At 70.1% G+C, this 57,671-nt stretch carries 43 protein-coding genes and 3 tRNA genes (2 of these 46 only partly in view); 23 read left to right on the top strand and 23 right to left on the bottom strand.

What is annotated here, in order from left to right; translation table 11 throughout:
* Both ACSDQ9_RS08565 and ACSDQ9_RS08560 read left to right on the top strand, forming a co-directional pair.
* Positions 1–35, top strand: partial view of an alpha-ketoacid dehydrogenase subunit beta gene (locus ACSDQ9_RS08565; protein WP_435146034.1) — the final stretch only. The gene continues 967 nt to the left of window position 1, outside the view; the window shows 35 of its 1,002 coding nt (coding positions 968–1,002); its start codon lies off the left edge, out of view; the stop codon is at positions 33–35.
* Positions 36–79: 44 nt separating this feature from the next.
* On the top strand, positions 80–1,657 hold the full coding sequence (locus ACSDQ9_RS08560) for a dihydrolipoamide acetyltransferase family protein (RefSeq protein WP_435146032.1): 1,578 nt from the start codon (positions 80–82) through the stop codon (positions 1,655–1,657).
* Positions 1,658–1,728: 71 nt separating this feature from the next.
* Here ACSDQ9_RS08560 and ACSDQ9_RS08555 read toward each other — a convergent pair whose 3' ends face one another.
* The 3 genes from ACSDQ9_RS08555 to ACSDQ9_RS08545 form a co-directional block, all read right to left on the bottom strand.
* On the bottom strand, positions 1,729–2,424 hold the full coding sequence (locus tag ACSDQ9_RS08555) for a DUF4282 domain-containing protein (protein ID WP_435146030.1): 696 nt from the start codon (positions 2,422–2,424) through the stop codon (positions 1,729–1,731).
* 15 nt (positions 2,425–2,439) lie between these two features.
* Complete coding sequence (alr, locus tag ACSDQ9_RS08550; protein ID WP_435146028.1) at positions 2,440–3,564, bottom strand: alanine racemase; 1,125 nt, start codon at positions 3,562–3,564, stop codon at positions 2,440–2,442.
* Positions 3,565–3,671: 107 nt separating this feature from the next.
* Positions 3,672–4,346 (bottom strand): EcsC family protein, encoded by a 675-nt coding sequence (locus ACSDQ9_RS08545; protein WP_435146026.1) that lies wholly within the window; start codon positions 4,344–4,346, stop codon positions 3,672–3,674.
* A gap of 113 nt (positions 4,347–4,459) precedes the next feature.
* Between ACSDQ9_RS08545 and aat the strand changes: the two genes are divergently transcribed.
* The 4 genes from aat to ACSDQ9_RS08525 are packed head-to-tail and all read left to right on the top strand — an operon-like array spanning position 4,460 to position 7,539.
* Positions 4,460–5,227, top strand: a complete 768-nt coding sequence (gene aat, locus ACSDQ9_RS08540; RefSeq protein ID WP_435146024.1) for a leucyl/phenylalanyl-tRNA--protein transferase — start codon at positions 4,460–4,462, stop codon at positions 5,225–5,227.
* Positions 5,220–6,083 (top strand): Fpg/Nei family DNA glycosylase, encoded by an 864-nt coding sequence (locus ACSDQ9_RS08535; RefSeq protein ID WP_435146022.1) that lies wholly within the window; start codon positions 5,220–5,222, stop codon positions 6,081–6,083. The genes aat and ACSDQ9_RS08535 overlap by 8 nt, the downstream gene beginning before the upstream one ends.
* A 57-nt stretch (positions 6,084–6,140) precedes the next feature.
* Entirely contained in the window at positions 6,141–6,632 is a 492-nt protein-coding gene (locus tag ACSDQ9_RS08530) for an ArsR/SmtB family transcription factor (protein ID WP_435146020.1), read from the top strand.
* A 1-nt stretch (position 6,633) separates the two neighbouring features.
* Complete coding sequence (locus tag ACSDQ9_RS08525; protein ID WP_435146018.1) at positions 6,634–7,539, top strand: cation diffusion facilitator family transporter; 906 nt, start codon at positions 6,634–6,636, stop codon at positions 7,537–7,539.
* Between the two features lie 120 nt (positions 7,540–7,659).
* Here ACSDQ9_RS08525 and ACSDQ9_RS08520 read toward each other — a convergent pair whose 3' ends face one another.
* From ACSDQ9_RS08520 to eccB, 3 genes are all read right to left on the bottom strand, one after another.
* Positions 7,660–7,950, bottom strand: a complete 291-nt coding sequence (locus ACSDQ9_RS08520; protein WP_435146016.1) for a WXG100 family type VII secretion target — start codon at positions 7,948–7,950, stop codon at positions 7,660–7,662.
* A 40-nt stretch (positions 7,951–7,990) separates the two neighbouring features.
* Positions 7,991–8,299 (bottom strand): WXG100 family type VII secretion target, encoded by a 309-nt coding sequence (locus tag ACSDQ9_RS08515; protein WP_435146014.1) that lies wholly within the window; start codon positions 8,297–8,299, stop codon positions 7,991–7,993.
* Between the two features lie 226 nt (positions 8,300–8,525).
* Positions 8,526–9,920: a type VII secretion protein EccB gene (eccB, locus tag ACSDQ9_RS08510; RefSeq protein WP_435146012.1), complete on the bottom strand. Its 1,395-nt coding sequence runs from the start codon at positions 9,918–9,920 to the stop codon at positions 8,526–8,528.
* A gap of 165 nt (positions 9,921–10,085) precedes the next feature.
* Between eccB and eccE the strand changes: the two genes are divergently transcribed.
* Entirely contained in the window at positions 10,086–11,246 is a 1,161-nt protein-coding gene (gene eccE, locus ACSDQ9_RS08505) for a type VII secretion protein EccE (RefSeq protein ID WP_435146010.1), read from the top strand.
* Positions 11,246–11,917 (top strand): hypothetical protein, encoded by a 672-nt coding sequence (locus ACSDQ9_RS08500; RefSeq protein ID WP_435146008.1) that lies wholly within the window; start codon positions 11,246–11,248, stop codon positions 11,915–11,917. Before eccE ends, ACSDQ9_RS08500 begins: the two co-directional genes overlap by 1 nt.
* 22 nt (positions 11,918–11,939) lie before the next feature.
* Here ACSDQ9_RS08500 and eccD read toward each other — a convergent pair whose 3' ends face one another.
* Entirely contained in the window at positions 11,940–13,367 is a 1,428-nt protein-coding gene (gene eccD / locus ACSDQ9_RS08495; RefSeq protein WP_435146007.1) for a type VII secretion integral membrane protein EccD, read from the bottom strand.
* A 128-nt stretch (positions 13,368–13,495) separates the two neighbouring features.
* On the opposite strand from eccD, the gene eccCa reads away from it, so the two are divergent.
* Positions 13,496–17,593 carry a type VII secretion protein EccCa gene (gene eccCa, locus ACSDQ9_RS08490; protein ID WP_435146005.1) on the top strand — a complete coding sequence of 1,366 codons (4,098 nt, stop codon included), beginning with the start codon at positions 13,496–13,498 and terminating at the stop codon, positions 17,591–17,593.
* Between the two features lie 62 nt (positions 17,594–17,655).
* On the opposite strand, the gene ACSDQ9_RS08485 is transcribed toward eccCa, so the two are convergent.
* Entirely contained in the window at positions 17,656–19,005 is a 1,350-nt protein-coding gene (locus ACSDQ9_RS08485) for a S8 family peptidase (RefSeq protein ID WP_435146003.1), read from the bottom strand.
* 96 nt (positions 19,006–19,101) lie between these two features.
* On the opposite strand from ACSDQ9_RS08485, the gene ACSDQ9_RS08480 reads away from it, so the two are divergent.
* Both ACSDQ9_RS08480 and pheA read left to right on the top strand, forming a co-directional pair.
* Entirely contained in the window at positions 19,102–19,989 is an 888-nt protein-coding gene (locus tag ACSDQ9_RS08480; protein ID WP_435146001.1) for a DUF2510 domain-containing protein, read from the top strand.
* A gap of 78 nt (positions 19,990–20,067) precedes the next feature.
* A complete protein-coding gene (gene pheA / locus ACSDQ9_RS08475) occupies positions 20,068–20,985 on the top strand; it encodes a prephenate dehydratase (protein ID WP_435145999.1) in 918 nt (305 codons plus the stop codon).
* Positions 20,986–21,034: 49 nt separating this feature from the next.
* On the opposite strand, the gene ACSDQ9_RS08470 is transcribed toward pheA, so the two are convergent.
* A complete protein-coding gene (locus ACSDQ9_RS08470; protein WP_435145997.1) occupies positions 21,035–22,594 on the bottom strand; it encodes a bifunctional phosphatase PAP2/diacylglycerol kinase family protein in 1,560 nt (519 codons plus the stop codon).
* 222 nt (positions 22,595–22,816) lie between these two features.
* Here ACSDQ9_RS08470 and ACSDQ9_RS08465 point away from each other — a divergent pair, with 222 nt between their 5' ends.
* Together ACSDQ9_RS08465 and serS are read left to right on the top strand one after the other, a co-directional pair.
* Positions 22,817–23,170: a YciI family protein gene (locus ACSDQ9_RS08465; protein ID WP_435145995.1), complete on the top strand. Its 354-nt coding sequence runs from the start codon at positions 22,817–22,819 to the stop codon at positions 23,168–23,170.
* A gap of 51 nt (positions 23,171–23,221) precedes the next feature.
* Positions 23,222–24,496 (top strand): serine--tRNA ligase, encoded by a 1,275-nt coding sequence (gene serS, locus ACSDQ9_RS08460; protein ID WP_435145994.1) that lies wholly within the window; start codon positions 23,222–23,224, stop codon positions 24,494–24,496.
* A gap of 13 nt (positions 24,497–24,509) precedes the next feature.
* On the opposite strand, the gene ACSDQ9_RS08455 is transcribed toward serS, so the two are convergent.
* The 3 genes from ACSDQ9_RS08455 to ACSDQ9_RS08445 all read right to left on the bottom strand — a co-directional run bounded on the left by ACSDQ9_RS08455 (position 24,510) and on the right by ACSDQ9_RS08445 (position 31,694).
* Positions 24,510–25,292, bottom strand: coding sequence for an HAD family hydrolase (locus tag ACSDQ9_RS08455; RefSeq protein ID WP_435145992.1), 783 nt, complete (start codon positions 25,290–25,292; stop codon positions 24,510–24,512).
* Positions 25,293–25,379: 87 nt separating this feature from the next.
* Complete coding sequence (locus tag ACSDQ9_RS08450) at positions 25,380–30,911, bottom strand: ATP-binding protein (protein WP_435145990.1); 5,532 nt, start codon at positions 30,909–30,911, stop codon at positions 25,380–25,382.
* A 207-nt stretch (positions 30,912–31,118) separates the two neighbouring features.
* Positions 31,119–31,694: a WhiB family transcriptional regulator gene (locus ACSDQ9_RS08445; RefSeq protein ID WP_435145988.1), complete on the bottom strand. Its 576-nt coding sequence runs from the start codon at positions 31,692–31,694 to the stop codon at positions 31,119–31,121.
* 754 nt (positions 31,695–32,448) lie between these two features.
* Here ACSDQ9_RS08445 and ACSDQ9_RS08440 point away from each other — a divergent pair.
* The 3 genes from ACSDQ9_RS08440 to ACSDQ9_RS08430 all read left to right on the top strand — a co-directional run bounded on the left by ACSDQ9_RS08440 (position 32,449) and on the right by ACSDQ9_RS08430 (position 37,625).
* Complete coding sequence (locus ACSDQ9_RS08440; protein ID WP_435145986.1) at positions 32,449–34,356, top strand: ABC transporter transmembrane domain-containing protein; 1,908 nt, start codon at positions 32,449–32,451, stop codon at positions 34,354–34,356.
* Complete coding sequence (locus ACSDQ9_RS08435; RefSeq protein WP_435145984.1) at positions 34,353–36,314, top strand: ABC transporter ATP-binding protein; 1,962 nt, start codon at positions 34,353–34,355, stop codon at positions 36,312–36,314. Before ACSDQ9_RS08440 ends, ACSDQ9_RS08435 begins: the two co-directional genes overlap by 4 nt.
* 93 nt (positions 36,315–36,407) lie before the next feature.
* Positions 36,408–37,625, top strand: a complete 1,218-nt coding sequence (locus ACSDQ9_RS08430) for a M23 family metallopeptidase (protein WP_435145982.1) — start codon at positions 36,408–36,410, stop codon at positions 37,623–37,625.
* Positions 37,626–37,644: 19 nt separating this feature from the next.
* Here ACSDQ9_RS08430 and ACSDQ9_RS08425 read toward each other — a convergent pair whose 3' ends face one another.
* The 5 genes from ACSDQ9_RS08425 to ACSDQ9_RS08405 form a co-directional block, all read right to left on the bottom strand.
* Complete coding sequence (locus ACSDQ9_RS08425; RefSeq protein WP_435145980.1) at positions 37,645–39,432, bottom strand: DUF2264 domain-containing protein; 1,788 nt, start codon at positions 39,430–39,432, stop codon at positions 37,645–37,647.
* Between the two features lie 143 nt (positions 39,433–39,575).
* Positions 39,576–40,994: an argininosuccinate synthase gene (gene argG, locus ACSDQ9_RS08420; RefSeq protein WP_435145978.1), complete on the bottom strand. Its 1,419-nt coding sequence runs from the start codon at positions 40,992–40,994 to the stop codon at positions 39,576–39,578.
* A 230-nt stretch (positions 40,995–41,224) separates the two neighbouring features.
* Positions 41,225–42,178 (bottom strand): peptidoglycan-binding protein, encoded by a 954-nt coding sequence (locus ACSDQ9_RS08415; RefSeq protein WP_435145976.1) that lies wholly within the window; start codon positions 42,176–42,178, stop codon positions 41,225–41,227.
* A gap of 57 nt (positions 42,179–42,235) precedes the next feature.
* Positions 42,236–43,441 carry an MFS transporter gene (locus tag ACSDQ9_RS08410; protein WP_435145974.1) on the bottom strand — a complete coding sequence of 402 codons (1,206 nt, stop codon included), beginning with the start codon at positions 43,439–43,441 and terminating at the stop codon, positions 42,236–42,238.
* Between the two features lie 92 nt (positions 43,442–43,533).
* Positions 43,534–44,313 (bottom strand): HAD-IIA family hydrolase, encoded by a 780-nt coding sequence (locus tag ACSDQ9_RS08405; RefSeq protein WP_435145972.1) that lies wholly within the window; start codon positions 44,311–44,313, stop codon positions 43,534–43,536.
* Positions 44,314–44,390: 77 nt separating this feature from the next.
* On the opposite strand from ACSDQ9_RS08405, the gene ACSDQ9_RS08400 reads away from it, so the two are divergent.
* The gene (locus ACSDQ9_RS08400) at positions 44,391–45,032 is read left to right on the top strand and encodes a DUF2461 domain-containing protein (RefSeq protein ID WP_435145971.1); all 642 of its coding nucleotides are present in this window, start codon (positions 44,391–44,393) and stop codon (positions 45,030–45,032) included.
* 84 nt (positions 45,033–45,116) lie between these two features.
* Here ACSDQ9_RS08400 and ACSDQ9_RS08395 read toward each other — a convergent pair whose 3' ends face one another.
* Entirely contained in the window at positions 45,117–46,130 is a 1,014-nt protein-coding gene (locus ACSDQ9_RS08395) for an NAD(P)H-quinone oxidoreductase (RefSeq protein ID WP_435145969.1), read from the bottom strand.
* 76 nt (positions 46,131–46,206) lie between these two features.
* On the opposite strand from ACSDQ9_RS08395, the gene ACSDQ9_RS08390 reads away from it, so the two are divergent.
* Positions 46,207–46,289, top strand: a tRNA-Ser gene (locus ACSDQ9_RS08390).
* Between the two features lie 42 nt (positions 46,290–46,331).
* A complete protein-coding gene (locus ACSDQ9_RS08385; RefSeq protein WP_435145967.1) occupies positions 46,332–46,781 on the top strand; it encodes a hypothetical protein in 450 nt (149 codons plus the stop codon).
* Between the two features lie 128 nt (positions 46,782–46,909).
* Here the strand turns inward: ACSDQ9_RS08385 and ACSDQ9_RS08380 are convergent, their stop codons facing one another.
* Positions 46,910–48,940, bottom strand: a complete 2,031-nt coding sequence (locus ACSDQ9_RS08380) for an LCP family protein (RefSeq protein WP_435145966.1) — start codon at positions 48,938–48,940, stop codon at positions 46,910–46,912.
* 216 nt (positions 48,941–49,156) lie between these two features.
* Between ACSDQ9_RS08380 and ACSDQ9_RS08375 the strand changes: the two genes are divergently transcribed.
* Positions 49,157–49,245, top strand: a tRNA-Ser gene (locus ACSDQ9_RS08375).
* A 61-nt stretch (positions 49,246–49,306) separates the two neighbouring features.
* On the opposite strand, the gene ACSDQ9_RS08370 is transcribed toward ACSDQ9_RS08375, so the two are convergent.
* Positions 49,307–51,190: a phosphoenolpyruvate carboxykinase (GTP) gene (locus ACSDQ9_RS08370; protein ID WP_435145965.1), complete on the bottom strand. Its 1,884-nt coding sequence runs from the start codon at positions 51,188–51,190 to the stop codon at positions 49,307–49,309.
* 180 nt (positions 51,191–51,370) lie between these two features.
* Here ACSDQ9_RS08370 and ACSDQ9_RS08365 point away from each other — a divergent pair.
* The 3 genes from ACSDQ9_RS08365 to ACSDQ9_RS08355 all read left to right on the top strand — a co-directional run bounded on the left by ACSDQ9_RS08365 (position 51,371) and on the right by ACSDQ9_RS08355 (position 52,788).
* A tRNA-Arg gene (locus tag ACSDQ9_RS08365) sits at positions 51,371–51,443 on the top strand.
* Between the two features lie 366 nt (positions 51,444–51,809).
* Positions 51,810–52,028 carry a hypothetical protein gene (locus ACSDQ9_RS08360; protein ID WP_435145963.1) on the top strand — a complete coding sequence of 73 codons (219 nt, stop codon included), beginning with the start codon at positions 51,810–51,812 and terminating at the stop codon, positions 52,026–52,028.
* 37 nt (positions 52,029–52,065) lie between these two features.
* Positions 52,066–52,788 (top strand): glycerophosphodiester phosphodiesterase, encoded by a 723-nt coding sequence (locus tag ACSDQ9_RS08355; protein WP_435145961.1) that lies wholly within the window; start codon positions 52,066–52,068, stop codon positions 52,786–52,788.
* A gap of 15 nt (positions 52,789–52,803) precedes the next feature.
* Here the strand turns inward: ACSDQ9_RS08355 and ACSDQ9_RS08350 are convergent, their stop codons facing one another.
* The 3 genes in view from ACSDQ9_RS08350 to ACSDQ9_RS08340 are tightly spaced (at most 9 nt apart) and all read right to left on the bottom strand, a layout consistent with a single transcriptional unit that may run on beyond the window.
* Positions 52,804–54,876 carry a M3 family metallopeptidase gene (locus ACSDQ9_RS08350; protein ID WP_435145959.1) on the bottom strand — a complete coding sequence of 691 codons (2,073 nt, stop codon included), beginning with the start codon at positions 54,874–54,876 and terminating at the stop codon, positions 52,804–52,806.
* Positions 54,877–54,885: 9 nt separating this feature from the next.
* Positions 54,886–57,006, bottom strand: coding sequence for a S9 family peptidase (locus ACSDQ9_RS08345; RefSeq protein ID WP_435145957.1), 2,121 nt, complete (start codon positions 57,004–57,006; stop codon positions 54,886–54,888).
* Between the two features lie 9 nt (positions 57,007–57,015).
* A protein-coding gene (locus tag ACSDQ9_RS08340) for a sulfate/molybdate ABC transporter ATP-binding protein (protein WP_435145955.1) crosses the window boundary here: on the bottom strand, positions 57,016–57,671 show its 3' portion. Its footprint extends 61 nt past the window's final position; the window shows 656 of its 717 coding nt (coding positions 62–717); its start codon lies off the right edge, out of view — the gene reads right to left on this strand; it ends in the stop codon at positions 57,016–57,018.

Here is a 57,671-nt window from a genome sequence, read left to right as displayed (position 1 = left end):
TGCTCGACGCGGTCGACGAGTCCCTCAGCCACTGACGTCACACCGGCACACCCGTGGACCGAAACCAGGAGAATCAGCGATGAAGCAGTTCAAGCTCCCCGACCCCGGTGAGGGTCTGGTCGAGGCCGAGATCATCACGTGGCACGTCAAGGTCGGCGACGTCGTCAAGGTGAACGACATCCTGCTCGAGATCGAGACCTCCAAGTCCCTGGTCGAACTGCCCAGCCCGTACGCCGGCACCGTCACCGCGCTGCTGGTCGACGAGGGCGTGACCGTCGAGGTGGGCACCCCGATCATCACCATCGACGACGGGTCGGACGAGGAACCGTCCGCCGGTGGTGGCGAGAGCGTGTCCGGCTCTATCTCCGACGGTGACTCCGGCCCCGCCGCACCGGTGGCGAGCGACGCCCCCGGGCCCATGCTGGTCGGCTACGGCCCCAAGAGCGAGTCCGGTGGTCGTCGGCGTCGGCGCTCGTCCGCGGCCCCGCAGCAGGAGGAGGCGGCCGCCGCTCGACACCTGGCCGACTCCTACAGCCAGACCGTGCCCTCGCGTCGGGCCGACGACGTCACGCCGCCGCACGCGGTGCACGCCGAACCCCACGGCGAACCCCTGCCCGACCCGGGTGAGGCACCCCACGGCACCGACATGGTGCTGGTCGGGGCCGAGGGGCCGATCCTGGCCAAGCCGCCGGTCCGCAAGTACGCGAAGACCCTGGGGGTCGACCTCAGCGAGGTGACCGGTACCGGACCGGGCGGGGTGATCACCCGCGGAGACGTCGAGGCCGCCGCCGCCCTGCAGCAGCTGTGGGACGACGAGGCCACTCGTCCGCGCAATTCGTGGGCGACCACGGCCGATGGCCAGGCCCGCGTGCAGGACCCGCCGGCGTCGTCCGTGCACGGAGGCTTCGGCGAGCAGCCCGGCTTCGACGGCGGCCGCCCGACCAAGGGCGGCGAGCGACGCGTGCCGTTCAAGGGGGTGCGCAAGGTCACCGCCCAGGCGATGGAGCAGTCGATCAACGACCACGTGCACGTCACCGAGTGGGTCACCGTCGACGTCACCCGCACGATGCGCATGGTCGAGCGCCTGCGCAGCCGCCGCGAGTTCGCCAATCTGCGCGTCTCGCCGCTGCTGATCTACGCCAAGGCGGTCTGCCTGGCGATGGCGAACACCCCGATCATCAACGCCTCCTACGACGCCGAGACCGACGAGATCGTGCTGCACGACGACGTCAATCTGGGCATCGCCGCGGCCACTCCGCGCGGGCTGATGGTGCCCAACATCAAGGGCGCCTCACGCATGAGCCTGCTGGAGCTGTGCCAGTCGATCAACTCGCTGGTGCAGGTGGCCAAGGAGGGCAAGCTGCAGCCCGCGGACTATTCCGGCGGCACGTTCACCATCACCAATGTCGGCGTCTTCGGCGTCGATTCCGGCACCCCGATCATCAACCGGGACGAGTCGGCGATCCTGTGCATGGGCGCGATCGAGCGGCGACCCTGGGTCGTCGGTGAGGGAGCGGACGAGCGCATCGAGCCCCGGTGGGTGACCACCATCTCGATCGCGTTCGACCACAAGCTGATCGACGGTGAGCAGGGCTCGCGCTTCCTCGCCGAGGTGGCCGGACTGCTCAACGACCCCGAGCTGGCGCTGCTCTACTGACGGGCGGGGCGTCTGCCGGTGATCTCGACAGGCCGCTCGTACCTCGCTCCCACTCGACCAGCGAGATGCGGTCAGGCGTCGGAGCGCTCGCGCAGCACGTGCACGTCCTCGCTGGTGCGCACCAGCGCGAGCATGAACTCGAAGCCCATGCGGATCAGGCCGATGAAGAACAGCGCCGGAATCCAACCCAGCAGCAGCGTCAGGAAGCCCATCACCACCATCGTGGTGCCGTCGTCGCTGTAGCTGCCCGCGCTGGCGCCAGCGATGAACAGCAGCATGAAGGTGCCCACCCAATTGAGCACCACCAGCGCGATCGCCAGGGCGTAGAGCACCTTGATGATCGACGGCGACACGAAACGGTCGAAGCTCAGGTCGAACAGGCTGCGCAGGAAGCCCATGACGCCACCGGACTCACCCCTGGGCGGGGCGACGTGCTGACCCGGGCCCGGCTGCCACTGCTGCTGAGGCTGCTGCGGCTGCTGACCGGGCGGGGGCTGCTGGCCGGGCTGCGCCGGCCAGGCCTGCTGGTTCCCCCACCCCTGGGTGTTCTCCCACTGGGTGTTCTCCCACTGGGTGTTCTCCCACTGGTTTGCCGACTGGGGGTGCGAGGCCGACTGGGGGGCCGATGCCTGACCACCCACGGCCGGCTGCCAACCCGTGTCCTCCCACGAGGTCGCGCTGTGTTGCTGAGTGGGTTGCTGGCTCGACTGCGGGGGCTGCTGGGCCGGCTGCTGGGGGTTCCACGGTTGCTGCTGGTCGTGTGACATGGCCCCCATTCTCACCTAGCCCAGGACCACCCTCGGCACCCGGCTGCCCACCAGGCACAGCACCTCGTAGCTGATGGTGCCCATCAGATCGGCGAGGTCGTCCGCGGTGAGGGATTCGTCGCCGCTGCGACCGATCAGCACCACCTCGTCGCCGACGGCCACGCCCGGGGGCTCGACCCCGAGGTCGATCATGCTCTGGTCCATGCACACCCGCCCGACGACGGGCACCCGCCGGCCGCCCACCAGCACGTGGCCGCGGTTGCCGTTGAGCCTCGACCAACCGTCGCCGTAGCCGACGGCGATGGTGCCGATCCAGGTGCCGCGCGGAGCCGTCCAGGTGCGTCCGTAGCCGATGGTGGTGCCCGCCGTGACGTGCTTGACGAAGGTGAGTTCGGTCGTCCACGACAACACCGGACGAAGCTCGGGCTCGGGCATCGTCGACGGGTCGGGGGAGTAGCCGTAGGCCATGATGCCGGGGCGCACGAGCGTGAATCGGTCGCGGTGGTGGCGCAGCACGGCCGCCGAGTTCGAGGCGTGCACGAATCGCACCTCGCCGCGCGCCGCGACCAGGTGGTCGACGGCGGCGCCGAAGCGGTCGAGTTCCTCGGCGGTGAAGGCATCGGACGACGGCTGATCGGCACTCGGCAGATGGGTGAAGACGCCCTCCAGCTCGAGGTGCGGCGCGGCGTCGACGGCCTGCGCGAGCTCGACGGCGGCGGCCAGCGGACTGCCGATCCGACCCATGCCCGAGTCGAGCTTGAGGTGCACCGGCACGCGCACACCCGCGCGGGCGGCAGCCCCCTCGGCCTGCATGATGGTCGCCTCGTCCACCACGGTGAGGGTGAGCCCCGCGGCGACCGCGTCGTCGACCTCGCTCGCCGTGCAGTGACTCAGCTTCAAGATGGGCAGGGTGATGCCGGCCTCGCGCAACTGCTGGCCCTCACGCACCAGCGCCACGCCCAATCGGTAGGGGTCGTCCGGGTGCTCGTCAGACCAGGACTGCAGGGCCCGGGCGACGGCGACGGCCCCATGGCCGTAGGCGTTGGCCTTGACGGCCACCAGCACCGCCGCCCCGGGGGCGCGATCGCGGGCGATGCCCAGGTTGTGGTGCAGCGCCGAGAGGTCGATCGTGGCTGGCATGCCGCCATTGTGGCAGTCGGGGCGGGCCCGTTCCTGCCGCCGGGCGCAGGGTGACGTCGGGCAGGGTGACGCCGGGCACCGTGACGCCGGGCAGCGTGGCGTGTGGCTCAGGCGTGCCGGCGGTCGATGAACTGCTCCGAGGCGTAGCGGGCGATCTGGTAGGTCGACCAGCCGTCGGTGCCGGCCCCGACCACGCCACCCAGGATCGGCACCCGCTTCGAGAACAGCAGGCCGACCTTCTTGCCGCCCACCCCCGTCAGCAGCACTCCCAGCACCGACTCGGCGATCTGCTGCTCCAGCGCCGGGTCGAAGACCGGTGCGGTCGCGACGGTGAGGGGATTGCCGGGCAGCTTCCCGTTGCCCAACAGCTTGGTGACCGACTCGTGACCCAGCAGGCACATCATCACGGCGGCACGCACCCGCGAATCGTCCACGTCATAGCCGCGCAGGTGCGCGATGCTCGCCACCATGCGCGACTGCACGATCATCACGCCCGCGAGGTTCGCCGGAATCGACACCGCCAGCAGGGCGATGCCGCCGAGGTTGGTGACGAACCCCTGAGCCCCGGCCAGACCCACGTGCTGGGCGGCGATCGAGTCGATGGCGTCGTCGCGGTTGCCCTTCTTGGCCAGATGGCCGGCGGCCACCTCTCGCGCTCCCGGCAGCCCCTGGTATCCGTCGATGGCCAGGTCGAGCACCCGCTTGAGCGCGTGCCCGGCCACTCCGGGAGCCTTCCCGGGAGCACCGACGATGGACTTGCCGATTTCGCTGGGGTTCACCATGACGCCTCCTGTGACTGGGTCCCCTCCACAGTACGGGGGTCTCGCGCCGTGGCAGGAGGGGATTGACCCTGAATGCTCCCGGTTCTGTCGCCGGCGCGTGGTTGACTCATCCCATGCTGCTGCAGGCCTTCGGCCCCGAATCGGAGTGGCCGCACCAGGATCTGGTGGGCTTCTCCGACGAGTTCGATGCGCGCCTGACTCTCGCCGCCTATCAGTCCGGGGTGTTCCCCATGCCGTTGGGCGAGGCCGGAGGGCGGGTCGCCGGCCCCGATGCGATGGGGTGGTGGTCGCCCACCCGACGGGGCATCCTGCCGCTGGCCGGGTTGAAGGTCTCCCGCAGCCTGCGCAAGAGCGCCCGCCGCTACACCACCAGCATCGACCGCGACTTCGACGGGGTGCTGGCTCGCTGCGCCGACCCCGACCGGGAGGGTGGCTGGATCGATGCCCGGGTGCGTGAGGTGTTCACCGACCTGCACCGGGCCGGCTGGGTGCACTCGGTCGAGGTGTGGGACTCCGCCGACCGCCTCGTCGGCGGGCTCTACGGCGTCTCCCTCGGGGGACTGTTCGCGGGCGAGAGCATGTTCCACGACCCCGTGCTGGGGCGGGACGCCTCGAAGGTGGCCCTGGTGCGCCTCGTCGAGGAGTTGGGTGTCGGGGTCGACCCGGCGAGTCGCGTGCTCGACGTGCAGTGGGTCACCTCGCACCTGGCCAGTCTGGGGGCCGTGGACGTGCCCCGCCGCCGCTACCTCGCGCTCGTCTCCGAGGCCGTCGAGCAGCCGCCGCCCGCCTGGCCTGCCGCGGACGATTCGCTGCGCCCGGTGCTGGTGGCCGCCCCCGATTCCATCCGATTCCATGATGGTGAGGAGGGCGCCGATGCCTGAACTGCCCGAGGTCGAGGCCCTGCGGGGCTTCCTGACCGACAAACTCGTCGGACGAACCGTCGCCCGCACCTGGCTGGTGGCCTTCTCGGCGCTGAAGACCCACACACCCCCGCTGGAGGCCCTGCACGGGCTCGAGATCGACGGCGTGGCCCGCCACGGCAAGTTCCTCGACGTGGACGCCCAGGGGGTGCACCTGATCTTCCACCTCGCCCGGGGCGGCTGGGTGCAGTGGAAGGACCAGATGCCCGCCGCGCCCCCGCGGCCCAGCAAGAATCCGCTGGCCCTGCGGGTGATCCTCGACGACAACTCCGGCTTCGATCTCACCGAGGCCGGCACCCAGAAGCACCTGGCCGTGCACGTCGTCACCGATCCGCAGCAGGTGCCCATGATCGCCACCCTCGGGCCCGACCCGATGTCGGCCGACTTCGCCCAGGCCGACTTCGACGCCGTGCTGGCCCGGGCCGGGCGGGCGCAGCTCAAGGGGGTGCTCCGTGACCAGCGGGTGCTCGCGGGCATCGGCAACGCCTACTCCGACGAGATCCTGCACGCGGCCAGGCTGAGCCCGTTCACGCCCGCGTCGTCGTTGGACGAGCCCGCGCGCCAGCACCTGCTCGGCGTCCTGCGGGAGGTGCTGGCCGAGGCGATGGCCCATTCGTCCGGTCTGAAGGCCAGCCAACTCAAGGACTCCAAGCGTTCGTCGATGGCGGTGCACGGACGAACGGGTCAGCCCTGCCCGGTCTGCGGTGACACGGTGCGCGAGGTGTCGTTCGCCGACTCGTCGCTGCAGTACTGCCCGACCTGCCAGACGGGCGGCAAGCCTCTGGCCGACCGGCGGTTGTCGAAGCTGCTCAAGTAGCGCTGCGGCACGGGGCCGCCCCATCCTCGTCCGGTGGTTTGGCGCTATCATCGCCATATGGCGATGTTGGTGGACGAGACGACCGAGCCCGAGAACCTGCCCGCGATCGAGAGCGCGGGCCTGACGACAGCCGCCTGCCTGTTCCACGCCTTCGGCGACGCCCATCGCCTGACCATTCTTCGCCACCTGACGCTCGGCGAGCACCGGGTCGTCGACCTCACCCGCCACCTCGGGCTCGCGCAGTCGACGGTCTCGAAGCACCTGGCCTGCCTCCGGGACTGCGGGCTGGTGACCTCTCGCCCGCAGGGTCGCGCGTCGATGTGGTCGCTGAATCATCCCGAGGCGATCGTCGATCTGCTCGCCGCGGGGGAGCGGCTGCTCTCGCTGACCGGTGACCAGGTCACCCTGTGTGCGTCGAGCAAGGTGTGCCCCACCGGGCACGACGAGAGCGCCGAACTGAGCAACGACCGGGGCAACGACCGGGGCAACGACCAGGGCAACGACCGGGGCAACGATCTGGGCAACGACCAGCTGGGTGAGTCGGCCTGATATGGGTACCGGACACAGCCACGCCCCCGCCCACGCCGGGGGCCGTCACCGCTGGCGACTGATGGTCGCCTTCGTGCTGATCGCCACGTTCTTCGTGGTCGAACTCGGCTACGGATTGGCGTCGGGATCACTGGCCTTGCTCAGCGATGCCGGCCACATGGCCGCCGACGTGGTGGCCCTCGGGGCCGCGCTCGTCGCCACCCGCATCGCCACCCGCCGCGACACGACCGGACGGCGCACCTACGGCTCGTACCGGGCAGAGGTGTTCGCCTCGGGGCTGGCGGTGCTTCTCATGCTCGGCGTCGCCGTCTACGTGGTGGTCGAGGCCCTGGGTCGTGTAGGCCAGCAGGTCACCGTGGCGACCGGCCCGATGCTGGTGGTGGGGGCACTGGGGTTGGTCGTCAACGTGATCGCCCTGGTGCTGCTGCGCGGTGGCGCCGCGGAGAGCCTCAACGTGAAGGGCGCCTACCTCGAGGTGGTGGCCGACACCGCTGGCTCGGTCGGCGTGATCGTCGCCGGCTGGCTGGTGGCGGCGACGGGTCGTCCGATCTGGGACACCGTGGTGGCGCTCGCGATCGGGTGCTTCGTGGCCGTGCGCGCGGTGCTGCTCGGTCGCGAGGTTCTCGCCGTGCTCGGACAGCACGCCCCGGCCGGCGTCGACGTGGACGAACTCACCGCCGACCTGACCCGGCTGCCGGGGGTCAGCGACGTGCACGACCTGCACGTGTGGGCGCTGACGTCGGGCATGCACGTCGCCACCGCCCACCTCGTCACCCCGGACGAAGCCGCCGCCACCGCCGTGCTGCGCGAAGCCCGCGGGCTGTTGAGCAGCAAGCACGGCATCGAGCACGCCACCTTGCAGGTCGAGGCCAGGGCCGATCGCGGCTGTCACGACCTGGACTGGTGACCGCCCTCGTCCGGCGTGGAGGAGCCGACCAACGGGCCGACCACGGGCCGTGGGACGCGAAACAGGGGCCCGACCCGAAGGTCGAACCCCTGTTGCGGAGTGCCGGGAACCGGCGCTGGATCAGCCCCAGTTGGACTGGATGTTGCGCTCGTTGTCGCCGTAGCCCTGCGAGATCGAGCCGAGGACCGTGGTCATCTTGTTGGTGATCTCAGCCATCTTGTTGGCCGACTGGTCCCACGAACGCTGCACCTCGGCGTAGGCCTGACGCGCGGCGCCATCCCACTGCGCCAGCGACTGGTTCAGCTGACCCTTGAGGGTCTCGAGGTTGTCGGTGAGGGCCTTGTGGGCCTGGCCGAGGTCGGTGATACCGGTGGTCATGGCCGAGGCATTGACCTGAGTCAGATCGCTCATCGTGTGCTCCTTTGAAGTCTGGTGTCAGTGAGGGGTGGGGTCAGAGCATCTGGGCGATGGGGTTCGCCGCAGCCTTCTGCTCTTCTTCGTTCTGGGTGTACTTCATCTGCGAGTCGACGAGCTTGCCGTGGATCTCCTCCAGGCCAGCCTTGACCTTCTGGAACTCGTCGTCGAACTGCGAGTAGGCGCGGTAGAACGCGTCGGACGCCTGGCCGGTCCAGCCGGCGCGGAGCTCGTTGATCTGGTTCGACAGAGTGGTCTGGATCTGGTGGATCCCCTGGTGCGAGGTGTCGATCTGGTCCGCAGCCTTCTTCATTTCTGCGCGGTCGACCTGCTGGTTGCCAGCCATGACTTCCCTTTCATGAGAAGGCGACGGGTCGTTCCCGACGCCTGGGGGTCGACCCCGGGGAGTGATGCCCGTGGGTCGTTGTCCTGCTGAGAAAAACATTAGGAGAGTGGGGGGTCATCTCGCAGTCCCATCGACCGGATCACAGCGCGTCATCCCTTGTCAGGCGCGTTTACCCCAGAAAAGTTGAGCACCATTACTCAGGAAGCCCCCGCACCCGCCACCGGGCTCAGGGCACGGGCACGATGTCGTTGGCACTCAGCGACACCCCAGCAGGAAGACCGTTCTCGAACAGGGCCATCACCCCACCCGGCACCCGCATCAGCGTCGAGTTGTCGCTGGTGTAGCCCAGCGAGCGCCGCGAGGCGACGTCGGGGATGCCGTAGATCTTGGAGTTCACCACCAGAAACGACGACGTCTCGGTGCCCTTCAGCGCGTTGTTCACCAGCAGTGCCCCGGTGAGGTTGGGCATCTGCACGATGTCGGCGCGGTTCCCCCTGGGGCTGCCGGCGTTCACCGGCAGGGCCGGCGTCGGTAGGTCGATGTCGATCCGCGGGTGCTCGGGATCGTCCGCGGTGTAGGTCGCGCACACCGACGTCTGCTGCAGGCTCACCTGCAGCTGCGGGCCGACCGGCCGCTCGTAGGGCAGGCCCGGGGTGCCCGCCTCCTCCTGCGTGGCCACCTGGGCGTAGTCGCTCTCCGAGATGGCCACCGGGTCGCCAGCCTTGCGCTGCTCGACGGCCAGCCGCATGTCGAGGTAGGTGATCCGGGCCAGCCCGTTGACCTGCTGCACGTAGTAGCGCACGTCGGGGGAGTCCTCGTCCCCCACTCGGGCGAGGTCGCCCACGCGCAGGTTCTTGACCCCCTTCGTTGGGGACGAGCCGATGCCCGGGATCTCGCGCGGTTCGACGGGGGCGCCGACCGGCAGGGACGCCAGCCACGCGGCGCTGACCTGGGCCACCGGCAGGCCACCGATCAGGGGGCTGCTCTCGCCGGTGCGTGCCCACAGTCGGTGCGACGTGCCCCGCATCACCAGGTACTGGGTGCCGTCGGGTGTCTGCACCGCCAGGGAGGCGTCCTTGCTGGTCGGCTGGGTGCCGCCGATCTGCACCGTCAGGAACCGTTCCTGCCGCACGTTCTGGGCCGACATGCAGATGCGCATCGGGTAGGGAGCGATGTCGGCGGGGGCCGGCAGTTCGTAGGGCGCCGACGGCACGCCCTGCCGCTGCAGACGCTTGACGTTCTTGATGAGTTTGCTCTTGACCTGAACCGTCGGGGGTGTCGCCTTGCTGTCGCCCGACCCGGCCAGCAGTCGCGCCGAGGTGATGTCGGCCATCGGGTACAGCCCGTTCTGGCCGTCGTCATAGACGAACAGTCCGCCGGAGTCCATGTCCTGCAGCACCACGGAGGGGTCCTGCCAGTCGGTCGCCATCCCCGGTCGCAGCTTGCCCAGCAGCAGGAAGCCGCCGAGCGCCACGATGCCGATCAGTACCGAGACGAAGGTGGCGGTGGTCACCCGGCCGAGCGGCGACTTGGGGGCGTCGGGATCGCGGTCGACCAGGGCCGAGACGAGGCGCTGGGTCACGAACGAGTGGGCCTTCAACAGGTCCTTGCGTTCCGCCATCGTGCGCCTTCCCCTTCCGTTGCGACCCCGTCATCGCCAGACGGGGCCATTCTTCCCCGTCCGGGGGCCAGGGGCGAGCCGCGCCGGGCTGCGTCTGGCCCTCGTCCTGCCTAGAGTGTTGCCGATCCCGCGAACGGAGCGGATGCAGAGCAGTAGGGAGCGACCGTGTCGGGTGCACTCCAGTCGCGGCAGGCCAGCCGGTCGGCGAGCACCAGGTTGGCGTCGGCCATGCGGTGGGAACTCGCGCTGCTGGTGCCGGTGGTGGTGGCTCTCGTCGGCCGTACGCAGACCTGGCTGATCGTGGCCGGAGCGCTCGCCCTGGTGATCGTCGCGGTGGGCATCCCGTGGACCGGCCGCAGCCTGATCGGGTCGGTCGTCAATCGCCTGCGGTTCCGGCAGCGTCGCGCCCGCCGGGTGGAGCACCCCGACCTGCCGATCGACCTGGTGCCGCTCGCCCAGTGGCTGCCCGGCCTGCAGGTGAACCAGACCCGGTCGGCCTCCGGCGCCGAGGTGGGCGTGGTCACCGACGGCGAGTCGTGGACCGCCATCCTCTCCCTCACCTCGGACGACCTGCTGATGGCCGACGCCGGCGAGAAGATCGACCTCGAGGCCCTCTCGGGTCTCACCCGGCAGGACGACATCGTCTTCGCCGGTCTGCAGCTGGTCACCTACACCGTGCCCGCCCCGGTGACGGCCCTGCTTCGTCCGGGCAGCGTCGCCGCACAGGCCTACCTCGAGATCGCCGAGACGCCCCCGCCGGCCGTGCGCCGCACTTGGCTGTCGGTGCGCCTCGACCCCCGCCTCTGCCTCGAGGCGGTGGCCCGCCGCGGCGCCTCGAACGATGGCATCCACGGCACGCTGCGCTTCGGGCTGCACCGCGTGCAGGCCGCCCTCAAGCGGCAGGGCCTGACCACCCGCGTGCTCACCCCCATGGAGATCTACGAAGTGCTGAGCTTCACCACGGGCTCCACTCCCGACCACGGGTCGGAACGTTCGACCGAATCGTGGACGACCTGGGAGTGTGACGGCCTGGTGCACCTGGGGGCGAGGGTGCGCGGTGGCGGCAATGCCTCGATGGCCTACCAGTCGCTGATCAGCGCGCTCGACCGGGCGCCCGTGCTGTTCGCGGTCACCAGTTACACCATCGACGACCGCAACCAGTCGTCCGGGGCGGTGCGTCTGGTGGCGCCCAACCGTGAGCTCGCCGACCGCGCCCACGAACACCTGCGGCGGTCGCTGCCCAAGCAGGTGACCCTGTCCGGTCGGGGTGGCCTGCAGGTGCCGACGGTGATCGGCACCGTTCCGCTGGGAAGGGCGGTCGTGTGATGAGCCAGACCTCACAGCGCCATCCCGCGTGGGAGCTGCCCGCCGCGGCCGCGTCGGGCAAGACGGCGGTCGTCCGTACCGGGCCCTCGGGGTTGGTGCTGGGGCGCAGTTCCCGCGGCGGTCAGGTCGCCATTCGACTGTTCCGCCCGCAGGGCACCCGCATTTTGCTCGACCTGCCCGACTACGCCACCTGGCTGGTCGCCTTCCGGGCGATGTGTCTGGGTGCCCACCTGTCGGTGATCAGTGAGGACCATCGCGGGTGGCGTGGGTTGGCCGGGGTGATCGCCGAGGCCGGGGGAACCATCGACCTGCTGCGCCGCGCCGAGAAACTGCCGAGCCAGGGGCGGCCCTATCGTCCGAGTCTGGTGATCGACGACGCCGCGAGCTTCGACGGCACCCAGGCGCCGATGGGCGCCTGGCAGGCGATGGCCACCATCACCTCGACGGCGGCGGGGTCGGCCGTGCACGCCCTGCGCAACTGCGATCTCGCGCTCGTCGGGCAGACCAGTGGCAAGTCGGTCGACAACCTCAAGCGGGCGTACGTGCTCAGTTCGCAGCACACGGCCCTGTTCGACGACCTCGAGTCGGCCGTGGTGCTGGCGATGCCCCGACGGGCCGTGCGCATCGACTTCCCGCCCACGCCGACGGAGTACAAGCTGCTGTTCAGCTGACGGCCCGGGATCCTGAGGGGTGTCAGCCTCCCAGGGCACGCACCCGGGTGTAGAGGTCCAGCACGCCCAGCAGCAGGGGCACCATGGCGAGCATCGACACCCACTCGAGAATGTCGCCGGCGCGACCCCAGGTCGGCGCGACGATCGTGTTGTACATCGAGGTGGCGAAGATCGCCAGCAGCAGCACCGCGAACAGCAGCACGACGCCGCTGAGCAGGCCCTGCCAGACAGGCGGCAGCTTCACCAGGGTCAGCCCGAAGGCGCCCATCAGCAGGAACGTGCCCGACAGCAGCAGTGCGAGCCGCTGCTGCAGGCCGACGAAGGCCCGCCCGCGCAGCGCCAGCGCCAAGCCCACCGCGGCGGTGAACCCGAGGGCCCACCAGTTGCCCGAGAGCACCAGCGGCACCGAGAACACGGCGGCGATCGTGCAGGTGGCGACCAGGAACGAGGCGATCAACCGGTCGGCGAGCAGGGCGCGCGAGACGATGTCGGACTGCACCGGGGTCTCGTCCGCCATCATCGCCTGGGCGTCCGGGGGAACGGCGGGCAGCGCGATCCGGGCGATTCGGTAGCTCCACGTCGGCAGCATCGAGGTGACGCCCACCATCACGGCGATGGTGACCGCCGCCACCGACAGCACCCAGGTGGGCTGCACGACCATCACGGTCGAGGCCACCAGCAGCAGGGCGGCGGTGACCGCCGCGGTGAACAGCCCCATCACCTGCACCCCGGCGGCCATGGCGTTCGCCGCGGCCACCACCAGCACGGCCGCGGCCGCCACCGTGATCCGCAGCGGAACCGCCGCCGACCCCGACAGGGCGCCGTAGCCGGCGAACGCGGCCAGCGCGACGGCCGTCCACGCGAAGGCGGACGAGACCCGGTACTCCCCGGCGGCCCGCGAGACCGACACGGCGGCGATGGTGCAGGCGAACGCCAGCACCCCCGAGGCGATGGCGGCGTAGAGCGCCGCCGGGCCCGAGGGCAGCAGCATGCGAGCGATCTGGTTGAGGTTCTGGGCGCGCATCGGCTGGAACATCATCAACGTCGGCAGCCCCACCAGCAGGCTGATCATCACCGCGAGCGCCAGTCGCTGGGAGTGCTTGGGTTCCCACGACGGACGACGGTCGGTCGAGGTGGCCACCGCATCGACCACGTCGTCGAAGGCCGCGTCGGGCAGGGCGTTCTCGCGCTGGCGCAGGTGCAGCGTCTCCCCGTCGCTGAGGCCCAACTGTGAGATCACCTGGTTGGAGTCGAGAGGGTCCTCGCCGAACCGCTGCAGCACCCACGAGTGGACGGCGTCGGAGACGGAGTTGGCCTCCAACCCCGCGAACCGCACGATGCCCGGCAGCACCTCACCCAGCGTCACCTGCCCGGGCAGCGCGAGGTCGACGCGCCGGTTCGGGGAGATGACCGTGACCCGGGCGATGTCTTCGTCGGTGGAGGTGCTCACGAACACGCAGACTAGTGCCCGCGGGGGGCGTTCGACCTGACCTCCGACCCCCAACCCCGGCATGATGGGCACCACCGGCAAGATGGCGCTGGACCAACCGGCCAACACGAACGAGCGGGAGATCACGAGTGGCGACGATCACCTTCAACCGTCCCAAGCGTGCCAACCCGCCCGCCATGCCGCGGGGTGACCTGCTGCTGGAGCCGCCGCCCGAGATCCCCCCACCGCAGGGCGGCAAGGCCTTCACCCGGGTGCTGCAGATGCTGCCGATGGCCGCCGGAGCGGTGGCCATGGGCCTGATGATGATGGGCGGTGGCGGCGCCAGCCGCGGCCCGATGGGCGGCATCATCGGCGGCATGTACGCGATCTCGATGCTGGGCATGATGCTCAGCCAGAACGGTCGCGGGCAGGACGACCAGGCCCAGCAACTCGACGCCGGTCGGCGCGACTACTTCCGCTACCTCGGCCAGACCCGCAAGCAGGTGCGCACGGCCGCCGACCAGCAGCGCGCCGCCGTCGCCTACCGTCACCCCGACCCCGAGACCCTGTGGACCGTGGTCGGCAACAAGCGCATGTGGGAACGCCGCCGCGAGAACGACGACTTCGCCTCGATTCGGGTCTCCGTCGGTCCGCAGCAGTTCGCGAAGAAGCTGACCCCACCCGAGGCGCAGCCGCTGGAAGACCTCGAACCGCTCACCACCGGGGCCCTGCGTCGATTCATCCGCACCCATCGCCTCGTGCAGGGTGTGCCGCTGGCCATGAACCTCGACGGTTTCCGCGAGATCAGACTGGTCGGCGACGTCGAGGCCTGTCGCAAGCTGGCGTGGTCGATGGTCGCCCAGACCGTCACCTGGCACTCACCGCAGGACGTGCGTCTGATGGTGTGCGCCGACCCCGAGGTGCAGGACCAGTGGCAGTGGGTGAAGTGGTTCCCGCACCTGCAGCACCCCGTCAACGTCGACGGCGCCGGCAAGGCCCGCCTGTTCGCCACCAACGCCGACGACCTGGTCGAGCTCTCGCTGGGCGGCAACGGCACCGAGGAGGCCCCGGCCCAGATCATGGTGGTGGTCGACGGGGTGGACGACGTGGCCGCCGGCCAGTTCCAGACCTCGAGCTCACACGCCATCGGCGTGCACGTGACCGGGGAGTCGAAGGTGCCCAACCGCCTGCTCGAGCGCGTCGCCGTGCTCGAGGTGCAGCCCGACGCGGTCACCCTGCACCGGCGCACCCCGCGCGGAGTGATCGCCCGCACCTCGCTGGGCAAGCCCGACCAGGTGCCCATGGTCTACATGGAGATGCTGGCCCGGGCGATGGCGCCCTACCGGCTGCCGGCCGCCAGCGTCGGCGGTTCGTCCGACGAGGAGGAAACCACCGAGGTCGTGTTCGAGCCGCCCAAGGACTACCCGGCGATGCTGGGCGTGGGTGACCCGTTGACCCTCGACGTCAGGCAGGCGTGGAAACTTCGTCCGCTGCGTCAGCACCTGCGCATTCCGTTCGGCACCGCCGAGGACGGGCGCCCCGTCGAACTCGACATCAAGGAGGCCGCGCAGGGCGGCATGGGCCCGCACGGCATCTGCATCGGCGCCACCGGTTCGGGCAAGTCGGAGTTCCTGCGCACCCTGGTGCTGGGGCTGGCGATGACCCATTCCACCGAGCAACTCAACCTGGTGCTGGTCGACTTCAAGGGTGGCGCCACCTTCCTCGGTCTGGACGACCTGCCCCACGTCAGCGCCGTGATCACCAACCTCGAGGGTGAGGTCAGTCTCGTCGACCGCATGCAGGACGCCATCGGTGGCGAGCTCGACCGCCGCATGGAGGTGCTGCGCTCGGCGGGCAACTTCAAGAACCGCGAGGACTACGAGATCGCCCGCCAGGCCGGTGCCGACATCCCCCCGATGCCCCACCTGTTCATCGTGGTGGACGAGTTCTCGGAGCTGCTGACGGCTCGTCCGGAGTTCATCGACCTGTTCCTGCAGATCGGACGAGTGGGCCGATCCATCGCCGTGCACCAGCTGCTCGCCTCGCAGCGTTTGGAGGAGGGCAAGCTCAAGGGTCTGGACACCTTCCTGTCGTACCGCATCGCGCTGCGCACCTTCTCGCCGGCCGAGTCGCGCACCGTCATCGGTGTGCCCGACGCCTACGAGCTGCCTCCGGGCCCCGGCAACGGCTACCTGAAGTTCGACACCGTCGGCATGACCCGGTTCAAGGCGGCCTACGTCTCGGGGCCGTGGCACGGCAGCCCGTCGGCGGCCACGCCCAGTGGGGTGACCGGTGACCTCGGGGGCTCCGTGATCGAGCGCCGGTGGGTGCCACCGGTGCTGGAGTTCTCGGCCTCCCCGGTGGCCAAGGTGGAGCCACCCGAGCCCGAACCCGAGCCGCAGCGCCGGGTGCCGGACGAGGGCGCCGACCCCGCGGCTGCCGAGCCGGAGCCGGCCTCGGCGTCGTCCGAGGAGGAGGACGAGGAAGAGACGATGCTCTCGATCGCGGTCAACCGCATGAAGGGGCATGGCTGGCCGGCGCACAAGGTGTGGCTGCCGCCGCTCGACGACCCGCCCACCATGGACCAGTTGCTCGGCGGTCAGCTCGTCGAGCTGCCGGGGCGCGGCCTGACCACGCCAGACACCTCGGTGCACGGTCAGATGCGCGGTCCGGTGGCCCTGATCGACCGTCCGCGGCACCAGCGACGCGACCCCTGGTGGCTCGACTTCTCGGGGTCGGGCGGCAACATGGCCGTCGTCGGTGGCCCGCAGTCGGGCAAGTCGATGGCCCTGCGCGCCATGATCGCCGGACTCGCGCTCACCCACACCCCGCAGGAGGTGGGCTTCTACGTGCTCGACTTCGGCGGTGGCGCCCTCACCTCGATGCGCGACCTGGCCCACATGGGCTCGGTCACCGGCCGCCTCGACACCGACCGGGTGCGCCGCACGATCGCCGAGATCACCAGCCTGCGCACCAGCCGCGAAGTCTTCTTCGCCGAACACGGCATCGACTCGATGGTGACCTATCGACGCGGGCGACGGGACGGGTCGATCCAGCCCGACCGCTTCCCCACCGATGTCTTCTTGGTCATCGACGGCTGGGGCACGGTGAGGCAGGAGTTCGAGGCCCAGGAACAGGTGATCACCAACATCGCCAACGGCGGTCTGGGCTTCGGCATCCACGTGGTGCTGGCGGCCTCGAAGTGGTCGGAGATGCGCTCGAACATTCGCGACAACCTGCAGACCCGCGTCGAACTCAAGCTGGGCGACCCGTTCGAGTCGGAGATCAACCGCAAGGTGCAGGTGCTGGTGCCGGCAGGTCGCCCGGGGCGAGGCATTCAGCTCGACGGGCTGCACACGCTCATCGGTCTGCCCCGCATCGACGGGGTCGAGAGCGCCGATGACGTGCAGCGCGGCCAGCGCGACTTCATCGAGCGCGTGAACCGCGCCTGGGACGGCCCGCGTGCCGCCGAGGTGCGCATGCTGCCGCTCAGCCTGCCGCGCCAGGCCCTGCCGGCCGTCACGAACGACGGTGTCGACCGACGGATTCCCTACGCGATCGACGAGCTGGAGTTGTCGCCGGTGTACTTCGACCCGAACGTCGAACCGCACCTGGTGGCGTTCGGTGCCCCCGAGAGCGGCAAGTCGAACCTGGTGAAGCTGATCCTCAAGGGCATCACGGAGCGGTACACGCCCAAGGAAGCCAAGATCGTGCTGATCGACTACCGGCGCTCGCAGCTGGGCTACATCGAGACCGAGCACCTGATCGGGTACGCCCCCTCGGCCGGCGCCGCCGGTGACCTGCTGAAGAATTCGGCCGACGCCGTGCGTGCCCGCCTGCCAGGGCCCGACGTGACCCAGCAGCAGCTGCGCGACCGGTCGTGGTGGACCGGCGCCGACCTGTTCATCGTGGTGGACGACTACGACCTGGTGGCCACGTCGATGGGCAACCCACTGGCGCCGTTCGCCGACCTGGTGAACCAGGCCCTCGACATCGGGTTGCACCTGATCATCGTCCGATCGATGGGTGGTGCCGGGCGCACGGTCTTCTCCGACCAGATCGTCGCGCGCATGAAGGACGCCCAGATGCCGGCGCTGATCATGAGCGGAACCAAGGACGAGGGCGCCCTCTTCGGCGACATCAAGCCTTCGCCCCTGCCGCCGGGTCGGGGCACGCTCGTCAACCGGGCGGGCAAGGTGATGATCCAGATGGCCAACCTCGACCACGAGCGCGACCAGCAGGGCTGAGACCCCCAGGGTTGGCTGGCACGAAGGTTGGCTGGCCAGAGGGTGGGCCGGCCAGAGGCTGGTCAGCGCGAGCGGTCGGGCCTGGCGGCGCGGTAGCCGCGCCGGTCGGCGGGCGGCACCACGAGCTTGATCAGCAGGCCCGCCCCGGCCAGCGCGAGGGCGGCGCCCGCGGCCGCCAGCGCGTACCACATCGGACGACGGTCGACCTCGGCCGGGTGGCGGGGCGTGACCGGCTCGAGGCTGGTCTCGGACGAGGGGTGCCCGCTCGACGAGACGGCCGGACCCGTCAGGGCCCGCATCGGGTTGACCACGCCATGGCCGAGGCTCTTGTCGGGCACCGAGCCCACGGGAGGATCGGCGGTCTCGACGAGTCGCTGCCTGATCTGGGCGGGCGTCAGGTCGGGTTCACGCTGCAGCATGAGGGCGACCAGGCCCGACACGATCGGGGTGGCGAAGCTCGTCCCCGTCTCGCTGACGTAGGCCTGATTGGCCAACAGGTCGGCGACGCTGGTCTTGCCGGCGGCCGGCGGACGATTCGGGCGCAGGGTGAGCACGCCCACTCCGGGCGCGGCCACGGTGACCTGATTGCGGGAGTCGGCGTGGGCCAGCTCCTTCGGGGCGATGTCCTGAGGGTTCGACAGGCCGACCGAGATCACGCCGGGGTAGCTGGCGGGGTAGGCGGCACCATCGATGCTCTGGTCCTTGTTGCCGGCTGCGGCGACCACCACGGTGCCCGCGTCGATGGCTCGCTTGACGGCGGCCGCATACTCCGGGGTGCCGTAGCTCATGGCCTGCGAGATGTTGATGACATCGACCTTGCGCTTCACGGCTTCGTCGATGGCCCGGATCGTGTACGTCGGGTCTTCCTTCTGGGTTCCGCCCTGCTTGGTCGGCTCGGCCTTCAAGGCCCGCATGGCCAGCACCCTGGCCCCGGGGGCGATGCCCGAGTAACTGGTGCGGGGGTCCAGGTTGGGCTGACCGACGATGACCGCCGTCACGCCCGTTCCGTGGCCGCAGTTGATGCCCTGATCAGTGTCGCCGACGCCGCGGGGAGCGAGCTTCTCGTCGTCCTCCAGGGGCACGAAGTTCAGGGTGGTGATCGTCTGCGGGTCGAGCAGGGCCGAGTTGAGGTTCGACACCCCGGTGTCGATCACCGCGATGGTCACCCCCTGACCGTCGAGCGCACGGCCCTGGGGGTCGGTGAGCTGCCAGGCCTGCTGCATGTGCAGCCGCTCGAGGTGCCACATGGTGGGAATACCGGCGGCTGGCGTGGGCGCGCTCGCCCGGCAGAGCTTCGCGTCCAGCGGCTCGCCCTCGGCGTGCGCCGCAGCGGGGGCCTGCAGCGACAGGATCGAGACCACGACGCCGGTCACGGCCGCGCGGGCGAGCCAGGGGGAGCGGGTGGTGGTCACCCCCTCAGGCTAGTGGCCGTCGGTGGCAGGGTCGTCGGTGGCAGGGTCTGGCTGACAGGGGCGTCGGTGACATCGGGCGCGGCTATCGTGTGCGCCATGGCTGATGAGGGCACGCGACTGCGAGCGGGGTGGTACCCCGACCCCGATGTCTCGGCCCGCTACCGCTGGTGGAACGGCAGCCAGTGGACGCAGTGGCTCTCGGCCACCCGCGACGAGGCGTTCCCGCCGCCGGGCGGGGAGGCCGTCACGCCGGTGCCCACGCGGCGCGACCGCGTGATGCGGGCAGTCTGGATCGGGCTCGCCGTGATCGCCGTCGTGATGGCCGTGATGGCCGGCATCGGCGTGGTCACCAACCAGCGGCGGGCCGACGCCCGCCCCGATGTGGCGTGGCCGCGTCCGGTCTCACCTGCCGCCACCCGCACCCCGGCGGACGGCTACAACGACCTGTACTCGGCGCCCGATGGGCGGATCACGCTGATGGACCGCTTCACCGTGCAGGCGCCGGCGTCGTCCGGGTGGACCTTCCGCAACGAGGGCAAGTCGTCCGACCTGTCGCCGTTCTTCGACCCGTACCTGTCGACCGTGCATGCCTCGAAGGTCAACCCGCAGGGCTCGAACGGGCAGTTCTTCGTGGGCGTGCCCGAGCAGTCGCTGATTCCCGAGACGATCGGTCAGACGGCGCCGGCGACGATGCAGGCGCTCGTGCAGCGCACCTTCGGCGGCGACCAGAACCGCCCGGTCGGCGCGAAGCTGCGCCACTCGGCGGCCCACCCGGGGCTCGGCGAGGGGCTGGCGGCCTGGCGCGTCACCATCGACTTCGTCTCGGCCGTCAACGACGCCCCGCTGGTGCTCGACGCGGTCTTCTTCCAGAACAGCGCCAACGAGTGGTTCGTGGTGGCGATGGTGATCGGCGGCTCCGTGCAGGGCGAACTCTCGCCCGAGTTCGACGCCGCCGTGGCCTCGGTGCGGCTGATCGAGAAGTGACCGACGGGCGGTCGGCGGCGGCATGACCGGGCGAGATGGCCACCGCCTGCGATCGTCGGGCGGCCTACAGTGACGCACATGCTCGGATACTTCGGCCCGGCCGGAACCTTCACCCATCAGGCTCTGCTGTCGCTCGGGGAGGGCGACGGGACGCCGCTGCCGACGGTGGGCGCGGCCCTCGACGCGGTCGCCTCCGGTGAGCTCTCGGCGGCGTTGGTGCCGATCGAGAACTCCGTCGAGGGTGGGGTGTCGGCCACCCTCGACACGCTGACGGCGCTGAGTCGCGGGGCGGACCAGCCGCTGCGGATCGTCCGCGAGGTGCTGCTGCCGGTGCAGTTCGGGCTGTTCGTGCGGCCCGGCACCCCGCTGTCGGCGGTGCGGCGGGTGCTCACCCACCCGCACGCCGCCGCGCAGTGCCGCGACTGGTTGCGGACGAACCTGCCGGAGGCGACCGTCACCGAGGGCGGGTCGACCGCCGGGGCCGCGCAGGAGGTTTCGGACCCCGCCTCGAAGTTTGACGCTGCCGTGTCGGCCCGCGTGGCCGGCGACATGTACGGGCTCGAGCTGGCCGCCGACGAGATCGCCGACAACGAGGCCGCCGTCACCCGCTTCGTGCTGGTCGCGCGGGCGGGCGCCGTGCCCGAGCGCACCGGCGCCGACAAGACGACGCTGGTCGCCTACATGCACGAGGACCACCCCGGTGCGCTGCTGGAGATCCTCGAACAGTTCGCCACCCGGGGGATCAACCTGTCGCGCATCGAGTCGCGCCCCACCAAGACGACGCTGGGCTCGTACTGCTTCTCGATCGACGCCGACGGCCACCTGCGTGATGCTCGCATGAACGAGGCCCTGCGGGGACTCAGGCGGGTCTGCAAGGACGTGGTCTTCCTCGGCTCCTACCCGCGCGCCGATCGCGCGCAGCCCTCGCTCGCCCGGGGAACGTCGGACGAGGAGCACGCCGCCGCCCGCGCGTGGGTGGCGTCACTGGACGGCTGACGGGTCGGGGCTGGACGGGTCGGGGCTGGACGAGTCGGGGCTGGCTTCCTCAGGGGCGGACGACGAGCAGGCACCCGGGTTCGACCCGGGCGTCGAAGCTGGTCACGTCGTCGACGGTGTCGCCGTCGAGCTCGTAGGGCAGGGGCTGGGCCACCTCGATGTGCAGGTGCCGGCCCTGCTTCATGACCACCTTGTGCTTGCGGCGCAGCAGCACCCCGACACCGTAGGCGAACCACTCGCCCAGGTTGCGGGGAGCGGTCACCAGCACGTCGAGCAGGCCGTCGCCGGCGTCCGCATCGGGGAACAGGGCCAGACCGGCCTGCACCTCGCCGACGTTGCCCACCAGCATCAGCGTGGCCGGGCCCTCGTGAATGACGTGGCCGTCGAGGGTGATGGTGGCCTCCGTGGGAGGGGTGGCGATGTTCTGGGCGATGGCCACGCCGTACGCCACCGACTTCACCGTCTTCTTGAGGCGCGGGTCGGTCGAGGCCATCACCAGCCCGTCGATACCGAGTCCGCCCATCACGGCGACGTGGGTCGAGGCGTCGGCTCGTCCCTCGACGGTGACCCGCACCAGGTCGATGGGGGAGGCCTTGCCGTCGAGGGCCAGGGCGAGGGCGGCGTCGAGGTCGGCGGGCACGCGCAGGTTGCGGGCGAGCAGGTTGGCGGTGCCCGACGGGATGAGTCCCAGGGGCACGTCGGAATGGGCGAGCTCCGAGGCGACGACGCGCACGGTGCCGTCCCCGCCGGCGGCCAGCACCAGGTCTGCGCCGGCCGCGAGGGCGTCACGGGTCATGCGGTGACCCGGGTCGTCCACGGTGGTCTCGAACCACAGCGGGTCGGCCCAGCCGCGCACCGTGAGCTCCCTGGTCAGCACCCGGCGGAAGGTGGCCAGATCGATCACCTTGGTGGGGTTGACGACGACGGCGCAGCGTCGGCGGGTGTCGACGGTGGGGGCGGACGAGGGCAACAGCAGCGCCCAGCGGGGGTCGACGTGCACCCCGCACGCCCACAGTGAGGCGGCGGTGACCAGGCCGCCGAGGAGCACCCCGCCGATCAGGTCGGTGGTGTGGTGCACCCCGAGCAGCCACCGGTTCAGGGCGACGGCCAGCACCACGAGCACGGCCAGCAGCCTCACCACCAGTTGCTGGCGGCGCCGACGTCGGCTGACGGCCACGGCGACCGAGACCAGGATGGCGGCGACCGTGAAGGCCACGACATGGCCCGAGGGGTACGAGAAACCGTGGGCCGTGGACAGGTCGCCGAAGTCGTGGGCGGGGCGCTCCCGGTGGAAGACGCGTTTGGCGACCTGTTCGGCTGCCCAGCCCACGACCACGGCGGCGACGACGGCCGAGGCGAGCCGGCGCAGGTTGGCGCGCACGGCCCAACCGCCGACGGCGAGCGCGAGCGCGGGCATCACGAAGATCGGTTGGGTGACGAAGGCGATCGCGGTGGCCGCCTCGGCCCACCACGTGCCCGGGCGCACGGTCGGGTGAGCGTGGTCGAGGGGCGACAGCGCGCCGGTGCCGAGGGTCAGCCAGCTGCAGAGGGCGAACGCGGCCGCGAATGCCAGGGTCACCCACGCGGCGAACGGTGTGCGGCCTCTCATGCGCGGCAGCCTAGCCGCCGCCACAACCCGCACGCGGGCTCGACGCGAGGCCTTGTTGAGGGGGTGCACGCAGCCCGCGTGCGGGTTGTGGCGCTGAATCGGGCGACGCTGAATCGGGCGACAGGCTGCGCGGAGGTGGGCGAACGTGTCGAATGGGGAGAGTCCCGTTCGTGGATGAGGTGTGACGCGCAGTCGCCGTCACCCGATCGAGAGGAACCAGCCATGCCCCAGTACCTGATCGCCTTCAACGACGAGTGGGTGCCCGAGCACACCCACGAGCAGCTGATCGACAAGCGCGACCGTTCCCTGGCGGTGCTCGAGGAGATGAAGGAGGCGGGTGTCTTCGTCTTCGCCGATGGCGGCATTGACGCCACGACGGCGCTGTTCTCGGTGACCGCCGACGGGGATCGTCCGGTGTTCACCGACGGACCCTTCACCGAGACCAAGGAGCATCTGGGTGGATTCACCGTGATCGCGGTGCCCGACGACGAGGCCGCGCGGCACTGGGCGGGCAAGGTGGCCGTCGCCCTGGACTGGCCGCAGGAGGTGCATCGGTTCCCGAGCATGCCCGAGTGAGGGCGGGAATCGCGCGCGACCACGGACGAGGGCTGCCGATAGGCTGACCCCATGATCGACCCGAAGCTGCTGCGCACCGACCCCGACCGCATCCGTCGCTCCCAGACCGCGCGCGGGGAGTCGGTCGAGATCGTCGACGAACTGATCGCGGCCGACGAGGCCCGACGCTCCGGCATCGTCGCGTTCGAGTCGTTGCGGGCCGAGCAGAAGGACCTCGGCAAGCAGGTCGCCCAGGCGTCCGGGGACGAGAAGGCTGCCCTGCTCGCCCGCACCAAGGACCTGGCGGCCCGGGTGAAGGCGGCGCAGGCCGAGGCCGATGCGGCCGGAACCCGCTACGACGAGCTGCTGCGCCAGATCGGCAACCTGGTCATCGACGGGGTTCCCGCCGGCGGCGAGGACGACGGCGTGCTGCTCGAGACCGTCGGCACCCCGCGCGACTTCGCGGCCGAGGGTTTCGATCCGGTCGACCACCTCGTGCTGGGTGAGAAGCTGAAGGCCATCGACATGGAGCGCGGCGCCAAGGTGTCCGGAAGTCGGTTCTACTTCCTCACCGGCGTGGGTGCCCAGCTCGAGCTGGCGTTGCTCAACCTCGCCATGCTGAAGGCTGCCGAGTGGGGCTTCACCCCGATGATCCCGCCGGCGCTGGTCAAGCCCGAGGCGATGGAGGGCACCGGCTTCCTCGGCCAGGCCGCTCAGGACGTCTACCGCCTCGAGGCCGACGACCTGTACCTGGTCGGCACCTCCGAGGTGGCGTTGGCGGCCTACCACTCCGACGAGATCCTCGAGGCCGGCACCCTGCCCCGGCAGTACGTGGCGTTCAGCCCCTGCTACCGGCGCGAGGCCGGCTCCTACGGCAAGGACACCCGCGGCATCTTCCGGGTGCACTGGTTCGACAAGGTCGAGATGTTCGTGCACTGCGACCCCGCCGACGCCGAGGAGTGGCACCAGAAGCTGCTGGGCTTCGAGAAGGAGTTCATCGAGCTGCTCGAGATTCCCTACCAGGTGCTCGACGTGGCCGCCGGCGACCTCGGCCTGTCGGCGGCGCGCAAGTTCGACTGCTACGGCTGGGTGCCGAGCCAGAACCGCTACCGCGAGATCACCTCGGCCTCGAACTGCACCGACTTCCAGGCGCGCCGACTCAACATCCGCGCGCGCGGTGACGAGGGGGTCGCGCCCGTTGCCACGCTCAACGGCACCCTGTGCTCGATGGCTCGTCCGATCATCATGATCCTCGAGAACCACCAGCAGGCCGACGGTTCGGTGCGGCTGCCGCAGGCGCTTCGTCCCTACTTCGGTGGGGCCGAGTTCCTGACCCCTGCAAGCTGAGTCCCCACCAGGGTCAGAACCAGCGGGCCAGTTCTTCGGCGGTGCCGTCGTCGTCGAAGTGGCCCGTGGTGTGGTCGGCCACGGCCTTCACCCCGTCATGCGCGTTGCCCATCGCGACGCCGCGCCCGGCCCAGGTCAGCATCTCGACGTCGTTGAAACCGTCGCCGAGCGCCAGCACGTCGGCCTGCTGCACGCCCAGTTCGGAGGCCACCGTCGCCAGGGCGGAGGCCTTGTTGACGCCCTCGGGTGCGATGTCGAGCCAGGTCGACCAGCCGATCGCGTAGCTGACGCCGTGCATGCCGACGTGCTGCGCGAGTTCCTCGAACTCGGTGATGTCGGCCTCGGGGTCGCGAATCACCACGCGACTGGCGGGTTCGGCGGCCAGCTGTTCGACGGTCTCGATGACGATGTCGCCCTGCAGGTCGCCGTCGGGAAAGGGCTTGTTGAGCCGGTAGCCGGTGCCGATGATCTCGACGGCGATGGCGGCGTTCGGCGCCAACTCGTGCACGCGGCGGATCACGGGCCCGGGGTCGAAGGTCTGCACCACCTTCAGCTCGAACGGCGGGTAGTGCACGATCACCGCGCCGTTGGAGCAGATCTGGTGCCCCTGGGGAAGGCCGAGGTGTTCGGCGATGGGGCGGGTCGAGAACCAGCCTCGTCCAGTGGCCAGCACCACGGGAACCCCCGCCTCGACGACCGACCTCACCGCCCGATGCACCGAATCAGGCATGCCGCCGTCGTGGTCGAGCAGGGTTCCGTCGATGTCGAGGGCGACGAGTTGGGGGCGCCAGGTCATGCCTCCAGCCTGCCAGTTGGGCGCGCGCGAGGGCGTGACCGCCGCGTGGGGAGCGCCTGAACTTTGGGTGACGCCGTTCTGGATCGGTCAGGCGTTGGACTCCCGCGCCGCGCGCAGGATCTCGATGATGCGCGGACGAAGCCTGGCCACCGAGACGATCTCGTCGACGGACCCGACCTCGACGGCGCGCTCGATCGAGTGCACCCCGTCGAACTCCTGGGCCACGGTCGAGATCATCTCGGCTCGCACCTGCTGACGCAGATCCTCCAGCTCGGCCTGCAGCAGCGAACGCTGCTCGTCGCGGGCGGACTCGACCCGACCGCGCAGGTCGATGACCCGGGTGTCCTCCTCGACCCGCTTGGCGACGTCCCGCGAGAAGACCACGGCAGCGGCCGGGGCCCCACCGATCACCGAGGCGTACGAGCCCTCGAGTGCCAGCACGGTGATCTGCGGGTTGAGTGCCTTCGAGAACACCACGAACGCGCCGCCGTGGTAGCGCGAGATCACCACGAACACGATCGGGCCCCGGAAGTTGACCATGGCCCGGCCGATCTCGGCGCCGTACTCCAACTGCAGGTGCCGCAGGCTCTCGGGCGACCCGTCGAAGCCCGACAGGTTCGCCAACACCACCAGCGGACGATTCCCCGAGGCCGCGTTGATGGCCCGCGCGGTCTTCTTCGACGACCGCGGGAACAGCGTTCCGGCGGTGAACTGGTCGGGGCCGTCGGCGGGCAGGAACCCGGCGCGGGCCACCGCCTTCGACTCGATACCGATGAGCTGGATCGGCATGCCACCCAGCGTCGTGTCGTGCACCACCGAGGTCTCGGCATCGGCCATGCCGGCCCACCGTTCGAGCGGCTCGTGGTCGGCATCGGCCAGCGCGCGCATCACCGTGCGGATGTCGAACGGCTTCTTGCGCTCGGCGTTCTTCTCCACCGAGAAGATCTCGCCGACCGTCGCGAAGTCCGAGCCCTCGAGCACGTGCGGCGTGGTCGACATGTCGCGGTCGTCCCGGTCGTGCGTGTGCAACGGACGAGGCCCGGCCTCACCGGGGGCCACATAGGCGTGCTCGTGGTGACGCATCAGCACCGCCTGGGCGGCCGCCAGGTCAGGAGCCCAGTACTGCGCCTCGCCGTTCGGACCCATGATGCGGTCGTAGCCGCCGAGGCCGAAGTTGTCCTCGGCCGAGACGCCCCCCGAGAAGTCGAGCGACTGCTTGCCGGTCAGCACCATCGCCGAGTCGGGGGTCATCACCAGGATGCCCTTGGTGTGCATCAGCATGGTCGCCTCGGCGTTCCAGTACGGCTGAGCGCCGACGTTGATGCCGGCCACGACGACGTTGATCTCGCCACCGTCCTGGGTGAACTCCACGATCCGCTTGAGCGCGTGGGCGACGGCATCCATGTTCTCGGTGCCGGAGTCCATCGAGATGCGTGCACCCGACGACAGCGTGAACCAGTCGACGGGCACCCGCTCCGCCTCGGCGAGGTCGAGCGCGGCCACGATGCGGTCGGCCTCGGCTCGCCCGATCGAACCCAGCGACTTCAGCGGGTCACCGAAGATGACGATGCGGCGCACCCCCTGCGGGTGCACGGGGGTCGGGGTCGACACGTCGGCGACGATGATCCCGGCCTTGTTGCGGCCCGGTTCACGGTTCGCGGGGACGAGGCGCCCGGCCTCGTCCAGATCGAGTTCGACGGCCGAACCGCGAGAGCTCGAGACCAGCCCGAACAGTTCGTAGGGGTAGACCAGCCCGCGGCGACGGGCGCGCAGCACCAGTTCGTCGTAGTGGCTGATCTCGGCCAGGGGTTCGGTGGCCGGGTCCTCGATCTGGAAGCGCACGCCGAAGCCCGGCTGGTGGGAGAACCGGACGACCGTGGGCACCGGCTTGCTCGAGCCGGGGCGGGTCACCAGCGACTGGATGCGCACCTCGGTGATGCCGGCATCGGCGGTCAGCGGCGCCAACTGCTGTTCGATGCGGCCGAGGTTGCGCAGGTCGACGTCGAACTCACCCCACACGTGGATCCAGACGTGGTTGTGGTCGAGGGCCTTCGGGGCGCGCTCGGCGCGGGCGCGGCGAATCGCGTCGACCGCGCTGATGAGGGCGCGCTCCAGGTGGGGCAGGGCCGTGATCTGGCCGGAGTCGTCGCGCATCAGGGTGAGTCGGCGCACCTGGGTGAGGCAGATCAGGCGTTCGTCCGCGGGGTTCGACTTGGCGACGGCGTCGAGCAGCACGAGGTTGCTGGGGGTCTCGACGCGGGTGAGCTCGAAGTTCGACAGTCGCCACAGGTTCAACCGGCGCGCGACCATGGGGTGCACGCCGCGTTCGAGACGCACCTCCTCGACCTCGCCGGACTCGCCGAGGCGGAACGTGTACGAGCCGACCTGACCGTGGTGGATCGGCAGCACGGCGATGGCGATGCGGTGCAGCCTGGCCATCAGCGGCATCGAGGCCAGCAGCGAGCTCAGCTTCTCGACCAACGGATCGCCGCCGTCACCGTTCTCGCAGGTCAGGTACAGGTCGACCACCGTCGTGTGGCCCTCGGGGCAGGCATCCACCTCGGCGGTGAGCAGGTCGACCAGTTCACCGCTGGGGGCGAGCTCCTCGAGGGTGGCCACCATCGAGACCAACCAGACCGGCTGGCCGTCGGCCACGAAGCGGGCCGTGGCGACGGCGTGCTCGTTCACCACCTTCTCGGTGAGGTCGCTGAGCTCCATGCCGTTGTAGTGGCGCATCGCGAGGATGCCCAGCAGCGGCTGCTCCGCCGAGACCCGGCGGGTGGCATCGGTGGTCAGGAACCCGACGAGGCGATCGGGGGCGGCCACCAGTTCGTCCGCCACGGCACGACGGGCGGGGCCGTCGGGCAACTCGTCGAGGTGACCCAGCAGTTCGGGCACCTGGGCGAGGGCCGCCGACTGCTCGGCGTCGAGCATCGGCTTGTCGAACCAGCGGAACCTGATCGACCGGGCCAGGTCGCCGATCGCGGGGAAGCGCACCTGGGTGGCGAGGATGAGCCGATCGAGGTCGGCGCGGGTGATGCCCAGCGGCTGCGACTGCCGGCTCCAGGCGCGCAGGATTCCGGTGGCCACCGCCAACGACGGCGCCCAGCGCTGCTGCACCAGGAACAGGCGGAACACGGCCTCGGTGAGCGCCTCGCTCTGCTCGAGATCGGTCACCCCGTAGTGGGCGAGCACCGTCGACAGGCGGGTGGCGAACGTGCCGGGGAGCTTCTCGCGCTCCACGTCGAGGCTGCGCAGGTAGCGCTGGAAGAACTCGCGCGAGGTGTGCACGCGGGCGTCGGAGAAGTTCTCCTCCTCGGGCGCAGCCCCGGGCTTGTTGCGGTGCAGTTCGGCGACGTCGGCGAAGACCGCCAGCAGGGCTCCCTCGCGCGCGAGCGTCTCGGAGTCCTCCGTGCGGCTGGCGAGGTGCGACTGCAGCAGTTCGTGGGGGGCGTCGGGGTCGGAGTCGTAGCCGAGCACGACGCTGCGCAGGGCCTCGAGCACCTGCTCCTGGTTGGCGCTGGTGGCCGCGGCCGGCAGGTCGAGGTCGACGGTCGCTTCCTCCTCGGCCTCGGGCTGGTCCTGCAGGGGTTCGAGCCGGGCCAGCGGTGCGCCGGTCTCGACCTGGGTGCCAGCGCGAACGAGCACCTCGCGCACCCGTGCCGCGAACGGCGCGGCGATGATCGTCTCCATCTTCATCGACTCGAGCACCAGCACCCGGTCGCCGGCGTTGACGACGTCACCCTCGGCGACGGGGGTGGCGACCACCAACGCGGGCGCCTGCGAGCGCAGCACCCCGCCCTCGTCGCGGCTGACGCGGTGCGCCTGACCGTCGATCTCGATCATCTGGGTGGGGCCGGGCGAACCCAGCAGCACGCGATGGACGACGTCGCCCAGTCCCAGGCGGGCGTTGAACTCGTCCAACCGGTCGAAACGGGCCAGCACCCGGGTGGCGTCGGCGCCCGTGCCGATGGTCACCTGGAACTCGTGGCGACCCACCCGCAGGGCCCGCACCACGTGGGTGACGCCGCGCAGCTTCAGTTCGATGGGACGTTCGAGGTCGTGGTTGGCGAGCGGACGACCACGGCGCGCGGTGTCGAGGAAGCGGGCGCGCTCGATCTCTTCGGCGGCGAGGTAGGCCTCGATGGTGGCCACCACCAGGGCGGCACCCGAGTGCGCGTTCTGCTGCAGCCCGCCCTCGGCGCGCACGCGGTCGATCCAGCCGGTGTCGGCCCAGCCCTCGGCACCGGAGCCGTCGATCACCTCGGGCTGGCGCAGCAGGTCGAGCACGAAACTCTTGTTGGTGGTGCCGCCGTCGATCACCACGGAGGTGTCGGCCATCGCGCGGCGCAGGCGGGCCAGCGCCTCGTCACGGGTGGCGCCGAAGACGATGATCTTGGCGATCATCGAGTCGAAGTCGGCGGGAATGGTGTCGCCCTCTTCGACCCCGGAGTCGACGCGGACGCCGGGGCCCTGGGGGAGCGACAGGTACTGGATGCGTCCGGGGGCGGGCGCGAAGTCGCGATCGGGGTCCTCGGCGTTGAGGCGGGCCTCGATGGCGTGCCCGATCTCGGCGGGACGATCGCCCTCGAGGCGGCCGCCGTTGGCGACATGGATCTGCAGCTTCACCAGGTCGGTGCGCGTGGTCACCTCGGTGATCGGGTGCTCCACCTGCAGACGGGTGTTGACCTCGAGGAAGGCGAACTGGTCCTCGTCCGGTTGGTAGAGGAACTCGACGGTGCAGGCGCCCTTGTAGCCGACGCGCACGGCCAGGCGTTCGGCGCTGGCCTTGACGTCGGCGACCCGCTCGGGGCTGAGCAGCGGCGACGACGACTCCTCGATGATCTTCTGGTTGCGGCGCTGCACCGTGCAGTCGCGCACGCCGAGGGCCCACGCGGTCTCGCCGTCGCTGATCACCTGCACCTCGACGTGGCGGGCGCCGGTGACCAGGCTCTCCAGGAAGACGACGCCCGACCCGAAGGCACGCTCGGCCTCGCCGCGCACGCGGTCGAAGACGTCGGTCAGGTCGGCGTCGCTGGTGACCTTCTGGATGCCGCGACCGCCACCGCCGGCGGTGGCCTTCAGCATCAGCGGGTAGCCGATGCGACCGGCCACCTCGAGGGCCTCGTCGAGACTGGCGACCTCTCCGCGGCTCCAGGGAGCGACGGGCACGCCCACCTCTTCGGCGATCAGCTTCGACCCGATCTTGTCGCCCAGCTGGCGCATGGCCTCGGCGCGGGGGCCGATGAAGGTGATGCCCAGGCGCTCGCAGACCTCGGCGAAGGCCGGGTCTTCGGCGACGAACCCCCAACCGACCCAGACGGCGTCGGCGGCGGTGGCGAGCAGCGCCTTCTCGAGCAGCGCGTGGTTGAGGTAGGGCCGCTCCGAGGCAGGACCAAGGTTGTAGGCGAGGTCGCTCTCGCGCACGAACATGGCACCCGACTCGCCGTCGGTGTGCAGGGCGATCACCTGGATCTGATCGCCGCCGGGGTGCTCGGCGTTGAGGTCGCGCACCGCGCGGATCAGTCGGACGGCTGCCTCGCCCCGGTTCACGACGGCGATGCGCCTGACCTTCTGCGCGATCGGGAACGCGGTGCTGGGCGAAGGGAGCGAGGCCATGTCGACGTCCTGTGGGTGGGCGAAAAGGGTCAACCCGACGCTACGACCAACCCGTGCCCGAAGGTGGGATGCACGCTCAGGACATCGGAGATTGATTTTGTGGGAACCCCACAACTGCCCGACGGACGAGTGCCTCCCCGCCGGGTGGGCGGGGAGGCACTCGTCGGGGGAATCGGCCGGGGTTGGCTGGCGCTGACCGGGATCGGGTCAGGCGGCCCGGCGGTCGGTCTTGCGCTCGGTGGTGCGGGTGGTCACGACCTTGTAGGCGTGCATCACCTGCTCAACCGACGGGGCGACTGCGTGCAGCCCGGGGTTCTCGACGGGGGCATCCTCGGTGCGGGCCTTGCGCAGGTGTCGCTTGACGGTCGACAGCGAGCAGCCGAGGCGACGCGCGATGGAGTCGAGCGACTCGTAGGGGTTGGCATTGCGCAACCGAATGACCTCGTCGTGGTCGATCTGACGGTTGGGGGTGGTCACACCCGCGAGCGTGTCGAGGTCTTCGGGCTTGACCTTCACCCCGAGGCGGCTGCGGATCTCGGCGCGCTGGCGAGGGGTGGTGCCGGCGACGTAGCCGGCCACGTCGTGCTCGACCACGGCGGAGTAGAGGCACGAGGTCATCAGGGGGCACTGTCGGCACAGGTCCTCGGCGGCCCGCTGCAGCTCCTGCTGCTGCTGGCGACCCTCCACGCCCTGGCAGGTGCCCGGATCTTCCAGCAATGGGTGCTGGAAGAGATCGGTACGGGTGGCGCAGGCGGTGGCCGTGAGAGTGGTCGTGCTCAACATGTGTGGTCCAACTTTCTTCCCTGAGCAGGCCCCGGTGGGGGATCCCCCCGGCTGGTTCCCGGTCGACGTTCGTGGGCTGACAACGCTCCGTCTGACGAGGTGGCCTTGGTGCTGGTTCCCCCGGATTCGGCCCGGACTCAACCTTTCCAGAACCCGCCCGACCCGGCCACGGCTAGGAGTGACGAAGGTGACTCAACTTTCCTGCGCGCGCCTGCCCATCCCCATTTGAGTAGGCGACGAAGTGGTCTGAGTATGGGTACCTAGTTTGATTCAGTGCTCAATTGTCGACGTGTGAAGGAATGCGCGGACGAGTGGCCATGCATTGGCGCGAACCATTCCCGAGGGTGAATTTCTTCTGAACGGCGGCGCCGGGATCTGCATCGTCCGCCGCCCGTGTGCCGCTACGACGCATCGTCGTAGTGGGTCTGGAGGGCCCTCGCGTCCACCTCGAAGCCGCGCCCAAACCCTCGCCACGGCAGCCAAGCCCGCGCCCACGTCTCCCCACCGCGACCTGGCTTCAGTTCCTGCACGTGGCTTCGGTTCTGGAGCGAAGCCAAGTGCCACAACTGAAGCCAAGTCGGGGTGGGGCGGCGGCAGTCGGGGTGGGGCGGCGGCTGTCGGTGGTGCGGGCAGCAGCTCGGGGTGGGGTGGGCGGTAGTCCCGCGGGGGCGGGTGGATGTCGGGGTGGGGCGGCGGTGCGCCCCCGAAAACCCGGTGGGAGGGCCGGTGGAATGCCCGTAGGCTGAACCCCGCCATGGAGACTTTTCCGCCGCGTGTGCACGCGTACGGGCTGCCGCCGGTCGCAGCCAACCCCACCCCTCGTCCCCTTCCCACGGGTGACGAGCGCCCCGACGTGCGCTCGCCCCTGCGCTTCCTGCTGTGGTTCCTGCGCCAGCAGTGGAAGATCATGGCCATCTCGGCGCTCAGCTCGGTGCTCTGGTTCGGATCGTCGGCGGTCACCCCGTGGTTGTTCGGACGAGCCGTCGACGTCGGCATCAGCCAGGGTGACGTGCGCGCCGCCCTCGGGTGGGCCGGCTGGATGTTCCTCGCCGTCACCATCGGCGTCTTCTTCGGCGTCTTCGGGCACACGGTCGTCGTCGCCGGTTGGGTGGTGGCGATCTACCGCATCATCGGCCTGATCAGCCGTCGGGCGCTGTCGATGGGTCACGTGCTTCCCCGGCGCACGCCCACGGGCGAAGTGTTGTCGGTGGCCGGCGGCGACGCCGACACCTTCGGCGCCACCCAGGAGGTGCTCACCCGCGCCATCGGAGCCCTGTCGGCCTTCATCTTCGTCACCGTGCTGGTGTTGGGGGAGTCGCCGAAGCTCGGGCTGGTGGTGCTGGTCGCCGCGCCCCTGCTGGTCGGCGCCGCGGCACCCTTCCTTCGTCCGCTGCAGGCTGCCCGCACCAAGGAACGCACGCGCTCGTCCGAACTCACGGGCATGGCGACCGACATCGTGGCGGGCCTGCGCATCCTGCGGGGCATCGGCGGCGAGAAGACGTTCGGCGACAACTACGTGCGGCAGTCGCAGCACGTGCGCAAGGCCGGGGTCGAGGCCGGCGCGTGGCAGTCGGCGGTCGATGCCCTGGCGACCCTGCTGGGCGGCCTGCTGCTCGTGCTGCTCACCTGGCTGGGCGTGCGTGAGGTGCTCGCCGGCGCCCTCTCGGTGGGTCAGCTGATCAGCTTCTTCGGGTATGCCGTCTACCTGGTGTGGCCGGTCTACACCATGTACGAGTTCGTCCAGAAGTGGGTGCAGGGCCTGGTGGCGGCCAAGAAGACCGTGGTGGTGCTGGGTCAGTCGGCCCCCTGGAACCCCGACGCCGACACCGTCGACCTGCCCCGCGATGCCGTCATCAAGGACGAGCAGTCGACCTTCCTCGCCCACCCCGGTCGACTCACGGTGGTCGTCTCGTCGGTGCCGGACGACTCCGCCGCCCTGGCCGACCGCATCGGCCGCTACCTGACGGGCATCGAGGAGCCGGTCAGCCACGAGATCGACGAGTCACTCAAGGGCCGGGCCGCACGCCAGGCCCGGGCCGAGAAGGCCGCCGAGCTGGCCGCTCTGGCCAAGGCCGACGAGGAGCAGGCCTCTCGTCCGTGGGGGGTCACCTACGACGACATCGACGTCTCGCGCTTCGATCTGGACGAGTTCCGCCGTCGGGTGCTGGTCAGCGACACCTCGGCGATGATCTTCGCCGGCACGCTGCAGCAGCTGGTCGATCCCTCGGGTCGCGCCACCCGCCAGCAGGCCGAGTCGGCCCTGCGCGTCGCCTCGGCCGAGGACGTCTACGACCTCGTCCCCGGGGGGTGGCAGGGTCGCATCGACGAGCGCGGACGAGGCCTCTCCGGCGGCCAGCGGCAACGCCTCGTGCTCGCGCGGGCCCTGGTGGCCGACCCCGAGGTGTTGGTGCTGGTGGAGCCCACGTCGGCCGTCGACGCGCACACCGAGGCGCGCATCGCCGAGCGTCTGGCCGAGGCCCGGCGCGGTCGCACCACCATCGTGACCACCGTGTCGCCGCTGATCCTGCACGTGGCCGACGAGGTGGTGTTCATGGTCGACGGGGTGTGCGTCGAGCGTGGCAGCCACCATGACCTGATGCAGCACTCGCCGGCCTACCGTGCGGTGGTCGAGCGGGGCATCGACGAGGAGGAGTCGGCATGACCCAGAACTCCGTCATCACCGAGGGGTTGGCCATCACCACGCTGGTCGATTCGGCCGAGACCTGGCTCGATCATCCCGGGATCGACGACCGGGTGGCCCCCGAACTCGACGCCGACCACCGCGGATCGGTGCTCACTCGCCTCGCCAAGTGGCGTGCCCGCCATCGCCTGCGTCGGCAGTTGGCCGAGGCCGTGCTCGCCCGCCAGCGCAACCCCGAGCGGGGTCTGCCGGTCGCCAGCAATGAGCGCGTCTTTGCGTTCCTGCGCCAACTGGTCGCCACCCGCACCCGGACGATCGTTGCCCTGGTGGTGTTCTCGCTGCTCGCCGCGGTGGCGGGCCTGATCGTGCCCCGCATGCTGGGGCGGGTGGTCGACCGGGTCGTGGGCGGTGACCCGACCTTGGCCTCGTCCCTCAACGGCATCTGTCTGGCTGCGGCCGGAGTGGTGGTGCTGCAGGGCATCCTCACCTACCTGACGCGGCTGATCACCACGGTGTTCGGCCAGGATCTCCTGTCGTCGGCGCGCGAGGAGGTCGTCCGCACTGTGCTGCGGTTGCCGCTGTCGCGAGTGGAATCGACCGGTACCGGCGATCTGGTGACCCGCGTGACCCGCGACGTCTCGGCGATGGCCGCGGCGGCGCAGTGGGCGCTGCCCCAGTTCGTCACCACCATCGGCCTGGTCGGCCTGACGCTGGTGGCGCTGTTCCTCAACTCGCCGTTGCTGACCATTCCGACCGTGCTCGGCATGCTGGTGCTGTTCTTCACGGTGCGTAGTTACCTCAAGAACGCGCTGGCCGGTTACATCGCCGAGGGTGACTCCTACTCGACCATCAATTCGACGCTGACCGAATCGGTCGAGGGCGCGCGCACGGTCGAGGCGTTGGGGCTGCAGCGGCGTCGTGCCCGGCAGACCGACATCGACGTGGAGGTCTCGTCGCAGGCCGAGCGGTACACGATGAGCCTGCGCAACCTGATGTTCCTGACGATGGACTACGCCTTCCAGGGTCCGCTGATCCTGGTGGTGGTGCTCGGGGCGGTCGGTTACGTCAACGACTGGGTGACGCTGGGGCAGGTGACGGTCGCTGCTCTGTACCTGCAGCAGCTGATCGGACCCATGGACGTGCTGGTGCAGACCCTCGACCGTGCCCAGGTGGGCATGGCCTCGACCACCCGCCTGTTGGGCATCGCCGAGGTGCCGCAGGACAGGGTGGCCTCGGGTGAACAGCCGGCCGATTCGCACCTGGTGGGGCGCGATCTGCGCTTCGCCTACCGCGAGGGTCACGACGTGCTTCACGGGGTCGATCTCGACCTGGTGCCGGGGGAGCGACTCGCCATCGTGGGCCCCTCGGGCTCGGGCAAGTCAACGCTGGGTCGGCTGCTGTCGGGCATCAACGGCCCGCGCACCGGCGCCGTGACCGTCGGAGGCGTCGACATCATGGGGCTGCCGCTCGACCGGCTGCGCACCGAGGTGGCGCTGGTCACCCAGGAGCACCACGTGTTCGTCGGTTCGGTGCGTGACAACATCGTGCTGGCGCGGGAGACGACCGCCACCGACGACGAGGTGCGCTCCGCGTTGCAGGCCGTCGACGCGCTCGACTGGGTCGAGCGTCTGCCGCAGGGCATGGCCACGAAGGTCGGTTCGGGCAATGCCCGGCTGACCCCGGCGCAGGCCCAGCAGGTGGCTCTGGCCCGCCTGGTGGTGGCCGACCCGCACACGCTCGTGCTCGACGAGGCCACCTCGTTGATCGACCCGCAGACCGCGCGCCATCTCGAGGGCTCGATGTCGGTGCTGTTGACCGGACGAACCGTGGTCGCGATCGCCCACCGGCTGCACACGGCCCACGATGCCGACCGGATCGCGGTGGTGATCGACGGGTCGATCGCCGAGCTCGGCTCGCACGACGAGCTGATGGCACTGGAGGGCGAGTACGCCGATCTGTGGCGGGCCTGGACGAGCTGACGTCGCTGGGGTGTGGTTGTTTGCGGCCAACCCCTTCCGATCCGGTCGGATGCGTGCTGTCATGGACGGGTCGAGCTGACGGGGGGAGGCGCGATGCCGATCGGCGTGGCCAGGGGGCTGCAGCGGGTGAGCGTGCTGGTGGTGCTGTGCGTGGGCTCAGCGACGCTGGCGTGCGCCCAACCGCACGACCCCGCCGCGTCCCCGAGCGCGACCACCCCGACCGTGATCGCGCTGGCCATGCCCGCGGTGCAGGCGCAGGTCGACGGTGGGGCACCGGCGTCGTCCGGTGATCCGTCGACCACCTCACCAGCGGGTGACCAGGTGCCCTCGCTCACGGCGGCCACCGACCCTCGACTGTTCGACCCGGGGCACTTCGACGAGGGCGGTCAGCCGGTCGACCTGACGCCGCCCACCGTGATTCCCAGGGTGGTCGCCCCCGCCGTGAGCTCGGCGACGGGAAAGCTGCTGTCGCGCCCGGTCACGGGCCCGATCACCTCGTCGTTCGGCATGCGGGTGCACCCGATCACGGGGGTCTACAAGCTGCACACCGGCACCGACTTCGGAGTGCCCATCGGCACGCCCGTGGGTGCGGCCGCGGCGGGTCGGGTGCTCACGGCTGGCTGGGGCGGCGCCTACGGCATCCGCGTGACCATCGATCACGGCATCATCGCCGGCCACCATGTCGTGACCAGTTACAACCACCTGTCGTCGCTCGCGGTCAGGGCCGGCGACGTGGTGGTCGCCCACCAGGGTGTCGGACGAGTGGGCTCCACCGGCTACTCGACCGGTGCACACCTGCACTTCGAGGTGATCGCCGACGGCAACTTCACCGATCCCGTGCCGTGGCTGGACGGTCGTGCGGTGATCGTGGACCTGTCGACGCTGGAGTACTCGGTGAGTGGTCCGACTCCGGGCTCGTCGCCCAGTTCGACTCCCAGTGCCGGTTCGACTGCCAGTGCAACTCCCAGTGCCGGTTCGACGCCCAGTGCCAGTCCGACACCCAGCCCGACGCCGAGTCGCAGCCCTTCACCCAGCCACTCGCCGACGCCCAGTCACCCGGCCACCAGTCAGACGCCCTCCAGCCCGACGCCCACCAGTCCAACGCCGAGCAGCAGCCCGACGCCCAGCCCCTCGGCCACACCTTCCAGCAGCCCCACACCTTCGGACCCTGCCTCGTCCGAGACTGCGCCCAGTTCTCCGGTACCCAGTTCTCCCGAGCCGAGCCCGTCGGAGTCGAGCAGTCCAGATCCCAGCAGTCCCGACCCGCTCGCTCCCGAACCCAGCCCGGCCACGACCTCACCGGAGGGCTGAGGTTCTCCCGGGACGAGGGTCAGTCCCGGGTGCAGGTCACACGCACGGTGATCCGCTCATCGGCGGCGACCTCGAAGCGGAGCCCCTCGACCACGACCTCGTCTCCCAGTGGCTGGTCACGAAACACCTGTCGCACCCGCTCACCGTCCTGCCGATCGACCGGCTCGATGCTGGCGTGCACCCCGGATCCGGTCGCCACCGGCCATCCGGTCACCGTCAGTCGGCAGGCCCGGTCGACGCTGATATCGCGCAGTTCTGCACCGGGTTCGTCCGCCGGCACGGAGCGCGCGGAGACCACCGGGGCCTTCGGCCCGGGACCGCATCGCCAGGTGCTGCGGGCGACCACCGCATCGCCGGCGGTCTCGATCTCGCCGGTGACCAGCAGGCGCTGCTGCCAGCGGCCGAACTCGTCCTCGACGATGACCGTGTTGTCTCTCAGGGCATCGGGGTCGTCGGTCTCAATGGGCGCGGTGGCGGTCGAAAAGGCGAGCCGGTCGTAGAGCGGGTCGCTCGTCCCCTCGTCCGAGGCATGGTCGACCCCGTGGTTGGCCACGGTCACCAGACCCGGTGCCCGGGCGTCGATGAGCCAACCGGCCGCGGGCACGGGCATGGGCACGAGGGCGGGGCCAGGCGCCGGCGCAGGCGTCGAGTCTGGCGCCTCGCTCGTCCAGATCGGATGGTCGGCGGGCAGCGCCAGACCGGCGAAACCGTGCATCGCCCAGTACGGCGAACCCGGGCCTGAGTAGGGCTGACGCATACGTTCGTGGGTGCCGTGCCAACCCAGGGTCAGCAGCCCGAGGTCATCGAAGGCCCCGTGATCGACGAAGTGGGCCACCGTGCGTCCGGCGGCCCGACGCACCAGTTCGGGCCGGGGCCCGACCCCCGCGATCGCGGCGTCCCACAGCCCGGCCACCACCCCGAAGCGGTAGGTGAGTGAGCGTCCCTGGAAGAGTGGGGCACCGTCGTCGGCGATGAGTCGGACGGCCCGCTCGGCCCAGTCCCCGAGGCGCTGCCGCCACAGCCCCGAGAGGCGCGCGGTGGTGGGTTCGTCCGGGGCCATGCGGGTTTGCCAGAAGAACAGGTGGTGGATGACCCACGAGTTGTACCAGTCGATGCGCGGGCGGGTGTGCGGCGCGAGCGGGGCATCGGAGTACCAGCCGTCGCCGACGTGGCACCCGGTCATGAACTCCAGGTGCTCGGCGACGCGGGCCTCGTCGTTCGCGGCGCCGACCGACCCCAGAAAGGCCTGGGTGACGGTGTGGAACAGCACCCAGTTGCAGGGCGGGTAGGCGACCCCGGACGACGCCTGCAGCCACGCCACCAGCTGCTGCTGCGTGCGCGGCGACAGTCGCTCCCAGACGAGAACCCGCGTCTGGTGCAGGGCCACCGCGAGGGCGGCAGCCTCGACCTGGGCCTGGCCGCGTTCGTCCAACGTCGGCCAGCGCTCGGGTGAGTGGGGGTCGACGCCCGCGGTGATGCCGGCGGCGTACCACTCGGCGAAGCCGTGCGGATCGTCCGGTTGGCCCGCGAGCAGGTGCGCGGCGCCCGCGAACGAACGCGCGAATGCCTCGAGGGCATCGCTGTCGCGGCCGGACGAGGAGGCCGGCCCCGGCAGGTCGAAGCGGGCGCGGCCCGGTGACGCGTAGGGCCGCAACGCGAGCAGCGCACGGGTGGCGACGGCGGCGTGTTCGGCGCGCGCCCACTCCACCCCCGAACTGGTCGCCCCCGAACTGGGCGCACCCGAACTGGCCGCATCCTCCGCCGCCCCCGGACTGGGCAGACTCTCATCAAACGGTGCAACGGTCACGAAACTTCCTCCGGGTGGAAGCGTTTGATGCGAGTTTGCGTGTGGGCCAGAGCGGGTGCGGCTGGGGCCGGGGGGCGGGGGAGGGGTGGTGCGGAGGGGTGGTGCGGAGGGGCTGAGCCGGGGTGGCGGCGGGCCAGCAGGGATCAGTCGACGCCCGACTCGATGGCCGCGCGGTCGAGCGACTCCTCGTCGTCGGTGGTGGTCAGCCCCAGGGTGGGGATGGTGCCGGCCTGTCCGGTCTCGAGCTCGCCCACGAGCTTGGCCTGCGCCCCACCGAGCTGGCCCTGGGTGGCATACAGCTCGAGCTTCTCCCGGGTGTCGGCGATGTCGAGGTTGCGCATGGTCAGCTGGCCGATGCGATCGGTCGGGCCGAAGGCGGCGTTCTCGACGCGCTCCATCGACAGCCGGTCGGGGTGGTAGCTGAGGTAGGGGCCGGTGGTGTTGACGATGGTCCAGTCCTCGCCGCGGCGCAGCCGCACCGTCACCTCGCCTGTGACCGCGGAGGCCACCCAGCGGGTGATCGACTCCCGCAGCATCAGCGACTGGGGGTCGAGCCATCGTCCCTCGTAGAGCAGACGACCCAGCCGCAGCCCCTGCGAGTGGTAGTTGGCGAGGGTGTCCTCGTTGTGGATGGCGTTGAGCAGGCGCTCGTAGGTGATGAACAGCAGGGCCATACCCGGAGCCTCATAGATGCCGCGGCTCTTGGCCTCGATGATGCGGTTCTCGATCTGGTCTGACATGCCCAGGCCGTGGCGACCACCGATGGTGTTGGCCTCCATCACCAGATCGACGGCCGAGGCGAAGGTCTGCCCGTTGATGGCCACGGGTCGTCCCTGGTCGAAGCGCACGGTGACGTCTTCGGTCTCGATGGCGACCGAGGGATCCCAGTACTTGACGCCCATGATCGGCTCGACGGTCTCGAGCGAGACGTCGAGGTGCTCCAGGGTCTTCGCCTCGTGGGTGGCGCCCCAGATGTTGGCGTCGGTCGAGTAGGCCTTCTCCTGCGAGTCGCGGTAGGGCAGCTCGCGCTCGGTGAGCCAGGCGCTCATCTCGTGGCGACCACCGAGCTCGCGCACGAAGTCTTCGTCGAGCCACGGCTTGTAGATGCGCAGCGAGGGGTTGGCGAGCAGGCCGTAACGGTAGAACCGCTCGATGTCGTTGCCCTTGAAGGTCGATCCGTCGCCCCAGATGTGTACGTCGTCGGCGTGCATGGCGCGCACCAGCAGGGTGCCGGTGACGGCTCGTCCCAGAGGCGTGGTGTTGAAGTAGGCGCGGCCACCCGAGCGAATGTGGAAGGCACCGCAGGCGAGGGCGCTCAGCCCCTCTTCGACCAGGGCCTCGCGGCAGTCGACCAGCCGCGAGATCTCGGCGCCGTACTGGCCGGCGCGGTCGGGCACCGACTCGATGTCGGGCTCGTCGTACTGGCCCAGGTGGGCGGTGTAGGTGCAGGGGATGGCACCCTTCTCGCGCATCCAGGCGACGGCCACCGAGGTGTCGAGGCCACCCGAGAAGGCGATGCCGACCTTGTGGCCGGCGGGGAGCGAGGTCAGAACCTTGGACATGCCCCGAGGGTATCGCATAAGTATTCCGCACTCAGAATAAGTATTCCGTGCTGAGACGGGGCGGGAGCGTGGCCTCGGGGATGGGTGGCCAGCGGGGGTGACCAGCGGGTGGGGTGACCCGGGCAGGTGGTCACCGGTGGCCCACGCCAGTTGGGGCAGCCACGAGGGCCTTTCTGGTCGAAAATGTCCAGGAAGGCCTCGGGCGTGCCCCAACTGGCGCGGAGGTCAGCTCACTTCCAGCCGCAGTGCACGTGACCCGAGTGTCCGGCGTCGCCCGGGCCCAGGATCTGCGTGGCACCGCGAGCCGCGCAGAAGCTCTTCAGCTTGGCGGCGGCGTTGCGGCCCGAGGTGGTGGTCGAGACCTTGACGCCGTCGATCAGGTCGACGTCGATCGCGTTGCCCGTGTAGTGCCACGAGGTCGACGAGTGGTCGCAGCCGGCAATGGCGGTCACCCGGTAGGAGTGGCCCACCCCGAAGTCGCGCATCGCCACCAGCATCGACGTGTTCAGCCAGACCCGGCGGTAGCCGACGTCACCGCCACCGGTGCTGGCCTGGCCACCATTGGCGGTGTCGAGAATGTTCTGGCGGGGGCTGGCGACGGCCGGTCCGCAGAAGTGCAGCAGGGTGATGCCCGTGTCATTCAGCATCGCCCGCGCCGCGGCGGCCCGGGTCGTGGTGGTGCCGGTGGACACCCCAGCGATCATGGCCCGCCACGTGTTGGGGCCGACGACGCCGTCGACGCTGAGGCCCTTGGCCTTCTGGAAGGCCTTCACCGCGCTCAGGGTGGCGGGCCCGAAGCTGCCGTCGACGGCCACCGAGTGACCGTTGCGGCGAAGCTGCACCTGGACGGCCTTCACCAGACTTCCCGTGTTGCCCGAGCGGACATTCACGGTGGTGAGGGCTGACCACGTGTTGGGGCCCGTGACCCCGTCGGCGGTGAGTCCCTTCGAGGACTGGAACTTCTTGACGGCCGACACGGTCAGGGGTCCGTACGAGCCGTCGGCGGTGGTCGCGGCGCCGCGACCGGTGAGCAGGTACTGCAGGCTGGTGACCTGCGTGCCGGTGGCGCCAGACTTGAGCACCGGCCAACTCTTGAACGTCACGGCCTCGGCCTGGACGGGGGATGAGCCGAGCATGAGCAAGGCTGCGAACAACGCCAACATCACGGTGGCGATTCTTTTCATGAAAGTGCCTCTCCACGTGCTTTGCGATTGCGCGGACGATCGTCCGCCGCTTGCACGCTAGGCGGCGAGGGGGGCAGTTCGACCGCGTCGGCGGCTCGTCTGCAGTGCCAGCAGTGCCAACCCGAGGACGAGCCCGACCCCACCCGCGAGCACGAAGCCGGCGTGCCAGCCCCGGAGGTCCATCGCGAGGCCCACCAACGGTGGCGCCATGGTGTTGCCCGCGGTCATGAACGAGCCCTGCCAGCCCAGCAACTGGCCGCGCTCACTGGGCGCCACCACCCGCTGCAGCGAGTCCTGGGCCGCCACCAGGGTGGGCGCGCAGAAGGCGCCGGCCAGCAGCAGGAACACATTCAGGGAGACGACATCGTTGGCGAGCGCCACCAGTCCGGTGGTGAGCCCCAGCCCGAGCACGAGCCAGATCAGGGGAATCGGTCGGTGCAGGCCGCCGTAGGCGAGCCCGGTGATCGCCGAGCCGAGCCCCCACAGGGCCAGCGTGAGCCCGATCAGCTCGGGGGAGCCGAGCCCGCGCAGGGCCGCCACCACGCCGATGTCGGTGCCGGCCAGAATGAATCCGGCCACGCCGCTCGCCGCCAGAATGCCCAGCACCTGCGGCGTCGCCCACGCGAACCTGCCGCGCCGGCCGTCCCGCACCGTCTCGGTGGGGGCGGCGGCCTCGTCCGGGCTGACGATCGGGAAGTTCGCGATCACGGGGGCGAGCGCTCCGACGATCGTGATCAGCCCGAACCCGAACAGCGCCCACGTGGTGCTGAACGTGGTCGCCAGGAAGACCGCCAGCGCCGGGCCGATCATGAAGCAGATCTCGACGGTCGTCGAGTCGAGCGAGATGGCCGTGCGGCGCATCGCGGGTGGCGTGGCGGCGATCACTCCCTGCCGGATCACGGCGAAGGTCGGGAACATGATCAGGCCCATCAGCCCGGCCAGCACCAGCAGCAACCAGTACGAGCGGACGAACGGCAGCACCAGGAACACCGGCGTGAGCACGACCAGCGAGGGCACCATGGTGCGGCGCAGTCCAATGCGGTCGAGCAGCGACCCACGCCAGGGCCCCGAGACGGCGATGCCGATCGTCCAGACCGCGGTGACGATGCCGGCCGACGAGTAGGTGCGGCCGAGGGTCTCGACCAGGTGCACGGTGAGCAGCACCCCGAAGCCGAACTGGCCGACCCGCCCGAGCACGCCGAGCAGGATGATGGTGCGCACCTGCGCCAGGGCCAGGACCTCGCGATAGGCACCGAACTTCACCGGACGAGTCTAGGGCCGGCGCCTGCGACAAACGAACGGGGCCAGAGGAACAGGGCGGGGCGATCGGGGCGGGCGACGAATGGGGCTGCCCCTCAGAGCAGCTGGCGCAGCTCGTCCACCGAATCGAGCACGAGGCTCGGCTGGTAGGGGAAACGCTCGAGATCCTCGCGGGTGGTGATGCCCGTCAACACCAGCACGGTGAACAACCCGGCCTCCATGCCGGCGATGATGTCGGTGTCCATGCGGTCGCCGATCATGCCGGTGTTCTCGGAGTGCGCCTCGATCTTGTTCAGCGCCGACCGGAACATCATGGGGTTGGGCTTGCCGACCACGTAGGGACGACGGTTGGTGGCGGCCGTGATCATGGCCGCGACCGCACCCGTGGCCGGCAGCAGACCCTCGGCGCTGGGGCCGGTGGCGTCGGGGTTGGTGCAGATGAACTTGGCCCCCTTCGAGATCAGCCGGACGGCCGTGGTGATCTGCTCGAAGGAGTAGGTGCGGGTCTCGCCGAGCACGACGTAGTCGACGTCGATCTCGGTCAGGATGAAGCCCGCATTGTGCAGGGCCGTGGTCAGCCCGGCCTCACCGATGGCGAACAGGCGGGCGCCGGGGCGCTGGCTGGCGAGGAAGTCGGCGGTCGCCAAGGCCGAGGTCCACAGGTTCTCCTCGGGCACGCTGAGGCCGCTGCGCTCGAGCCTGGCCGCGAGGTCGCGCGGGGTGAAGATCGAGTTGTTGGTGAGCACCAGGAAGCGGTGCGAGGTGTCGACCCACTGCTGCAGCAGGTCGGCCGCCCCCGGGATGGCGGCGTTCTCGTGCACCAGCACGCCGTCCATGTCGGTGAGCCAGCATTCGATGTCGCGTGGGTTGCGCATGCCCACACTGTAGGGCCGCCCGATTTCGCCGCGTCGCCAGCCGTCGCGATCGCGGACCGCGACCTAGACTCCCAGGGGTGAGCGACACCCCTCAGGCCGATCAGCCGCCGGCCTTCTCGCAGGCCACCTTCGACTTCTACCGCGACCTCGAACTCGACAACTCCCGGGAGTTCTGGTCGAGCCGGCGCGACGACTACGAGGCCCATGTGCGGGCCCCGATGGAGCAGGTGGTCGCCGAGTTGGCCGAGGAGTTCGGCGAGGCGCGGATGTTTCGTCCGCATCGCGACGTGCGCTTCTCAAAGGACAAGTCGCCCTACAAGACGCACCAGGGGGCGTGGGTGCCGATCGGGCCGGCGATGGGCTGGTACGTGCAGGTGTCGGCCGACGGGCTGATGACCGGCGGCGGCTTCTACCACGCCGAACCCGCGGCCCTGAAGGCCTTTCGGCATGCCGTCGCCGGCGACGGTGGCACCCTGCGTCGTCGGCTGGACGAGCTGCCGCGCGCCTTCGAGGTGGGCGGCGAGACGCTGGTGCGGGTGCCTCGCGGGTTCGACCCCGAGCACCCCTGCGCCGACCTGCTGCGCCACAAGACGCTGACCGTGGGCCGTCACTACCCGAGCCTGCCGGCCCATGTCGTCTCGCAGGTGCGCCGCGACTGGCGAGCGTTGCTACCGGTCATCGACTGGCTGGACGAGGCGCTGGCCGAGGGCGAGCACTGAGCCCTTCGCGGGGCCCGGGGTTTGGGTGCGCCGGGTTTGACTGCGCGGGGTTTGAGTGCACCCGGGTTTGAGTGCACCGGGTTGTCAGTGCACCAGCACCAGCTTGCCGCTGACCTCGCCCGACTCCAGGCGCGCATGCGCCGCCGCCACCTCGTCGAACGAGAACCGCTCGATCGGGGCGGGGGTGATCGTCCCCTGTTCGTAGAGAGGCCAGACCACCTCGGCGACCCGCCGACAGATCTCGGACTTCTGCTCGACCGAACGGAACCGCAGGCCCGTGGCGGTCAGCGTGGCCCGCTTGGCCAGCAGTCGTGAGAAGTCGAGGGTGCCCTTCGTGCCGCCCTGCATGCCGATGGTCACGCATCGTCCGTCGCGGGCGAGGGCGTCGAGATTCTGCTCGAGGTACTTGGCCGCCATGATGTCGAGAATCACGTCGGCGCCGTGGCCGTCGGTGGCTCGCTTGAGTCCGGCCACCCAGTCGTCGTGGTAGTCGAGGACGATGTCGGCGCCCAGGCCGCGGCAGTAGTCGAGCTTCGCGGCTGTGCCGGCGGTGGCGGCCACCCGGCAACCCAGCTGCTTGGCGTACTGGATCGCGAACGACCCGATGCCGCCGGCGCCGCCGTGCACGAGGAAGGTCTCCCCGGGGCTCAGCCGCACGTGGTCGGCGTTCGAGACGACCGTGGCGGCCACCTCCATCAGCGTGCCGGCGGTCACCAGATCGAGGCCCGCGGGCGGACGAACCACCTGCCCCGCGGGCGCCACGAAGTACTCGGCGTAACCGCCACCGGCCAGCAGTGCCACCACCTCGTCACCGACCGCGAGCCCGGTCACCCCGGCGCCCAGCTGCTCGACCACTCCGCTGGCCTCGAGCCCCATCACGTGGGTGATGCCGCGGGGCGGCGGGTACAAGCCCTGGCGCTGCAGCAGGTCGGCCCGATTCACGCCCGAGGCGACGGTGCGCACCAGCACCTCGCCGTCGCCGGGGGAGGGCCGTTCCTGGTCGACGATGCGCAATTGGTCGGGCCCGGGACGCCGTGGGCGGGTGTGGTCACCCGATTCCTCATCGGGGGTGGACTGCTCGACGACGACCGATCTCATGACCGCCAGCCTGCCACGAGCGACCTCGGGGCGCAGCCGCCGCTAGGATGACGGCCTGAGCGGGGATTCTCGCTCGGGCGAGGTCGCATAGTGGACGAGTGCAGCCGCCTTGAAAGCGGCCGAGGGCAACCTCCGTGGGTTCGAATCCCACCCTCGCCGCTGGTGGTATCCGTGCAGCGTTCCCAACGTAGGGAGAGACCCGTGGCCGACTACGTGCTCCGCCCCCGTCCGGCGATCCGCGCCTTCGTGGTCGCGGCCGTGATGAGCGTCGTCGGCGCCGCCGGGGTGGTCGTCGGTCAACTCGCCGGGCCCTCGCTGGTGGTCACCGTGGTCGGGGGCGTGCTGCTGGCGGCCGCCCTGGTGCTGGTGGTGTCGGCCTGGATCGCCAGCCGGACCAACGTGGTGCGCGTGCAGTTGGACGAGGACGGCTACCGCGTGCTCGGCCCGAAGGCCGACCGCAGCGGCCGCTGGGACGAGGTCACCAAGGTGGGTACCTCGCAGGACGGTTCACACCTGGTGATCAGCCACGGCGAGGTCGAGCGGGTGCACATCTGGTCGCCGCTGGGCGGGGCCGATCCGCAGATGCAGGGGCTGCAGGCCGAGATAGTGGAGCGGTTGGACGCCGACCGGGGATACACCCACTTCGGCTGAGCGTCGTCCGGGGGCGCCTGGGGGGGTGATGTCTCCAGCACCGCCCGATCCAAAACGGTGCCCCCAGCCCGAATGTCGTCCTTTTCGACAACATTCCCCCCCAGAGGACCGTTCTGGATCGCTTCGGCTCAGCGACCCGGTGAGGCGGACGCGCTGGCGGCCTCGTTGGGGTTCCAGGCGCAGGCGTCGACGAGGCTCTCGGCGGGCGCGGGGGTGGCCGATCCACCCGCCGACCCCGAGGTGCCGTCGGTGGGCACACTCGACTCGCCGGTCGGATCGGTCGAGGTCGGGTCGCTGCCGGGCTGGCTGGTGGCTCCGCCTGCCGTGCTGCCGCCGGTGCTTCCGGTGGTGCTCGAGGCGGACGAGGTCGCTCCCGGCGTTCCCGAGGGCTGAGTGTCGACGGCCTTGATGGCGGCGGCCACCCGGGCTCGCATCATCGCGTAGTCGGGGTCGTAGGTGATGAACCCGTCCTTCTGGTGCACGAACAGCACGCGCGCCTGCCTGCCCTTCTGCACGCGCACGGCCAGTTCGAGCAGGGCTGGCAGCAGATCCTGCGGGATGTCGGTCTCGACCATCTTCTCGGACGCCTTCGCCACCGCCTCGTAGCGGGTCAACATGGTGGCGGCGTCGGCCTGGTCGAGCACACCCTTGATCACGCAGGTCTGGCGACCCATGCGGGAGTAGTCGCCACCGTCGAGCCCGTGCCGCGCCCGGGCGTACCACATGGCGTAGTACCCGTTGAGCAGCTTGTTCTCGCCCGGCTCGATGTAGCCCGACGGGGCCCGCACGTCGTCACCGCCGATCGGGATGCGCTGGTTCACGTTGAGCCGCACTCCACCCATCGCATTGATCAGCGCCACCAGGCCGTCGATGTTGAGGGCGACGAAGTAGTCGATCTTCAGGCCGAGGGCGCCCTCCATGCCCATCTTGAGGGCGTCCGCTCCCTTGTAGTCGGTGTTGGTGAACAGGTCGGGATGGGCGGCGGGAACCTGCCCCCAGATCGCGTTCGCGAAGAAGTTGGCGTCGTTGGCGTCGCTGCCGTTGTAGAAGCCCTGCGGGTAGCGCTTGGCCAGCTCCGAGCCGCTGGGGAACGGCACTCGGGCCATGTTGCGGGGGATCTGGGTGATCACCATGTTGCCGGTGGCCGTGTCGATCGAGGCCACCATCATGGTGTCGGAGCGCACGTTGTTGTCTTCGTAGTTGCGGGCGTTGTTGTTGTCGAGACCGACCAGCAGAATGTTCAACCGCGGCTTGTTGGCCCACACGTCGGCCGGCTTGCCCTGGGTGTCGATCGTCGGACGAGTCTGCGACTTCTTCTTGTCACCCGCCTGGAAGACCCCATCGACCAGCCCGGCCTGGGTGGCGCTGTAGCGGCTGGCCACGGCCATCGGGGCGGCGATCGCGAAGCTCAAGCCGCCCACCACCAGGGCGCCGACGATCGCCTGCGCCCGGGTGCGCTGCGGGGGTCGGGTGATCAGGTGGGTGCCGACGATGACGATCACCCACACCAGGGCGATCACCACCAGCGCGACCGACAGCGGACGAAGCACCGCCGGCTTGACCGCGGTCGCAGCGGCGGCCACCGGATCGGACAGCGCCCAGCCGCCGAGGGCGATCAACGAGAGCACCACGACGGCGGTGATGCCGACCCCCAACCAGCGGGCCCTGGAGCGGATCAACCCCAGCCCGGGGATGATCGCCGACGCCAAGGTCTTGAGCAGCGAGCGCGTGAACGGGTGGTGGCGGTGGAAATCTCCGGCGGCCGCGTGCCGGGGGGTGCCGTCGTCCGGCTCGGGGGTGGCCGCGACCCCGAGATCGGCGGCCGCGCTCGCCCGGCTGTCTGCCTGGGCCGAGGTCGCCTGCGTGACGGCGGGACGAACGGCGGTCGCGTCCTCGTCCGCGATGGGGGCGGGTGCGGCGCCGACCCGCTTGGGCACGTAGGCAGCGGCGGGCTCATTCGTGGTGATCTGGGCCTGCGGGTAGCCGTCGTCGTGCGCGGCGCGGCGGCGATTGCGGCGGAACAGGGTGTCGTCGGTCAACTCGTCGCCGAAGTTCGACTGCGGTCGCTGCCACCGTTCGTGGCCCTTCCCGGACCCCCCGCGGAAGAGGTCGTCGGGCAGGTCGGACGAGTCGGGTGACCCCGACGTGTCGTCGCTCATCCCTGTTCCTCCCTGGGTTGCCCGAGGTTGACGGCTCTGTTGCCCGACGCATCTGCGGTCGCGGGCGTGTCGCTGGCCATCATAGGCACGCACTCACAGCAGGCCCATGGCCGATGCCACGACCGTTCACGCGAGGTTGAGGGTTGCCGCGTTGGCAGCCCGCGCGGGCGTCGGATAGTCTGAGCCGTCGATGCCACCCTCGGGTCGGTGTCAGGAGGAGGCGTCGCCTAGTCAGGTCTATGGCGCCCGCCTGCTAAGCGGGAGTGGTCACAAGCCACACGCGGGTTCAAATCCCGCCGCCTCCGCAGCAACGAACACCACCCCCGGTCAGGTCTGGCCGGGGGTGGTGTTTTTGTTCGCCAATTGTCAGCCCAGGCGTCGCTCCAGCTCGTCGACCTGCCGGTGCAGTTCGGCGGGCACGCGCTCGCCCAGCGAGGCGAGCCATTCGCGCACCCGCGGCACCTCGGCACGCCATTCGTCCGGGTCGACGGCCAACGCCTCGGCCACCTGGTGCGGCGGGAGATCGAGCCCCGACAGGTCGAGGGCCTCGGGGGTCGGCACGTTGCCGATCGGGGTCTCGACGGCCGACGCGGTGCCCTGCAGGCGGGCCACCATCCAGGCCAGCACGCGGGAGTTCTCGCTGAAGCCCGGCCACAGGAAGCCGTCGTCGTTGCGGCGGAACCAGTTCACGTGGAAGATGCGCGGCAGCTTCCTGCCGGGGGAGTCCTGGGCCAGCCAGTGGGCGAAGTAGTCGCCCACGTGGTAGCCGATGAAGGGCAGCATCGCCATCGGATCGCGGCGCAGCACCCCCACCTGGCCGGCCGCCGCGGCGGTGGTCTCCGACGACAGGGTGGCACCCAGGAACACCCCGTGGGCCCAGTCACGCGCCTCGCTCACCAGCGGCACCGTGGAGCCGCGTCGTCCGCCGAAAATGATCAGGTCGATCGGCACGCCAGCCGGATCGTCCCAGTCGGGGTGCAGGGTCGGGCACTGCGTCAGGGGGGTGCAGAAGCGGCTGTTGGGGTGGGCGGCCTTGGCCGCGGAACGTGGGGTCCAGTCGGCACCGAGCCAGTCGATGGCGTGCTCGGGTGCCGGCGAGTGGCCCTCCCACCAGACGTCGCCGTCGTCGGTGAGGGCGACGTTGGTGAAGACGGTGTTGCCGGCCGCCAACGTGCGCATGGCCACCGGATTGGTCGACTCGCCCGTGCCGGGAGCGACGCCGAAGAATCCGAGCTCGGGATTGACGGCCCGCAGGCGGCCCTGGTCGTCCCAGCGCAGCCAGGCGATGTCGTCGCCGAGGGTCTCGACGCGCCACCCGGGCAGGGTCGGCTCGAGCATGGCGAGGTTGGTCTTGCCGCACGCCGACGGGAAGGCGGCGACGGCATGGTGCGCCCTGCCCTCGCGGTCGGTGAGCCGGATGACCAGCATGTGCTCGGCGAGCCAGCCCTCGTCCCGGGCCATGGCCGAGGCGATGCGCAGCGCGAAGCACTTCTTGCCGAGCAGCGAGTTGCCGCCGTAGCCGGAACCGAAGCTGACGATGCTGCGTTCCTCGGGGAAGTGGACGATGTACTTGGTCGGGTTGCAGGGCCAGGGCACGTCGGCCTGACCGGGCGCGAGCGGGGCGCCGACGGAGTGCAGGCAGTCGACGAAGGGCGGGTGACTCCCGTCGCGGCGGGGTGTGTCGAGCACCGTCTGGACGGCGGCGCCCATGCGGGTCATGACGCGCATCGAGAGCACGACGTAGGGGGAGTCGGTGATCTCGACACCGAACTTCGCCTCGGGGGTGAGCGGGCCCATGCAGAACGGCATCACGTACAGGATGCGCCCGCGCATGCAGCCGCGGAACAACGGCAGCAGGGTCTGCTTCATCTCGTCGGGGTCGACCCAGTTGTTGGTCGGGCCAGCGTCCCCCTCGTCGACCGAGCAGATGTAGGTGGACTGCTCGACCCGGGCCACGTCGCCCGGGTCGGTGCGCGCGAGGTACGAGTGCGGTCGTCGCTCGGGGTTCAGTCGGACGAGCGTGCCGGCCCGCACCAACTGGTCGGCGAGGCGGTCGGCCTCTTCCTGGGAGCCGTCGCAGACGTGGATGGCCTCGGGCTGGGTGAGGAAGGCGACCTCGCGCAGCCAGGCGATCACGCCGGGGTGCTGGGGCAGGGTGCCGGTGACGGGGAGGCCCTCGAGGGTACTGGCCGGATCGGGGGTGGCCGGATCGGGGGTGAGGTGGGCGTGGGGACGGTCGGTGAGCGTCATGGACGTTTCTCCTGTACGACGGTGTACAACAGCTGTCTGGCCTCACGCTAAGTCGCCGCTGACTCCCGCGCGAATCGGCTGGCCGAGCGTTCCCGGGGTTCAGTTTGGTGTCATCGTCGGCGCTGGTCTAGAGTGGGGGACTGCCCACGATGTTCCGGAGTTATCCGGGCTGAGGGTGAAGCGCTCGTGGCTCAATGGATAGAGCATCTGACTACGGATCAGAAGGTTGGGGGTTCGAGTCCCTCCGAGCGCGCAGCTGGCCCCGCAGAGTGATCTGCGGGGCCTTCGTGTTGTGCGGGGTCGACCGGGGCTCCGGCCGGTGGTGGGTGGTGAATGGCCGTTCAGTATGAAACCCCTGACGAGAGCCGGTTTGGCGCGGGAAATGTGGGATGAATCACATTGCTCCACCTCCTCGTTGGGTCGGTTGTGATCCCGGCACGTCGCTCGTTCCTCGCTTCTACTCGATCATCGATTCCTGGGTTTCGTCGGTCGAGTAGGTCGCCTGCGACCGTGTCGAGACCCCAACACCTCCACAACCCGCCCGCGGGAGGCGAGAAGCGACCCGCCGGATGCCTACGATGGAGTCAGCCCACGATGGGTGGGGGACGAAGGAGTCGAGATGAGTTCAGTCGTGGGAATCGTGGTGCTCCTGCTCGTGGCACTGGTGGGGTTGGCGGTGCTCATCGGCGTCGTGGCCCTGGTCGTGTGGTTGGTCAACCGCAAGGACCAGCCGCTGACCTACGGCGACCCGAACACCGTGGTCGATCCGCAGCAGTTGCCTCGGGAGGGCCACACCTCCACGATGCACCAACCGCAGCAGCGCTCCTTCCCGGGCTGAGGCCTCCACGGCCCCGAGGCTCGGTAGCGTCGGGGGCATGACGAAGATCCTCGCCCACCGTGGCGCCAGCGCCTACGCCCCCGAGAACACCCTTCCGGCCTTCGAACTGGCCCTCGAGCAAGGAGCGGACGGCTTCGAGCTCGACGTGCACCTCAGCAAGGACGGCGAGATCGTCGTCATTCATGACGAGACCGTCGACCGCACCGCCAAGGGTGAGGGACGAGTCGTCGACCTCACCCTCGAGGAACTCAAGGCGATGGACTTCTCGGCGGGCCGCGATGGTTACGCGAACTGCACCATTCCCACCCTGCGCGAGGTGCTCGAACTCGTCATCGGCACCGACAAGGTCGTCAACGTCGAACTGAAGAACAACATCGAGCCCTACGCCGAACTGCCCGCGAAGCTCGATGCCCTGGTGACCAGCCTCAACCTGGCCGGTCAGGTGATCTACTCCTCGTTCAATCACTACTCGGTGCGCGACGTCATCGCCGCCGGTACGCCGGTGCCCGTCGGCGTGCTGCACCAGGACATGCTGGTCGAGCCGTGGACCTACGCCGCCGGTCTGGGAGCGAAGGCCCTGCACCCGCACTACCAATTGGTCGTGCACAACGCCGACTACGTTCCCCAGGCGCACGCCGCCGGCCTGCAGGTGAATGTCTGGACGGTCAACGAGTCCGGCGAGATGGCGATGATGATGCGCGACCAGGTCGACGCCCTCATCACCAACCACCCCGACGTGGCGGTCGCCCTGCGCGGCTGAGCCCCCGCCCGAAGCTCAGGCCTCGCCGAGCCCCAACCGCGCCAGCAGCGGCCCGACCTCGGGATCACGACCCCGGAAGCGGCGGTACGACTCCTTCGCGTCGATCGACCCGCCGCGGCCGAGCAGCTCGCGGCGGAACCGCTCGCCCGCCTCCCGGGTCATGCCGCCGGGGTTGTCGGCATCGCCCTGCTCGCGGAACCAGGCGACGGTGTCGGCGTCCATGACCTCGCTCCACAGGTACGAGTAGTAGCCCGCCGCGTACCCGCTGGCGAAGATGTGACTGAAGTAGGACGAGCGGTAGCGCGGCGGCACCAGCGGCGAGAGGGCGCCGGCCCGCTCCAACGCGGCCCGCTCGAAGGCCTCGACCCCCTCACCGGACTCCGGCAGCTCGTCCGCGCAAGCCTGGTGCCACGCCTGGTCGAGCAGCATCGCGGCGAGCAGCTCGAAGGTGTCACGACCCGACTCCTGCCGGTTCGCCACCAAGGCCTCGATCCACTCCGCCGGCACCGGTTCGCCGGTCTCGTGGTGGCGCGCGTAGCGGGCGATCAGCGAGGGCTCCCACGCCCAGATCTCGTTGACCTGGCTGGGGAACTCCACGAAGTCACGCGGCACGTTGGTGCCCGACCGCGATGGGTAGCGCACGTCCGACAGTAGCCCGTGCAGGTCGTGACCGAACTCGTGGAAGAGCGTGATCACGTTGTCCCAGCTCATCAGGCTCGGCGAGCCCTGCGCCGGCGGCGGCACGTTGCACGTGTTGGTCACCACCGGCAGGTCGCCGAGCAGCTCCGACTGGTCGACGATCGAGGTCATCCACGCGCCGCCCTGCTTGGTGGGCCGCGTGTACGGGTCGATCACCACCGCGCCGAGCCGGGACCCGTCGGCCTCCAGCACCTCGAACACCCGCGCCTGATCGGTGTAGCCCACCAGCTCGGGGTGCTCGACGAACGTGATCCCGTACAGCGCCGTCGCCGCCGCGAACACGCCCTCGACCAGCACCCGCTCGAACTCCAGGTAGGGCTTGAGTTGGTCGGTGTCGAATGCGGACGATGCCGCCTCCCGGGTGGCGTAGAACTGCCAGTCCCACGGCTCCAGGGTGGCGGCGGGATCGTCCTCGTGCAGGCGGGCCTGCAAGATCGCTGCCTCCTTCTCGACGAGCGCCACCACGCCGGGGGTGAGTCGTCCGAGGATGTCGTTGACGGCCTCGGTCGAGCCCGCGCAGGTGATCTCGTGCGCCCACGCGGCGTGGTTCGGCTTGCCCAGCAGCACGGCCCGCTCGGCCCGCAGGCGGGCGATGCGCACGAGCGTCTCGCGGGAGTCGTGATCGCCGGACAGGTTGCGCCCGACCGATGCCTCGTACACCCGGCGCCGCAGGTCGCGGTTCTCGAGCGAGTCGAGCACCGGCTGTCCCGAGGTGTTGACGATCGGGATCAGCCAGCCGTCGAGTCCGCGGGCGGCGGCGTTCTCGGCCAGGGCCTGCACCTCGTCGGCGGCGAGACCGGCCAGCTCGTCCGCGTTGGTGACGTGCACTGCGGCGGCGTTGCGTCCGGCGGTGAGCAGCGTGTCGAAGGTGGTCGACAGGCCGGCCAGCTCGGAGTTGAGGTCCTTGAGCCGGCCCTGCTGGTCGGCGGGCAGCCCGATGCCGTTGCGGTCGTAGTCGCGCAGGCGTTCGGTGAGCAGCCAGTCGGCCTGCTCGTCGAGCGTGACCTCACCGGCATCGGCCCGCTGACGCAGGGCCTGCAGGCGTCGGTGCAGGCGGGCATCGAGCGCGATGGTGTCGGAGTGGGCGGCCAACTTCGGCGAGAACTCGGCCATCAGCGCGTCGCGCTCGGGCGTGGTGTCGGCCGAGCGGGCGACCCAGAACGCGTTGATGCTGCGCTCGAGCGTGGCGCCGGAGCGCTCCCAGGCCTCGAGCACGTTCTCGACGGTCGCGGGCGACTCGTCGGTGGCGATCAGCTCGAGGGCCGCCAGTTGCTCGCGCATGCCGACCTCGACCCCCTCGCGGTACTGGTCGGTGGTGAGGGTGGCGTAGTCGGGCAGCTGGAACGGCAGCGTCGACGGGGTCAGCAGGGGGTTCTTCGGTGCGGTCACGAGGGCCTCTCAGTTCGTGGTCTGGGGGGTGTTGAGGGCGGACGGCAGGTGCTTGGCCCAGAACTCGAGGATCTTCTCGAAGCGCTGGCGCCGGTGCCACGGGCTGCCCGAGCGGGACAGTTCGTGGTTCTCGCCGGGGAAGATCAGGATCTCGGTGTCGACCCCGGCCTGCTTGAGGCGTCCGTAGTAGTTCAGCCCCTGCGCGATCGGGCAGCGCAGGTCGAGTTCGGAGTGCAGCACGAGGGTCGGGGTGGTGACCTGGTCGGTCAGCCACATCGGCGACTGGCGGTTCATCTCCTCGGCCGTGTGCCCCTGGTACTGACCCGCGAAGAACCATCCGATGTCGGACGACCCCACGAACGTCGCGCCGTCGAGGAACCCGCGCTCGACGATGGCTCCCGCCCAGCGGTGGTCGTGTCCGATGATCCAGGCCGTCATGTAGCCGCCGTAGGAGCCGCCCATGATGCCGACCCGGTCGGCGTCGAGGTCGGGGTTCTCGGCGAGGGCGGCGTCGAGGAAGGTGAGGATGTCGGCCATGTCGAGGTTGCCGAAGTCGCCCTTGATGGCCTGCCCGTGCTCGGCCCCGTAACCCATGGCTCCGCGCGGGTTGCACGCCACCACCGCGTAGCCCGCCTCGAGGTAGGTCTGGAACTCGTCGAAGTAGGTCTCGTGGTAGGCCGCGTACGGCCCGCCGTGAATGTTGAGCAGCACCGGGGTCTTCTGCTTGCCGCGGCCCTTGCCGGTCGCGGCGGGCTTCAGCACCCAGCCATGCACCGGGTAGCCGTCGGCGCCGGTGGCCTCAAACTCGACCGGGTCGACGATCGTGGTCTCCCGCTGCAGGGCCGCCGAGAAGTCGGTGAGCACGCGCAGCTCGCCGTCGCGGGCCTTCCCATCACGGACGAGGGCGACCTCACCCATCGTCCGCGGGCCGGCCACGGTGGCGACCACGATCTCGCCCGCAGGATCACCGACGGCGGCCACCCCCTCGGCCATGAGGGCGCCGTCGTACAGCACCTCGACGCCGCCCTTGGCGGTGACCGTCAGGATGCGCCCCGAGCCGCGGTGGTCGTCGGTGACGATCACGCCGTCGTCGCCGAACGGACGAGGAGGGCTCGCCACGGTGTAGCTGGCGGGCGTGAGCTCGGTCACCTTGCCGGCCTTGGGCTTGCGGCTAGACGGGGCGGGCATCACGAAGATCTGGGCGTGGTGGCCGACGAAGTCGAGACCATCCTCACCAAGCGGCTGCCCGATGAAGAACAGGTGCTTGCCGTCGGCCGAGAAGACCGGGTTGCTCGCACCCAGCAGGTGGTTCTTCTTCGAGATCGTGCCCGTGTTGGTGAGCCGAGTGACCTGCTTGGACTCCACCGCCAGGTGGTAGAGGTCGTCGACGAGGTCGTTCTCACGGCCGTCGTGGGCGCTCGCCGACAGAATCAGGGCCTGGCCGTCGGGGGTGAACACGGGGTTCGTCCAGTCGATGTCGTCCTCGGTCAGGCGGGTGGCCGGGGGCACGAGCGAGGACGCCTGCGGGTCGTCCTCGTCGGTGGCCGGCTTCGGCTTGGCCCGCCCGATCGGCTTCACCCGCGGCTCGTCGTCGAGGCTGGGGGTGGCCACCGTGAAGACCTGCAGCGGGCGCCCGTTCAGCCAGCCGACCCCGTTCATCTGCAGCTTGTTGCCCGTGAAGTGGCGCGGGTCTTCCAGCGCGGAGGGGATGTCGTCGTCGGTGCCGTAGCGGCCCGGCTCGGGCACCCGGGCGGTAAAGGCGATGGTCGCACCGTCGGGTGAGAAGCAGAACTCGCGCACGCCCAACTTCTGGTCGGTGATCGCCACCGGTTCACCACCGGACGACTCCACCAGGTGCAGCTGCGGCTTGCCGTCGACGGCTCGCAGGAACGCGATCAGCTCCCCATCGGGGGAGAACTTCGCCCCGGCGTCGGCTCGTCCGCGGGTGATGCGGCGCGGCTGGTCCGAGCCCTCGTCGCCGTCGGCGCTGAGCGGCACGCGCCACAGCTGGCCGACATAGCTGTCGACCTCGAAGCTGGGGCGGCTGGTGGAGACCAGTGCCCAGGTGCCGGACGGATGGATCTCGGGAGTCGAAACGGTGGTCAGCAGGTCGAGTTGGTCGGGACGCATGGATCCAACCTACTCAGCCACGAACTCCCGCAGGAACCTCGTGCCCGGCCGGTCGAACACTGTCTCGGGTGATCCCTCATTCACGACGCGCCCCGATTCCAGGTGCACCACATGGTCGGCCATGGCGCGAACATCGTCGATCTCGTGCGTGACCAGCAGTGCGGTTTTCGAGGCCAGGCGGCTGGCCAGGAGGGCGCGCAGTTCGGGAATGGTGGTGACGTCGACCCCGGCGAAAGGTTCGTCCAGTAACACCAGTCGGGGATCGACCGCGAGGGCGCGTGCAATGGCCACCCGTTTTGCCTGCCCGCCCGACAGTTGCCGCGGACGACGTCCCGCCAGGTCAGCGAGCCCCACCGCGTCGAGTTCGGCCTCGGCTCGGCGGCGCGCCAGGGCGCGGGAGTGCCCGTGCGAACGGGGCCCGTAGGCGACGTTGTCGAGCACGCTCAGGTGGGGGAACAGGCTCGCGTTCTGCCCGACGACGGCGCATCCGCGACGTTGGGTGGGCACCCAGACGCGTCGTCCGTTACCGGAGCGCACCCACAGACGTGGGCCGAGGGAGATCTCACCGGCATCCGGGGCCAGGGCGCCGTGCAACAGGTGGACGAGGGTCGACTTGCCCGCACCGTTGGGGCCGATGACGGCGGTGGTTCGTCCGCCGGGAAGAT

This window comes from Aestuariimicrobium soli, from assembly GCF_051192575.1.
Lineage (GTDB): Bacteria > Actinomycetota > Actinomycetes > Propionibacteriales > Propionibacteriaceae > Aestuariimicrobium > Aestuariimicrobium soli.
The sequence above is the reverse complement of the archived record's forward strand: the minus strand, read 5'-3'. Positions and strand labels throughout refer to the sequence as shown.

Bases quoted from the DNA above. Each gene is read 5' to 3' on its own strand.
- ACSDQ9_RS08560 (WP_435146032.1), top strand. From the start codon at position 80: ATGAAGCAGTTCAAGCTCCCCGACCCCGGTGAGGGTCTGGTCGAGGCC.
- ACSDQ9_RS08555 (WP_435146030.1), bottom strand. From the start codon at position 2,424: ATGTCACACGACCAGCAGCAACCGTGGAACCCCCAGCAGCCGGCCCAG.
- alr (WP_435146028.1), bottom strand. From the start codon at position 3,564: ATGCCAGCCACGATCGACCTCTCGGCGCTGCACCACAACCTGGGCATC.
- ACSDQ9_RS08545 (WP_435146026.1), bottom strand. From the start codon at position 4,346: ATGGTGAACCCCAGCGAAATCGGCAAGTCCATCGTCGGTGCTCCCGGG.
- aat (WP_435146024.1), top strand. From the start codon at position 4,460: ATGCTGCTGCAGGCCTTCGGCCCCGAATCGGAGTGGCCGCACCAGGAT.
- ACSDQ9_RS08535 (WP_435146022.1), top strand. From the start codon at position 5,220: ATGCCTGAACTGCCCGAGGTCGAGGCCCTGCGGGGCTTCCTGACCGAC.
- ACSDQ9_RS08530 (WP_435146020.1), top strand. From the start codon at position 6,141: ATGGCGATGTTGGTGGACGAGACGACCGAGCCCGAGAACCTGCCCGCG.
- ACSDQ9_RS08525 (WP_435146018.1), top strand. From the start codon at position 6,634: ATGGGTACCGGACACAGCCACGCCCCCGCCCACGCCGGGGGCCGTCAC.
- ACSDQ9_RS08520 (WP_435146016.1), bottom strand. From the start codon at position 7,950: ATGAGCGATCTGACTCAGGTCAATGCCTCGGCCATGACCACCGGTATC.
- ACSDQ9_RS08515 (WP_435146014.1), bottom strand. From the start codon at position 8,299: ATGGCTGGCAACCAGCAGGTCGACCGCGCAGAAATGAAGAAGGCTGCG.
- eccB (WP_435146012.1), bottom strand. From the start codon at position 9,920: ATGGCGGAACGCAAGGACCTGTTGAAGGCCCACTCGTTCGTGACCCAG.
- ACSDQ9_RS08500 (WP_435146008.1), top strand. From the start codon at position 11,246: ATGAGCCAGACCTCACAGCGCCATCCCGCGTGGGAGCTGCCCGCCGCG.
- ACSDQ9_RS08480 (WP_435146001.1), top strand. From the start codon at position 19,102: ATGGCTGATGAGGGCACGCGACTGCGAGCGGGGTGGTACCCCGACCCC.
- pheA (WP_435145999.1), top strand. From the start codon at position 20,068: ATGCTCGGATACTTCGGCCCGGCCGGAACCTTCACCCATCAGGCTCTG.
- ACSDQ9_RS08470 (WP_435145997.1), bottom strand. From the start codon at position 22,594: ATGAGAGGCCGCACACCGTTCGCCGCGTGGGTGACCCTGGCATTCGCG.
- ACSDQ9_RS08465 (WP_435145995.1), top strand. From the start codon at position 22,817: ATGCCCCAGTACCTGATCGCCTTCAACGACGAGTGGGTGCCCGAGCAC.
- serS (WP_435145994.1), top strand. From the start codon at position 23,222: ATGATCGACCCGAAGCTGCTGCGCACCGACCCCGACCGCATCCGTCGC.
- ACSDQ9_RS08455 (WP_435145992.1), bottom strand. From the start codon at position 25,292: ATGACCTGGCGCCCCCAACTCGTCGCCCTCGACATCGACGGAACCCTG.
- ACSDQ9_RS08450 (WP_435145990.1), bottom strand. From the start codon at position 30,911: ATGGCCTCGCTCCCTTCGCCCAGCACCGCGTTCCCGATCGCGCAGAAG.
- ACSDQ9_RS08445 (WP_435145988.1), bottom strand. From the start codon at position 31,694: ATGTTGAGCACGACCACTCTCACGGCCACCGCCTGCGCCACCCGTACC.
- ACSDQ9_RS08440 (WP_435145986.1), top strand. From the start codon at position 32,449: ATGGAGACTTTTCCGCCGCGTGTGCACGCGTACGGGCTGCCGCCGGTC.
- ACSDQ9_RS08435 (WP_435145984.1), top strand. From the start codon at position 34,353: ATGACCCAGAACTCCGTCATCACCGAGGGGTTGGCCATCACCACGCTG.
- ACSDQ9_RS08430 (WP_435145982.1), top strand. From the start codon at position 36,408: ATGCCGATCGGCGTGGCCAGGGGGCTGCAGCGGGTGAGCGTGCTGGTG.
- argG (WP_435145978.1), bottom strand. From the start codon at position 40,994: ATGTCCAAGGTTCTGACCTCGCTCCCCGCCGGCCACAAGGTCGGCATC.
- ACSDQ9_RS08415 (WP_435145976.1), bottom strand. From the start codon at position 42,178: ATGAAAAGAATCGCCACCGTGATGTTGGCGTTGTTCGCAGCCTTGCTC.
- ACSDQ9_RS08405 (WP_435145972.1), bottom strand. From the start codon at position 44,313: ATGCGCAACCCACGCGACATCGAATGCTGGCTCACCGACATGGACGGC.
- ACSDQ9_RS08395 (WP_435145969.1), bottom strand. From the start codon at position 46,130: ATGAGATCGGTCGTCGTCGAGCAGTCCACCCCCGATGAGGAATCGGGT.
- ACSDQ9_RS08380 (WP_435145966.1), bottom strand. From the start codon at position 48,940: ATGAGCGACGACACGTCGGGGTCACCCGACTCGTCCGACCTGCCCGAC.
- ACSDQ9_RS08370 (WP_435145965.1), bottom strand. From the start codon at position 51,190: ATGACGCTCACCGACCGTCCCCACGCCCACCTCACCCCCGATCCGGCC.
- ACSDQ9_RS08360 (WP_435145963.1), top strand. From the start codon at position 51,810: ATGAGTTCAGTCGTGGGAATCGTGGTGCTCCTGCTCGTGGCACTGGTG.
- ACSDQ9_RS08355 (WP_435145961.1), top strand. From the start codon at position 52,066: ATGACGAAGATCCTCGCCCACCGTGGCGCCAGCGCCTACGCCCCCGAG.
- ACSDQ9_RS08345 (WP_435145957.1), bottom strand. From the start codon at position 57,006: ATGCGTCCCGACCAACTCGACCTGCTGACCACCGTTTCGACTCCCGAG.